Origin of the sequence: Arthrobacter sp. 7Tela_A1 (assembly GCF_049311065.1) — a bacterium.
Classification (GTDB): Bacteria; Actinomycetota; Actinomycetes; order Actinomycetales; family Micrococcaceae; genus Arthrobacter_B.
On the sequence record NZ_JAXIOO010000013.1, the window covers coordinates 1 to 57,671 of the forward strand.

The 57,671-nt window shown below is 65.0% G+C and carries 44 protein-coding genes and 1 pseudogene (1 of these 45 running past the window's edge); 25 read left to right on the forward strand and 20 right to left on the reverse strand.

Features of this window, described 5'->3' with window-relative positions; genetic code table 11:
• Positions 1 to 548 (reverse strand): dihydropteroate synthase (locus tag TVB01_RS07480; protein WP_422455281.1); only part of this gene is annotated, 548 nt, incomplete at its 3' end.
• Positions 549 to 606: 58 nt separating this feature from the next.
• On the opposite strand from TVB01_RS07480, the gene TVB01_RS07485 reads away from it, so the two are divergent.
• From TVB01_RS07485 to TVB01_RS07495, 3 genes are all read left to right on the forward strand, one after another.
• Positions 607 to 1,683 (forward strand): ATP-dependent DNA ligase, encoded by a 1,077-nt coding sequence (locus TVB01_RS07485; protein ID WP_422455282.1) that lies wholly within the window; start codon positions 607 to 609, stop codon positions 1,681 to 1,683.
• A gap of 138 nt (positions 1,684 to 1,821) precedes the next feature.
• Positions 1,822 to 2,256 carry an acyl-CoA thioesterase gene (locus tag TVB01_RS07490; protein WP_422455283.1) on the forward strand — a complete coding sequence of 145 codons (435 nt, stop codon included), beginning with the start codon at positions 1,822 to 1,824 and terminating at the stop codon, positions 2,254 to 2,256.
• Positions 2,257 to 2,447: 191 nt separating this feature from the next.
• Positions 2,448 to 3,689 carry an MFS transporter gene (locus TVB01_RS07495; RefSeq protein WP_422455284.1) on the forward strand — a complete coding sequence of 414 codons (1,242 nt, stop codon included), beginning with the start codon at positions 2,448 to 2,450 and terminating at the stop codon, positions 3,687 to 3,689.
• Between the two features lie 99 nt (positions 3,690 to 3,788).
• On the opposite strand, the gene TVB01_RS07500 is transcribed toward TVB01_RS07495, so the two are convergent.
• Entirely contained in the window at positions 3,789 to 6,044 is a 2,256-nt protein-coding gene (locus TVB01_RS07500) for a glycoside hydrolase family 3 C-terminal domain-containing protein (RefSeq protein WP_422455285.1), read from the reverse strand.
• Between the two features lie 202 nt (positions 6,045 to 6,246).
• On the opposite strand from TVB01_RS07500, the gene TVB01_RS07505 reads away from it, so the two are divergent.
• A complete protein-coding gene (locus TVB01_RS07505) occupies positions 6,247 to 7,902 on the forward strand; it encodes an ABC1 kinase family protein (RefSeq protein WP_422455286.1) in 1,656 nt (551 codons plus the stop codon).
• A gap of 58 nt (positions 7,903 to 7,960) precedes the next feature.
• Here TVB01_RS07505 and TVB01_RS07510 read toward each other — a convergent pair whose 3' ends face one another.
• Positions 7,961 to 9,271, reverse strand: a complete 1,311-nt coding sequence (locus TVB01_RS07510) for an MFS transporter (RefSeq protein WP_422455287.1) — start codon at positions 9,269 to 9,271, stop codon at positions 7,961 to 7,963.
• Positions 9,272 to 9,452: 181 nt separating this feature from the next.
• Here TVB01_RS07510 and TVB01_RS07515 point away from each other — a divergent pair, with 181 nt between their 5' ends.
• The 3 genes from TVB01_RS07515 (at position 9,453) to TVB01_RS07525 (ending at position 13,043) form a co-directional block, all read left to right on the forward strand.
• Positions 9,453 to 10,325, forward strand: coding sequence for a shikimate dehydrogenase (locus tag TVB01_RS07515; protein ID WP_422455288.1), 873 nt, complete (start codon positions 9,453 to 9,455; stop codon positions 10,323 to 10,325).
• Positions 10,326 to 10,345: 20 nt separating this feature from the next.
• A complete protein-coding gene (locus tag TVB01_RS07520; protein ID WP_422455289.1) occupies positions 10,346 to 12,181 on the forward strand; it encodes a bifunctional sugar phosphate isomerase/epimerase/4-hydroxyphenylpyruvate dioxygenase family protein in 1,836 nt (611 codons plus the stop codon).
• A gap of 88 nt (positions 12,182 to 12,269) precedes the next feature.
• The gene (locus TVB01_RS07525; protein WP_422455290.1) at positions 12,270 to 13,043 is read left to right on the forward strand and encodes an IclR family transcriptional regulator domain-containing protein; all 774 of its coding nucleotides are present in this window, start codon (positions 12,270 to 12,272) and stop codon (positions 13,041 to 13,043) included.
• 105 nt (positions 13,044 to 13,148) lie between these two features.
• Here the strand turns inward: TVB01_RS07525 and glsA are convergent, their stop codons facing one another.
• From glsA to TVB01_RS07540, 3 genes are read right to left on the reverse strand one after another with little or no spacing between them, the layout of a single operon-like run.
• On the reverse strand, positions 13,149 to 14,105 hold the full coding sequence (gene glsA / locus TVB01_RS07530; protein ID WP_422455291.1) for a glutaminase A: 957 nt from the start codon (positions 14,103 to 14,105) through the stop codon (positions 13,149 to 13,151).
• Complete coding sequence (gene gadC, locus TVB01_RS07535) at positions 14,102 to 15,847, reverse strand: putative glutamine/gamma-aminobutyrate antiporter GadC (protein WP_422455292.1); 1,746 nt, start codon at positions 15,845 to 15,847, stop codon at positions 14,102 to 14,104. Before gadC ends, glsA begins: the two co-directional genes overlap by 4 nt.
• A gap of 18 nt (positions 15,848 to 15,865) precedes the next feature.
• Positions 15,866 to 17,248, reverse strand: coding sequence for a glutamate decarboxylase (locus TVB01_RS07540; RefSeq protein ID WP_422455293.1), 1,383 nt, complete (start codon positions 17,246 to 17,248; stop codon positions 15,866 to 15,868).
• Between the two features lie 267 nt (positions 17,249 to 17,515).
• Here TVB01_RS07540 and TVB01_RS07545 point away from each other — a divergent pair, with 267 nt between their 5' ends.
• A complete protein-coding gene (locus tag TVB01_RS07545) occupies positions 17,516 to 17,926 on the forward strand; it encodes an Hsp20/alpha crystallin family protein (RefSeq protein ID WP_422455294.1) in 411 nt (136 codons plus the stop codon).
• A 12-nt stretch (positions 17,927 to 17,938) separates the two neighbouring features.
• Here TVB01_RS07545 and TVB01_RS07550 read toward each other — a convergent pair whose 3' ends face one another.
• Positions 17,939 to 19,027 carry an alkene reductase gene (locus tag TVB01_RS07550; RefSeq protein ID WP_422455295.1) on the reverse strand — a complete coding sequence of 363 codons (1,089 nt, stop codon included), beginning with the start codon at positions 19,025 to 19,027 and terminating at the stop codon, positions 17,939 to 17,941.
• Between the two features lie 103 nt (positions 19,028 to 19,130).
• Positions 19,131 to 19,631 (reverse strand): PaaI family thioesterase, encoded by a 501-nt coding sequence (locus TVB01_RS07555; RefSeq protein ID WP_422455296.1) that lies wholly within the window; start codon positions 19,629 to 19,631, stop codon positions 19,131 to 19,133.
• Positions 19,632 to 19,650: 19 nt separating this feature from the next.
• Here TVB01_RS07555 and polA point away from each other — a divergent pair, with 19 nt between their 5' ends.
• From polA to TVB01_RS07575, 4 genes are all read left to right on the forward strand, one after another.
• Positions 19,651 to 22,518 carry a DNA polymerase I gene (polA, locus tag TVB01_RS07560; protein WP_422455297.1) on the forward strand — a complete coding sequence of 956 codons (2,868 nt, stop codon included), beginning with the start codon at positions 19,651 to 19,653 and terminating at the stop codon, positions 22,516 to 22,518.
• Positions 22,519 to 22,540: 22 nt separating this feature from the next.
• Positions 22,541 to 23,857 (forward strand): GNAT family N-acetyltransferase, encoded by a 1,317-nt coding sequence (locus TVB01_RS07565; protein WP_422455298.1) that lies wholly within the window; start codon positions 22,541 to 22,543, stop codon positions 23,855 to 23,857.
• Between the two features lie 286 nt (positions 23,858 to 24,143).
• Complete coding sequence (gene rpsA / locus TVB01_RS07570) at positions 24,144 to 25,616, forward strand: 30S ribosomal protein S1 (protein ID WP_055241244.1); 1,473 nt, start codon at positions 24,144 to 24,146, stop codon at positions 25,614 to 25,616.
• Between the two features lie 168 nt (positions 25,617 to 25,784).
• A complete protein-coding gene (locus tag TVB01_RS07575; RefSeq protein WP_422455299.1) occupies positions 25,785 to 26,498 on the forward strand; it encodes a hypothetical protein in 714 nt (237 codons plus the stop codon).
• Between the two features lie 6 nt (positions 26,499 to 26,504).
• Here TVB01_RS07575 and TVB01_RS07580 read toward each other — a convergent pair whose 3' ends face one another.
• From TVB01_RS07580 to TVB01_RS07610, 7 genes are all read right to left on the reverse strand, one after another.
• Complete coding sequence (locus TVB01_RS07580; protein ID WP_422455341.1) at positions 26,505 to 27,542, reverse strand: LacI family DNA-binding transcriptional regulator; 1,038 nt, start codon at positions 27,540 to 27,542, stop codon at positions 26,505 to 26,507.
• A gap of 51 nt (positions 27,543 to 27,593) precedes the next feature.
• On the reverse strand, positions 27,594 to 29,060 hold the full coding sequence (locus TVB01_RS07585; protein WP_422455300.1) for a glycoside hydrolase family 1 protein: 1,467 nt from the start codon (positions 29,058 to 29,060) through the stop codon (positions 27,594 to 27,596).
• Positions 29,060 to 29,899, reverse strand: a complete 840-nt coding sequence (locus tag TVB01_RS07590; RefSeq protein WP_422455342.1) for a carbohydrate ABC transporter permease — start codon at positions 29,897 to 29,899, stop codon at positions 29,060 to 29,062. Before TVB01_RS07590 ends, TVB01_RS07585 begins: the two co-directional genes overlap by 1 nt.
• A gap of 62 nt (positions 29,900 to 29,961) precedes the next feature.
• Positions 29,962 to 30,966 (reverse strand): carbohydrate ABC transporter permease, encoded by a 1,005-nt coding sequence (locus TVB01_RS07595; RefSeq protein WP_422455301.1) that lies wholly within the window; start codon positions 30,964 to 30,966, stop codon positions 29,962 to 29,964.
• 60 nt (positions 30,967 to 31,026) lie between these two features.
• The gene (locus tag TVB01_RS07600) at positions 31,027 to 32,337 is read right to left on the reverse strand and encodes an extracellular solute-binding protein (protein WP_422455302.1); all 1,311 of its coding nucleotides are present in this window, start codon (positions 32,335 to 32,337) and stop codon (positions 31,027 to 31,029) included.
• A 243-nt stretch (positions 32,338 to 32,580) separates the two neighbouring features.
• Complete coding sequence (locus tag TVB01_RS07605) at positions 32,581 to 33,729, reverse strand: class I SAM-dependent methyltransferase (RefSeq protein ID WP_422455303.1); 1,149 nt, start codon at positions 33,727 to 33,729, stop codon at positions 32,581 to 32,583.
• A complete protein-coding gene (locus TVB01_RS07610; protein ID WP_422455304.1) occupies positions 33,726 to 34,400 on the reverse strand; it encodes an IMPACT family protein in 675 nt (224 codons plus the stop codon). The genes TVB01_RS07605 and TVB01_RS07610 overlap by 4 nt, the downstream gene beginning before the upstream one ends.
• Positions 34,401 to 34,454: 54 nt before the next feature.
• Between TVB01_RS07610 and coaE the strand changes: the two genes are divergently transcribed.
• From coaE to TVB01_RS07630, 4 genes and pseudogenes are all read left to right on the forward strand, one after another.
• A complete protein-coding gene (gene coaE / locus TVB01_RS07615) occupies positions 34,455 to 35,081 on the forward strand; it encodes a dephospho-CoA kinase (RefSeq protein WP_422455305.1) in 627 nt (208 codons plus the stop codon).
• A 74-nt stretch (positions 35,082 to 35,155) separates the two neighbouring features.
• Positions 35,156 to 37,246 (forward strand): excinuclease ABC subunit UvrB, encoded by a 2,091-nt coding sequence (gene uvrB / locus TVB01_RS07620; protein WP_422455306.1) that lies wholly within the window; start codon positions 35,156 to 35,158, stop codon positions 37,244 to 37,246.
• A 96-nt stretch (positions 37,247 to 37,342) separates the two neighbouring features.
• A pseudogene (locus TVB01_RS07625) lies at positions 37,343 to 38,338 on the forward strand (TerC family protein); the annotation flags it as partial.
• Between the two features lie 449 nt (positions 38,339 to 38,787).
• Positions 38,788 to 39,165 (forward strand): PLDc N-terminal domain-containing protein, encoded by a 378-nt coding sequence (locus TVB01_RS07630; RefSeq protein ID WP_422455307.1) that lies wholly within the window; start codon positions 38,788 to 38,790, stop codon positions 39,163 to 39,165.
• Between the two features lie 17 nt (positions 39,166 to 39,182).
• Here TVB01_RS07630 and TVB01_RS07635 read toward each other — a convergent pair whose 3' ends face one another.
• The 4 genes from TVB01_RS07635 to TVB01_RS07650 form a co-directional block, all read right to left on the reverse strand.
• Positions 39,183 to 40,400, reverse strand: a complete 1,218-nt coding sequence (locus TVB01_RS07635; RefSeq protein WP_422455308.1) for a hypothetical protein — start codon at positions 40,398 to 40,400, stop codon at positions 39,183 to 39,185.
• A gap of 107 nt (positions 40,401 to 40,507) precedes the next feature.
• Complete coding sequence (locus TVB01_RS07640) at positions 40,508 to 41,812, reverse strand: alpha/beta fold hydrolase (RefSeq protein WP_422455309.1); 1,305 nt, start codon at positions 41,810 to 41,812, stop codon at positions 40,508 to 40,510.
• Positions 41,809 to 42,291: a GNAT family N-acetyltransferase gene (locus tag TVB01_RS07645; protein ID WP_422455310.1), complete on the reverse strand. Its 483-nt coding sequence runs from the start codon at positions 42,289 to 42,291 to the stop codon at positions 41,809 to 41,811. The genes TVB01_RS07640 and TVB01_RS07645 overlap by 4 nt, the downstream gene beginning before the upstream one ends.
• A gap of 10 nt (positions 42,292 to 42,301) precedes the next feature.
• On the reverse strand, positions 42,302 to 44,842 hold the full coding sequence (locus TVB01_RS07650; protein ID WP_422455311.1) for a DEAD/DEAH box helicase: 2,541 nt from the start codon (positions 44,840 to 44,842) through the stop codon (positions 42,302 to 42,304).
• A gap of 69 nt (positions 44,843 to 44,911) precedes the next feature.
• Between TVB01_RS07650 and TVB01_RS07655 the strand changes: the two genes are divergently transcribed.
• Positions 44,912 to 45,697, forward strand: a complete 786-nt coding sequence (locus TVB01_RS07655; RefSeq protein WP_422455312.1) for a trans-aconitate 2-methyltransferase — start codon at positions 44,912 to 44,914, stop codon at positions 45,695 to 45,697.
• 16 nt (positions 45,698 to 45,713) lie between these two features.
• Here the strand turns inward: TVB01_RS07655 and TVB01_RS07660 are convergent, their stop codons facing one another.
• Positions 45,714 to 46,361 carry an MBL fold metallo-hydrolase gene (locus tag TVB01_RS07660; protein WP_422455313.1) on the reverse strand — a complete coding sequence of 216 codons (648 nt, stop codon included), beginning with the start codon at positions 46,359 to 46,361 and terminating at the stop codon, positions 45,714 to 45,716.
• 124 nt (positions 46,362 to 46,485) lie between these two features.
• Here TVB01_RS07660 and TVB01_RS07665 point away from each other — a divergent pair, with 124 nt between their 5' ends.
• The 8 genes from TVB01_RS07665 to rapZ all read left to right on the forward strand — a co-directional run.
• Entirely contained in the window at positions 46,486 to 48,219 is a 1,734-nt protein-coding gene (locus tag TVB01_RS07665; protein WP_422455314.1) for an ABC transporter ATP-binding protein, read from the forward strand.
• Complete coding sequence (locus tag TVB01_RS07670; protein WP_422455315.1) at positions 48,216 to 50,132, forward strand: ABC transporter ATP-binding protein; 1,917 nt, start codon at positions 48,216 to 48,218, stop codon at positions 50,130 to 50,132. Before TVB01_RS07665 ends, TVB01_RS07670 begins: the two co-directional genes overlap by 4 nt.
• Before the next feature lie 102 nt (positions 50,133 to 50,234).
• Entirely contained in the window at positions 50,235 to 50,612 is a 378-nt protein-coding gene (locus TVB01_RS07675) for a GntR family transcriptional regulator (protein ID WP_422455316.1), read from the forward strand.
• A 54-nt stretch (positions 50,613 to 50,666) separates the two neighbouring features.
• A complete protein-coding gene (gene uvrA / locus TVB01_RS07680) occupies positions 50,667 to 53,561 on the forward strand; it encodes an excinuclease ABC subunit UvrA (RefSeq protein ID WP_422455317.1) in 2,895 nt (964 codons plus the stop codon).
• 92 nt (positions 53,562 to 53,653) lie between these two features.
• Positions 53,654 to 54,349: an HAD hydrolase-like protein gene (locus TVB01_RS07685; RefSeq protein ID WP_422455318.1), complete on the forward strand. Its 696-nt coding sequence runs from the start codon at positions 53,654 to 53,656 to the stop codon at positions 54,347 to 54,349.
• A complete protein-coding gene (locus tag TVB01_RS07690; RefSeq protein WP_422455319.1) occupies positions 54,336 to 55,004 on the forward strand; it encodes a lysophospholipid acyltransferase family protein in 669 nt (222 codons plus the stop codon). The genes TVB01_RS07685 and TVB01_RS07690 overlap by 14 nt, the downstream gene beginning before the upstream one ends.
• Before the next feature lie 77 nt (positions 55,005 to 55,081).
• Positions 55,082 to 57,121 (forward strand): excinuclease ABC subunit UvrC, encoded by a 2,040-nt coding sequence (uvrC, locus tag TVB01_RS07695; RefSeq protein ID WP_422455320.1) that lies wholly within the window; start codon positions 55,082 to 55,084, stop codon positions 57,119 to 57,121.
• A gap of 106 nt (positions 57,122 to 57,227) precedes the next feature.
• A protein-coding gene (gene rapZ / locus TVB01_RS07700) for an RNase adapter RapZ (RefSeq protein WP_422455321.1) crosses the window boundary here: on the forward strand, positions 57,228 to 57,671 show its start. It continues 456 nt past the right edge of the window; only the first 444 of its 900 coding nucleotides appear in the window; its start codon is at positions 57,228 to 57,230; its stop codon lies beyond the right edge, outside the window.

The window sequence follows — 57,671 nt, forward strand, 5'->3', positions numbered from 1 at the left end:
GGCCGGGGATACGGGGTGCGGGGCGCTGCAAGGCTGTGGGTAATTACCAAGTGCACCCCGGCACCGGCTGCCACCCGGGCGACGTCCGGATGGTGCAGTCCGCTGGTGTCATTAATGACCGTGGCACCGGCCTCGACGGCGGCTTCAGCGACTGCCGGGAGGAACGTGTCTGCCGAGATCACCGCGTCGGTCTGTTCCCGAACAGCGCGGATTACGGGTACCACCCGGGCGGCCTCTTCCGCCGCACTGAGAGGAGGTCCCGGAGCGAAGGGGACGCCGCCGATGTCGACCCAGTCGGCGCCGTCGTCCACCGCCTTGAGTGCGGCCTGCACCGCAGCGTCCAGCGCGAACGTCCGTCCGCCGTCGAAAAACGAATCAGGGGTCCGGTTGATGATCGCCATCAGCGCCACCCTGCGGCTGAAATCGAAGGTCCGTGCCCCGATCCGTTGGACGGGGTGGGCCAGCGGCGGTTCATAGGGCCGGGCTGGAACGGCCGATACGGCGCCCGCATTGGCGCCAGGCTCCTCTGCCGCGCTTTTCAGACTCATGTTTGCATCCTACGGTGGAGCACAGCCCGCAACCGCCCGTCCCGAAGGAAGGTACCTGATGGAATTGCCGCTGCAGCCCCCTGTGGAGCCCATGCTGGCCAAGGCCGTAGAAAGTATTCCCGAGGGCAGGTACGCCTATGAGCCAAAATGGGACGGTTTCCGCGCGATCGTCTTCCGTGACGGCGGTGAGGTGGAAATCACCAGCCGGAACGGCCGGGGCATGAACCGGTACTTTCCAGAGCTGGTGGAAGCGTTCCGGAGTGGCCTGCCGGAGAAGTCGGCCGTGGACGGCGAGATCATCCTGGTCAGCGGCGGGGGGACGCGCCTGGACTTCGATCTCCTGCAGCAGCGTATTCATCCGGCGGCGAGCCGTGTGAAACTCCTCGCGCAGCAGACTCCGGCCTCCTTTGTGGCCTTCGACCTGCTGGCCCTGGGGGACACGAACCTCGCTGCGGCCCCCTTCCATGAGCGGCGCGCGGCACTCGAGCAGGCCCTCGGCGCGGCCGGCGGCAGGCTGCACCTGACCCGCCAGACCCTGGATCCGCAGACGGCCGCCGAATGGTTTGAACAGTTTGAAGGCGCCGGCCTGGACGGCGTGGTGGCCAAGGCCTTGGACGGCCCGTATGAACCCGGGAAGCGGGCCATGTACAAGATCAAGCACCGCCGGACGGCGGATTGTGTGCTGGCCGGCTACCGGCTGCACAAAAGCGGCGATGACCGGATCGGCTCGCTGCTGCTAGGGCTCTACGACGACGACGGCGTTCTCGCCAACGTGGGTGTGGTCGGGGCGCTGCCGATGCAGCGCAGGAAGGAACTCTTCGAAGAACTTCAGCCCCTGGTCACCTGGGACAGCTCCCATCCCTGGACCCAGGCCGGGCAGGACGCCGGAACGCGCACACCCTGGAACGCCGAAGGCAGCCGGTGGAGCGGCACCAAGGACCTCTCCTTTACTCCGCTTCGACCTGAACGGGTGATCGAGGTTGCCTACGACCATATGGAGGGACCCCGCTTCCGGCACCCGCCGAGCTTCGTCCGCTGGCGTCCCGACCGGGACCCGGAATCGTGCGGTTACGCCCAGTTGGATGAACCGGTCCGCTTTGACCTGGCAGACGTCCTGCAGGCCCCGGCGAGGTAGCGGCTGCCGTCGCCCAGGCAAGCTGGAAGCATGCCTGGGCCGGGATGCACGCACGGTCTGCGATGCACCTGACAAAGGGCTGTGGCCGTGCTCTCCCATGGTCCTCAGCGGCCGCGGAGCGGCGATACGCTGGGAGATATGCAAGAAGGCAACATCAATTTCCATACCCGCAAGTGGGTTCGTCCGGAGGACCTGAACGCTAACGGCACGCTTTTCGGCGGTTCGCTGCTGCGCTGGATCGATGAGGAAGCAACCATCTACGCGATCCTCCAAATGGGTAACGGCAGGGTGGTGACGAAGTTGATGTCGGAAATCAATTTCGTCAGTTCGGCCCAGCAGGGCGACCTGATCGAAATGGGGCTGCGCGCCGTAAAGTTCGGCACCACGTCCCTGACCATGCAGGCAGAAGTGCGGAACATGATCACCCGTTCGAGCATCCTCACCATCGAACGGATCGTGTTCGTCAATCTGGACGAACACGGTCGTCCGGTGCCCCACGGCTACACGGATGTCACCTACGACCGCGACCGGCTCCCCACCCATCACCTGCCGGCTGTCCCGCCCGTACCCTAGACCGGGCTCCCGGACCAGCTCACTGGAAGCAACACGGCGCGTTAGTTGTGCCGGCGGACCCTGCAGCTGAAAGAATCCGAGCAGGGCCGCACCTATCCGGCCGGTACGGTTCTTGAGCGAAACGGGTAAGGATGCACAGCGACAGTCCCGCTGCCACCGGGCGATACGGCAGGCAGCGGACCCCCCGCCTCATGTTTTGGGGTGCCCTGACCGGAATGGTGCTCATTGCCCTGAACCTGCGGGGACCCATTGTTGCCCCCTCGCCGATTCTCGGCATCCTCCAGGACGAGCTGGGCATGTCAGTGCAGACCTCGGGACTGCTGACGGCACTGCCCATCGCGTGTTTTGGCGTGGTGTCCTTCCTCGCGCTTCCCCTGCTGCGCCGTGGAGGGCCGGACCAGGCCATAGCCCTGTGCCTGGCCGGGATCCTGGTTGGAACCCTGCTGCGTTCTTCAGGCGGAACAGGGTTGGCGCTGGCCGGGACGGTTGTGATTGGCGCGTCAATCGCCGTCGGAAACGTACTGGTTCCGGTGATCATCCGGCGTGATTTTGCGCCCGCACGCGTGCCGCTCGTCACCGGGGTCTACACCGCCGCTATGAATATCGGATCCATGGTCACGCTCATCCTCACCGCCCCGCTTGCACAGGCACTCGGCTGGAGGACAGCCATGGTGGTGTGGAGCGCGCTGGCCCTTGCCGCAGCACTGGCGTGGCTCTCACTTGTCGGCTGGCGGGTATTCCTCCTCGGCACGCAGAAGGAGAAGGACCCAGCAGGGAACCCCGCCGGCAGCGCCGGGGAGGCTGGAGGCCCGGCCGGAACGGAAGCGGACGCGGCGGCGCAGGACACCCAACCGCCGGCCTGGCGATCTGCCCAGGCCTGGATCCTGCTGATTGCTTTCAGCGGACAGGCCTTTTCGTTCTATGCCGTCTCGACCTGGCTCCCCACGATGCTCATCGATTTGCTCGGCCTGGATACCGCGGGTGCCGGGGCCGGATCCTCCCTGTTCCAGGGACCGGCGCTCGTCGGAGCCCTGGCTGTTCCGCTGCTTTCCCGCCTGCTGAGGATCCGGACCCTGCTGTGGCTGACCTGCGCGGCGTGGGCTGCGCTGCCGGCCGGCCTGCTTCTGGCCCCCGCGGCCTGGCCCATCTGGGTCACACTGGGCGGGATCGCGCAGGGTGCCGGAATCACGGTCCTGCTGCTGATCCTCGTGCGGATGGGCGGCTCAGGCAGGCGGGCTGGACAGCTCTCCGCCATGGTGCAGGGTGGCGGCTACCTGGTGGCAGCAACCGGTCCCGTGGTCCTGGGCACCCTGCATGACGCGTCAGGCGGATGGACCCTGCCGCTGGCAGTCGTGGGGATCAGCATCGGTGCGCTGTTCGTGGCGGGTTCCGCCGCTGCCAAGACGTCCGACGGCGCCCGGAGCCCGGCGTAGGCCCGCCCGGTGTAGGCCAGCCCGGCGTAGGCCCGGCCGGTGTAGGCCAGCCCGGCGTAGGCCCGGCCGGTGTAGGCCCGCTCCGGAGCGCGTCCGCTTTCAGTCCGCGGTACCCTCTGCGAGGTCCCGCGCCAGTCGCGCCGCCTGCTCCGGGCCCAGCGGTGCGCCGGGAAACCTGCCCAGCCGATCCAGCGGGAGGCTGCCCATCAGGCTAAGGGCCGCTGTGAGTGAAGCGGCAGCGGCCGGGTCATCGTTCCCGGTGCCGTGGACCGCGAGCGCCTCCAGGAGTACGCGGGCAGCGCGGGGGTCCGCCAACCACTGGCTGACCGGTGAAGAGGCGGTCGGAAGGGGAGGGGGGCCGCTGCCTTCTACCTCGATCGTTTCGCTCAACCGGATATCACTCGAGGACGATCCCACTTTCAGGAGGTAGGCTCCGCTGTCCGTAACCCATGAGCGGATACCGGGATCGAAGCGGTCCAGGCTTCCGGCGGCCAGGTCGAAGGTGATGCGGCTGCTTTCTCCGGGACGAAGCTCCACCCGGGAGAAACCGCGCAGTTCCTGAGCCGGCCTCGGAACGCCGTTTGGCGGGCCGCTGACGTAGAGCTGGACCACTTCCGCACCCGCCCGGGCACCGGTATTCGTGACAGTGACCAAGACCCGGACCGCCGTTCCCGTTCCGCTTCCTTCGACCCCGGCTTCCAGGCCGGTGTACTCGAAGGTCGTGTAGGAGAGTCCGTGGCCAAAAGGGAAGGCGACCGGCATCTGCCGGGTGTCGTACCACCGGTAGCCGACCAGCAGGCCTTCGCCGTACCGGACCTGCCCGTCTTCGCCCGGGAAGTTGCCGTAGGCAGGCGTGTCCTCAATGCAGCGCGGGAACGTCTCAGCCAGCTTGCCCGAGGGGTTGGCATCGCCGAGGAGAAGGTCCGCCACGGCCTCTCCGCATCCCTGCCCGCCCAGCCAGCCTTCCAGCACCGCCGGTACATCCCGCGCCCAGCCCGTGGTCACGGCGGAGCCGTTGAGGAGGACGACAGCCAGGTCCGTCCGCTCCGCCGCAAGGGCGGAGAGGAGCCTGAGCTGGTTTGCCGGCAGGTCCAGGGATATCCGGTCAGCGCCCTCCGTTTCAGCCGAGTCCGGCAGCCCCAGGAACACGACCACCTGGTCGCCTTCCGCAGCCGCGGCAACAGCTTCTGCCACCAGTGCGTCACCGTCGGCCCCGGTGCCGTCCTCCAGCCCGTAGCCGGCCGCGAAGCGTGCCTCCGGAACCCGCGCAGCCAAGGCGTCCCAGGGCGTGCTGAGCCGTACGGGATTAACCCGCGACGATCCGCTGCCCTGGTACCTCGGCGTCCTCGCCAGCTCACCGACTATCACCAGGCGCCGCTGTGCGCTGAATGGCAGGACACCGCCGTCGTTTTTCAGCAGCACCATGGACTGCACCGCAGCACGCCGCGCCAGCCGGTCATGGGCAGCGAAGTCGGGCGGCCCGGACGCCTTGTCCGCAGTACGCTCGCCCAGGACCCGGAGGCGCTCCACTGCGGCGTCCACATCCTCGGGTGACACGAGACCGGCATCCAGTCCTGCAAGGACTTCGCCGGGACCGATGCCGTTGGAGGCAGGCATCTCCAGGTCCAGTCCCGCCGCGAGCGCCGCGGCCAGGTCCGTCACGGCGCCCCAGTCGGAGACAACGGCGCCGTCAAAGCCCCATTCATTCCGCAGGACCTGTGTGAGCAGCCACGGGTCCTGGGCTGCGTGGAAGCCGTTCAGTTTGTTGTACGCCGCCATGATGGTCCAGGGCCGGGCCTGCCGAACCACCATTTCGAAGGCCCGCAGATAGAGCTCCCGGAGGGTCCGCTGGTCCACGATGACGTCAACAGTCATCCGGTCCGTCTCCTGGTTGTTGGCCGCGAAGTGCTTCGGGCAGGCAGCGACTCCCTGGGACTGGACACCACGGATCCACGCGGTTCCGAGCAGCCCGCTGAGCAGCGGGTCCTCGGAAAAATACTCGAAGTTGCGTCCGCCCAGCGGTGTGCGTTTCAGGTTAAGGCCCGGTCCCAGCAGGACATCCACCCCCTGGGCGGCTGCTTCCAGTCCCGCGGCCCGGCCAAGTTCAGCAAGCAGCTCGGGGTTCCACGAACTCGCGGTGGCGCACTCGGAGGGAAAGCACGTTGCCGGCGCGGATTTCCCCAGGCCCAGGCCCGGATTGTCCTCGGAGCGGCGTACTCCGTGGGGGCCGTCGGTGAGCACCAGAGGCCGTACCCCGGCACCGGCCGATCCCCGTGTGGTCCAGAAGCCCTCACCGGAGAGCAGTTCAGCCTTCTCTGCGGGGGTCAGGCCGTTCCGCGGATCGTAGGTTGGCATGGGGGAGCCTCCTGCATGGATTCCGTACTGCCGGGGTGGCCCGAGTCTAGGCGCGGAGCCGGCCGGGGCGGAAGGGCTTTGCCATGATGCACTGCAGGTTCGCCCGGCGGGCAGTGCTGACCTGTTGCTGGCCTGCGGGCAGGACTATCGTTCGAAGAGATCCGTGGAACGTCCTGTTCCGCCTCGAGGGGAGAAGAGGGCGATGAAGACCCAGTTTGACCGGTACCGGCAGATCGCCGAGATTCTTTACCGCAACGGATTGGGCTATCTGGTTTCCGTGTCCGGTCTGGAAGCCAGGATTCCGTTTCGCCGGCAGTCCGCGCAGGAGGCTCCCCGTGTTGACAGCCCGGAGTACCTGCGCCGGGCCCTCGAAGAGCTGGGTCCCACCTTCGTTAAGCTGGGCCAGTTGCTTTCCACGCGGGCGGACCTGCTGCCGCCCGAGTACATGGAACAGCTCGCCAGACTGCAGGACAGGGCGGAACCGGCGCCGTGGGCTGATGTCCACGCCGAGCTGGAGCGTGAATTCGGCGAGGATCCGCTCAGGATATTTTCCGCCTTCAACACGACGCCGATTGCCAGCGCTTCCATCGGCCAGGCCTACGCGGCCACGCTGCCGGATGGAACCGACGTCGTCGTCAAGGTGCGCCGGCCAGGGATCGGTCCGACGGTCGAATCAGACCTGGCGATCCTCCAGTCGCTGGCGGGGCACGCCAGCAGGCGCTGGGAAGCAGCCAGGGACTATGACGTGAAGGGATTGATTGACGAGTTCGCCGATACCCTCCGCCAGGAGATGGACTATACCCAGGAAGGAAGGAACGCCGACCGTTTTGCCGTCAACTTCGAAAACGACGCGGCAGTGCTCATCCCGCATATCTACTGGGAGCACAGCACCCACAACGTCCTGACCATGCAGCGGATGTACGGGATGAAGGTGACAGACACCAGGGCGCTGGACGCAGCCGGAATTGACCGGAAGTCGCTCGCCGCCACGGCCGCCACTGCGGAAATGAAGATGGTCTTCGAGGACGGCTTCTTCCACGCTGACCCCCACCCGGGGAACATCTTCGTGCAGCCGAATTCGCAGATCGGGCTGATCGATTTTGGCATGGTGGGGGAGTTGGACGACAAACTGCGCGGGCAGCTCTCGGCGCTGTTTATCGCGGTGATCCGGAAGGATCCCGACCGGATGGCATCTGCCCTGCTGCGGATGACCGCCACGAGGGTCCGGCCGGACCGGGTGAAGCTCCGGATGGACCTCGCGGGCCTGATCAGGCTGTACTCGAACCGGACGCTCAAGGACGCGCCGGTGGGCAGGATCATCAGCATGGGCCTGGGGATCATCCGCAACCACCATCTGCAGCTGCCCCGCGAAATAGCCCTGCTCCTGCGCATGCTCATCATGACTGAGGGGATGGGCGAAGTGCTGGATCCCGAATTCAGCATGGGCAAGACCCTTGCGCCATATGCCAAGCGGATGACCATGGAGCAGCTAAACCCGGTCAACTATGCGAAGCGCCTCGGCAAAGCCGGGGGAGAACTGCTGGACCTCGGGGCGGAGCTGCCGGGCCAGCTCCAGCGGCTGGTCAATACGCTGGACTTCGAAGGCATGGAGGTGCACCTGCGTGCCGGGGACCTCGTTCCGCTGGTGGAGCGCCTGGAACGCGTGGGCAACAGGATGGTGGCAGCAATTTTTGCAGCGGCTTTTATCCGGGGCGTGGGCGAATTGACGCTGGGCGACGCCGACCGCTGGCGTGGCTGGCAGGCTCCGCTCATGGGCGCCGGACTTGCGTCAACGGGCGTTCTGGGCGGTTACCTTGCCTGGTCGGCACGTAAACAGCGGCGGCTGGACGCCGGGTAGCCAAAGAAGAATGGCCGGCCACCGCATGCTGCGGTAGCCGGCCATTCCTGCGGTGAACTCAGCGCTTGCCGAGATCCGCCGTCGGGGTCCGGAAGGACTCCTTTGCGGTCAGGGCGGAGATGGAGGCGATCAGGCAGATAGCTGCGGTGAACCAGCTGATCACGACCCAGCCGCCGGGCTGCAGGCCACCCAGGGCAGCCACGATGGACGGCGCGAAGCCTGCCATGAGGAAGCCGAGCTGGGTGCCGATGGCCAGGCCGGAGAAACGGACCTTGGCGCTGAACATTTCAGCGTAGAAGGACGGCCAGACAGCGTTCGCAGCAGCGTAACCGCAGCCGAAGACCACCACGGAGAGGGCGAACTGCAGCAGCGAGTTGCCGGATTCCATGGAGAGCAGGTAGAACGGCATCACGATGGCGCTGGACAGTGCGCCGTAGATGAAGACCGGTTTCCGGCCGAAGCGGTCCGCCGCCATGCCGAACAGCGGCTGCGTGAACAACGCGGTGATATTACCTGCGACGACCAGCCACAGCGTGATGGTGGCGTCAACGTTGCCCACCTCGGTGCCGTACTTGATGGCCAGGGTGCCGTAGACGGTGGAGACTGCGGCGATGAAGGCGCAGCAGATAACGCGCAGCACATCGCGCCAGTGGTGCTTCATCAGGTCGCCGACGGGAAGCTTGGAGATCTCGTTGTTCGCCTTGGCTTCCTGGAAGGTCGGCGTCTCGTGCAGGGTGCGGCGGATAAAGAACGTCACGATGACGACGACGGCGCTGAGCCAGAACGGGATGCGCCAGCCGATGCTGTACTTGATGTCGTCCGGCAGTGCCATGACCGGGATGAAGACCATGGCAGCAAGGATCTGGCCGCCCTGCGTACCGGTAAGGGTCCAGGAGGTGAAGAACGCACGGCGGCCGTCAGGCGCGTGCTCAAGTGTCATGGAGCTGGCACCGGCCTGCTCTCCGGCAGCGGAAAGACCCTGGGCCAGGCGGCAGAGGACCAGGAGTGTGGGCGCCCACCAGCCAATGGTGCTGAAGCTCGGCAGGCAGCCGATGAGGAACGTTGAGGCACCCATGAGGATCAGGGTGAACATCAGGATTTTCTGGCGGCCGACACGGTCGCCGAAGTGGCCCAGGATGACCGCGCCGACGGGGCGGGCGATGTAGGCAAAACCGAAGGTGGCGAGTGACATGATGCTCGCCTGTGCATCCGCGTCCGGGAAGAAGACGTGCGGGAAGATCAGTGATGCCGCGGTGCCAAAGATGAAGAAGTCGTAGTACTCAACCGCGCTGCCCATGAAGCTTGCCGCGGCGGCCTTCTTCGGGGTCTTTGCGGTGGCTGAAGCGGTCTGTGCAGGCACAGCGCTCATGGGGCCTCCAGGTAGTGATGTGTGCGTAAAACGCACAATTGTTTTTCATGCGAACACCACAAGTTATACCGGCGGGTAGTGAGACGCAAGCCATATGTGCGCATTACGCACAATTGTGCAAAGTGTGAACAGCCGGTACCGTTGGCGTTGCCCGGTTTACGGGCGCCGAAGGGAGAACCACTTGAGCACCACCACTGAATCCCTGCTCGTCGGATTGATTGGCGACGGGATCACCGCATCGCTGACTCCGCCCATGCATGAACGGGAAGCAGCTGCGTGCGGGCTTCACTATCTGTACCGGCCAGTGGACCTCGCCGTGAACGGCCGTTCCGCCGACGAGGTCGGGGACCTTTTGCGCTACGGGCGGGATCTCGGCTTCAACGCCTTTAACATTACGCACCCGTGCAAGCAGCTGGTCCTGAAGCACCTGGACGAGATTTCCGACGACGCTGCCCGGCTGGGTGCTGTGAACACTGTCCTGATCCAGGACGGGCGCTTTATCGGCCACAACACGGATTACTCCGGTTTTGCCACCGCCCTGGCCCAGGGACTGCCGGATGCTGCACTGGACGAAGTGGTGCAGCTGGGCGCCGGCGGCGCCGGCGCTGCAGTTGCCTACGCGCTGCTTAAGGCAGGCACACGGGAACTGACCCTCATCGACCTGGATCCGGAACGGACGCGTGAACGCGCCGCGGCCCTGGCCGGTCTCTTCCCGGATGCGGTTGTCCGCCCCGGCAGCCGCGAAGATCTTGCACCGGCCCTGTCCTCTGCGAACGGATTCGTTCAGGCAACGCCCGTGGGAATGCATTCGCATCCCGGCCTGCCGGTGGACCCGGAACTGCTCCGGCCCCAGACCTGGGTGGCAGACGTGATCTACCGTCCCGTCCGCACGCAGCTGGTTGACGCCGCTGAAGCGCGCGGCTGCAGGGTGCTCGACGGCGGACACATGGCGGTGGGACAGGCTGTGGATGCCTTCCGGCTCATCTCGGGTGTTGAACCTGATGCTGCCCGCATGCGGGCCCATTTCCTGGAACTGGTCAACAGCGGCCGCTGAGCCGCCTTCGAAAGGACTCCATGCGCACCTCTATTGCCACGGTCTGCCTCAGCGGCACGCTGGAAGACAAACTGCGCGCCTGCGCGGCTGCCGGTTTCGACGGCGTGGAGATCTTCGAACAGGACCTGGTGGTGAGCCCCTCCAGCCCCGAACAGATCCGCAGCCTGGCCGCCGGCCTGGGCTTGACGCTGGACCTTTACCAGCCCTTCCGGGACTTCGAAGGGGTGACCGAGGACCTGCTGGAGGAGAACCTCCGCCGCGCCGAGGCGAAGTTCCGGCTGATGGACCGGATGGGCATCGATACCATGCTGGTCTGCAGCAACGTAGCCACGGCTACTGTTGACGACGACGCCGTTGCCGCAGCCCAGCTGCGGCGCATGGGCGAGTTGGCCGCGCATTACGGGATCCGCCTGGCCTATGAGGCCCTGGCCTGGGGCCGGTTCGTCAGCGACTTTGAACATGCCTGGCGGATCGTGGAAATGGCGGACCACCCGAATGTGGGCACCTGTCTGGACAGCTTCCACATCCTTTCCCGCAGGTGGGATCCGGAAGCGATCGAAAAGATCCCCGCAGAGAAGATTTTCTTCGTGCAGCTGGCCGACGCGCCCGAACTTTCCATGGATGTGCTGTCCTGGAGCCGCCATTACCGGGTGTTCCCGGGAGAAGGTGCGTTCGACCTCGTGGGCTTCATGGGCCATCTCGTCCGCAGCGGCTATGACGGACCTGTTTCGCTGGAGATCTTCAACGATGTCTTCCGGCAGGCGGCCGAAGAACGGACGGCCGTTGACGCGATGCGGTCCCTGATTAGGCTGGCCGAGCGGACCTCGATCCACCTGCAGGAGGAAGGCTGCGGACACGGCACCATGGAGCTGGCCACGCTCCCTGGCGTGGGTGAACCGCTCGGATTCAATTTCGCCGAGGTGAAAGCCGGTGATCCGGAGCAGATCCGGACACTCCTCTACCAGCTTGGATTTACCAGCCTGGGGCAGCACCGCACCAAGCAGGTGGAACTCTGGGCCCAGAACAGCGTCCGGATGATCATTAACTGCCAGCAGGCCAGCGGCATGGCCCCGGGCATCTCAGCGGTGGGGCTGGATGTTCCCGACGCACCGGCCGCGGCATCACGGGCGCTGCAGCTCAAGGCAACCCCCGTAACCCGCCGCAGCCAGGCGAACGAAGAAGTGCTCCAGGTCGTCGCGGCACCGGATGGCACTGAAATCTTCCTGTGCCAGGCAGAGCCGGACGGCCCGGGCTGGACGAGCGAGTTCGGCGGCGGGACCACCGCCCCGGCTCCCGGAAGCATCACCGCGATTGACCACGTCAATCTCTCCCAGCCGTGGCAGCACTTCGACGAAGCCGTGCTGTTCTACGAATCAACCCTCGCCCTCTCTCCCCGTCCCAGCGTCGAGGTACCCAGCCCCATGGGATTGGTTCGGAGCCAGGTGATGCACAGCTCTGACGGTGCTGTCAGGATCGCATTGAACATTGCCCCGCTGGTGTTCGACGGCGCCGGCGACGGTTCCGGGTATCCGCAGCACGTGGCGTTCGGCTGCAGCGACCTCGTCAGCGTCGCCCGCACCGCCGTCGCCCGCGGCCTGGAGTTCCTTCCGGTTCCGGAGAACTACTACGAAGACCTGGAAGCCCGTTTCGGCCTGGACCAGGCGTTCCTGGCGACCCTCCGGGAGCTTAACCTGCTGTATGACCGTGATGCTGACGGGGAATTCCTGCACTTCTACACTGCCACGATCGGCAATGTGTTCTTCGAAGTCGTGGAACGCCGGCCCGGCTATGAAGGGTACGGCGCGCCCAACGCGCCCGTGCGGCTCGCGGCGCAGTATCAGCGGACCCGCGCCTGACCTGCAGGGATGCCTGCCCATAGCCCGCGCTTGTCGGGTAGGATCGTGCTCGGCGCCCGGAGCGGGGGCACGAGGGCAGGGGGACGTGGTGCGCAGCAGTCAGGCCTGGTACGTGAAGTCGGTAGAGAAGACCTTTGCCGTCCTTGGCGCCTTCACGGCTGATTCTCCCCGGCTGAGCGTGAGCGAGGTTGCTGCCGCTGCCGACCTGAGCCGTGCCGCGGCACGGCGGTTCCTGCTCACGCTGACAGACCTTGGCTATCTGGCCGGGGACGGCGCACGTTACCAGCTGGCTCCGCGTTCCTTGAATATCGGCTCCGCGTTCCTTTCGAGCCTCACTCTCCCGGCCCTGTCGGAACCGCACCTGAAAACACTCTCGGCGGATCTGCAGGAGACAGCGTCGGTCTGCATTCTTGACGGAGAGCACGTCGTCTATGTTGCCCGGATTACATCCCCGCGGCTGGTCAGCGTTGCGGTGCATGTGGGTACGCGTTTTCCGGCATGGGCGACCTCCATGGGCAGGGTCCTGCTCGCCGCCCTTGAGCCCGAAGACCTGGAGTCCCGGCTGGACCGGTCCCATCTGCGCCCCTACACGCCCAACACACTGTGGGACCGGGAAGGACTGCTGGCTGAAATCGACACCGTGCGCCAGCGCGGCTGGTCCGTCGTCCTCGAAGAGTATGAGGAAGGCCTGAGCGGAGTGGCCGTTCCCATTCACCAGGGGAACACAGTCGTAGGCGCCGTGAATGTCTCCCTGCACCATGGCAACGCCACGGACCCAGCCCTGAGCGAGACGGTGCTGCCCCGGCTGAAGGAAGCCGCTGATGCGATCTCCGCGGACTGCGGAATCCGGGTTACGGGCTAGACTCCGCCTTCAGGGCCGGCTTTCAGGCCGGGCAGCGAACTGCGGCAGAGGCCCGTTCGCCAACCTCCACCGCAGTCCGGTCTCTTCCGGAGTCCGCCTTTGCCTTTAAGGTGAGGCGTAATCCGATGCGTTGTACAGGTTCAGGTGCAGCGCCGAGGCAATCTGTGCCACGGCCCTGCGTGCGCGCACGCTGTTCCCTGCGGCGTCCAGCGGCGGGGAGAAGGCCGCGATGGCCAGGATCCCGGGCATGACCGCGAGGACACCTCCACCCACGCCCGACTTGCCCGGCAGCCCCACCCGGTAGGCCCAGTCGCCGGAAGCGGTGTAGAGCCCTTCCATCGTCATCTCCGCCAGCATGGGCGGAACAATGTCCGGGTGGGCGATGGCACCCTTCTTCGTGACGGGGTTCATGCCGCGGGCGGCGATCGTCGCTCCCATGGTGGCCAGGTCAACGGTGGTCACCAGGGTGGAACACTGGCGCGTGTACACGTCACAGGCCTCCATGGGATCCGAGTACATCGTCCCGCCCGAGTAGAGCAGCCACGCGATGGCACGGTTATGGAAGTTCGTGGACTGCTCCGAGTTGTTCACGGCATCGCTCAGGGTGATCTCCCGGCCGGCGAACGCGGACTGGGTGGCCAGAATCTTCTGCCAGCGCTCTTCCGCGCTTCCGGCCGGTATGAGCGACACCGTGGACATGGCTCCGGCATTGACCAGCGGCGACAGGGGTTTGTCTCCATGGAGGGCTACGGCGATGACCGAGTTGAACGGTTCGCCGGTGGGGTCTGCTCCCACCTTGTCGTGGAACTGGGGCAGGCCCACTTCATCCATGGCCCTTGCCATCGAGAACACCTTGGAAATCGATTCCAGGGCGAACTCGAAGTTTGAGTCGCCGGCCTCGAACACCTCGCCGTCGACGGTCACTACGCTGATGCCAAACAGCGCAGGATTCACCGAGGCGAGATAGGGAATGTAGCTGGCGTTCTCTCCGCCCTGGTCCGGACTGAAGTCACTGTGGGCACTGTTTACTGCAGCCTGGACTGCTGACCTGTCGACTTTCATACCGCTGTACTCCCGCCGGCCGCCGGGCCTGGCCGCCGCCGGTGGGCGCTGGCGCGCCCGCCCTGGTCCGACCCCCGGGATCCCGCACCGGCTGCCGAAGGCTTTCCGGAATGCTTCCTGGTGCCGGCTGTTGTGCCGGCACCGGCTGCGGCTCCGCCTGTGGCGTCAAATGACTGCTCCCACGTTTCGGACAGCTCTGCGGTAGCCGTGGAGGATTCGTTGACTGTTCCCGGGTGCTTGTGTTCGAGCTGCCAGGTAAAAGGCACAAACTCCGTCTGCGGGTCCTTCCAATGCGGCTTCCGGAACGCGTAGATGACCATGGGAAGGATAATGAGCAGCACCGCACCGCCAACGAGGATCCCCACGTAGGTTTCCGGGGATCCCACGGAGATCTGGTCAGGCGGAATGAAGCTGAAGACGAATGCCATCAGCGATCCCAGGAACCCGACGCCACCGATCAGCCACATGCCAATGTCGCCGCCGGGCACCCGGTAGGGACGGGGCCGGTTCGGCTGGCTGTAACGCAGGTAGATGGCGGCAGCGAACATCAGCAGGTACATGACCAGGTACAGGATCACGGTCAGCTGGCTCAGGATCTGGTAAGCCGCCTGAACCGAGGGCAGGACTACGTAGACAACGCCCAGGGCCGTGACCATAAAGGCCTGGAAGAGCAGGATGTGGGTTCCCATGCCGTGCTTGTTGGTGTGCTGCCAGAACCGGGGAAGATACCCGGCCCTGCCCACGGCGAGGAGGCCGCTGGACGGGCCGGCGACCCAGGTGACCACGCCTGCCAGCACGCCGATGAGGAGCATGCCTGCGACTATCGGAGAGGCCCATCCGATGCCGGCCCATTCGAACATGTCGTTGTAGGAGGTCAGCAGGCTCTGGGTGAGGTTGATGTCCGCCTGGGGGACCACGAAGGCTATGGCCAGGGTTCCCAGGACAAAGATCACCACTGTGCCGGCCGCTGCTATGAGCACTGCCAGCGGATAGTTCCGTGTCGGGTTCTTAACGTCCCTGACGTGGATGGCGTTCATCTCCATGCCTGCGTAAAAGAGGAAGATGCTGGCTGCGAGCACAACGTTTGAGAAGTTGGAGAAGTCCGGCAGGACCTCACCCCAGCCCATCTTGATCTGCGGAGTGTTGCCGGCGAAGTAGTAGGAGAACCCCAGGACAATCAGGATTCCGGCAGGGATCAGGGTGCCGATGATTCCGCCCCACTGGGCAACCTTGGAGAACGCAGCTGCACCGCGGAAGGCAATGAACGTGGCCAGCCAGTAGACCACCAGCACGACAGCCAGGACAAAGGCTTTGTTCCCCGAAAGCTGTGCGTCGATGTTTTCGTCGGTTCCCGTGTAGGCCAGGGATACCGCACCGAAGGTCAGGACCGTTGGGAACCATATGGTGACTTCTATGAAGAGCATGAACATCGCCAGGAACGCCCAGCGCGGCCCGAAAGCCTCACCAACCCAGCGGAACACGCCTCCCGTCTCCGGCCAGCCGGTCGCAAGTTCGGCGGCCACAATCGAAACAGGGACCAGGAAAACGACGGCGGCAAAGACGTAGTAAAAAATCGAACTCAGTCCGTATTCGGCCTCCGCCGGCAGGCCGCGAAGGCTGACAACAGCCACAATGTTCATGACTGCGAGTGCACCGACGGTGATCGACGCATTCTGCTTGGCGCGGCTTTTGCGGTCTGATGCTGATCCGGCGGATGGGGTCGATGCAGTGGAATCGCTCATACCATTCACCTCCTGGATCTAGTGATGGAATCCCGGGTGCTCCTGCTCCACGGGCATGGGGGCACTGAGGTTCTCCAGGTAGGAGGTCTCGGCCTGGATATCGGCCAGCAACCGTCCCGCGAGATCCATGCTCAGGCCGTTGCGCACCACGATCCGCTCGACCGTGAGATTGCTCAGGTTGTCCGGCATGGGGTAGGCCGGCACCAGCCAGCCCTTGAGCCTCAGGCGGTCGGCAAGGTTGTAAAGCGTCCACCTGCCGGTATGGCCCTCCTTGAGGCGCCAGGCGAAGACCGGAATATCCGAACCGTCGTTCCATAGTTCGAACGGCCCCATCTGGGAGATCCCGTGCGAGAGGAAGAGCGCCACGTCCTGGCTTGCCTGCTGGACTTTTTGATACCCGTCGAAACCGAGACGGAGGAACATGTAGAACTGCAGCACCACCTGCGCCCCCGGCCGGGAGAAGTTCAGCGCAAAAGTCGGCATGTCGCCGCCGAGGTAGCTCACGTAGAAGATCAGGTCTTCCGGGAGCCACTGCCGCTCGCGCCATACCACCCAGCCCAGTCCCGGGTAGACCAGTCCGTACTTATGGCCAGACGTGCTGATTGAATGCACGCGTTCAATCTGGAAATCCCAGTCCAGGTCCGGCTGGATGAACGGGGCGATCATGGCACCCGAAGCACCGTCCACGTGGATGGGGATGTCCAGTCCGGTGGAGGCCTGGATGTCGTCGAGCTTGGCGGCAACCTGCTTCACCGGCTCATACATGCCGGTGTAGGTCACCCCCATGATGGCCACGACCCCGATGGTGTTCTCGTCAACGTACTTCTCCAGCTCAAAGCCATCGAGGCATTTGTGCTCCTCGCTGATCGGCACCAGCCTGGCCTCAACGTCGAAGTAGTTGCAGAACTTCTCCCAGCAGACCTGGACGGCCGAGCTCATCACCAGATTCGGTTTCCCGGTGGACTTGCCCTCTGAGCGCCGCTTGTGCTGCCACAGCCGTTTGAAAGCCAGGCCGCCGAGCATGCAGGCTTCGGAAGAACCAATGGTTGACGTGCCGATCGTGCCTTCGGGATCGGGGGAATGCCACAGTCCCGCCAGCATCTTCCAGCAGTACTGCTCGATTGCAGCTGTCTGGGGATACTCGTCCTTGTCGATCATGTTCTTGTCGTAGGTCTCGGCGTAAAGCCGGTTCGCCTCGTCGTCCATCCAGGTGCTGACGAAGGTGGCGAGGTTCAGCCGGGCATTTCCATCGAGCATCGTCTCGTCGTGCACGATCTGATAGGCGGTTTCCGGCATCATCTCGTGCTGCGGAAAGGAGTTCTTCGCCACTTGCGTGGCCTCGCCCGGCCGGGAAAACACCGGGTTGACCGTAAAGAACTCCTGGGGATCGTTCTGCGGCATGGCTTTGACCTCTCGTAAGGAGTGTCCCCATTGAGAAAGCTGGCCGTCACAGGGTGCGCACCCGACTATACGCGCCGGCGTCTGTGCCATGCCAGACATCGGCACCAGGTATCCGGGGCGAGCAGACAGATAGTTAAACGAGTATTCTCCACGGACCGAAGTGATCCACCGTGCGGACAGTGTGCCTGCCGCGGAACCGTTGAGCACGTGTCATGGCGCGCGTAGGCTGAACGCACCATTCGACTCCCAATCAGCAGGAGACCCGCCATGGCCGGACTGACCCGCCGAGACCGCTTTGAACTGCCGGAACCGATGCGCCGCTTCATTGAAGGCGACTGGGACGTCCCCGCTTTCCGAGTGGAAGAATACCGGGACGGAGACAATATGGTTGTCCGCGCTGAACTGCCCAGCGTCGATCCGGAGAAGGACCTGGATGTCACGGTGACGGAGGGCTCGCTGCGCATTCACGGTGAGCGGCGCGAATCCGCCGAGCACAAGGCACGGACCGGGTACCGCAGCGAGTTCAAATACGGGTCCTTCACCAGGGAAATCCCGCTCCCGCCCGGCGCTGCCCAGGAAAACGTGTCGGCGTCCTATAACGACGGCGTCCTGGAGGTCCGGGTGCCGTTGCAGCCCGGCGGCGGACAAGGGCGGAAAGTCCCGGTGAACCGGGCCTAGTGCTGTTCCCGGCTAGGCGCCGGCTTCCGCATACACCGGGTAATCCGTATAGCCTTCCGCACCGTCCGTGTAGAAGGTCGAAGGATCAGGTTCATTGAGGGGCAGGCCCTCGCGCCAGCGGCGCACCAGATCCGGATTCGCGATAGCTGGACGCCCGACGGCGACAGCGTCGCACAGACCGTCTGCGAGCAGGCCGGCTGCGACCTCATGGGTGGTCACGACGCCGAAACCAGTGTTGAGCATGACAGGACCGCCGAACCGCTGCCTCAGGGACTGGACCAGTTCGCCTGCCGGATCCGCATGCAGGATGCTGAGGTAAGCAGGCTTCAGCGGTGCGATCGCGTCCACCAGGAATCCGTAGGTCGCCAGGACGTCATCCGGGTCTGTTTCCCAGGCGTCCTGGATGTTGTGTTGGGGAGAGATCCGGAGGCCTACGCGTTCCGCCCCGATTGTTGCGGCGACGGCCGTGAAGACTTCCACAACGAAGCGTGCCCGTGCCTCCGGGGAGCCGCCGTAGGTGTCGGTGCGGCGGTTCGACGCAGGGCTGAGGAATTCATGGAGCAGATAGCCGTTCGCCCCGTGCAGTTCCACTCCGTCGAATCCGGCATCAATGGCGGCCACTGAGGCCTGCACGAAATTGTCGCGAACGGAATCCAGTTCGAGTTCGCCCAGTTCGCGCGGCACAGCGCAGGGGAGCTTGCCGCGGGGCGTGCGGATGACGCCGTCGACGGCGATGGCGCTGGGAGCCACGGTTTCGTAACCGCCGTTGATCTCCGGATGCGTGGCACGTCCGGCGTGCATGACCTGGGCGAAAATGCGGCCGCCCTCGGCATGGACAGCGTCGGTGACGGCGCGCCAGCCTTTGACCTGGGCAGCGGTTACGAGTCCGGGCTGCCCGCTGAAGCCCTGGCCTTCAGGGCAGGGATAGGTTCCTTCGGACACGATCAGTCCCAGCGATGCGCGCTGGCGGTAGTGTTCTGCGACCAGCGGGCCCGGGATGCCGTCCGCTCCGGAACGGACGCGGGTCAGGGGAGCCATCACCAGCCTGTTCGGCAGGTGGTAGGAGCCGATGGGCACGGGGGAGAAAAGGTCAGTCTGCACAAATTCCTTTCGGCACGCAGCACAAGGCGTGCGGTGGAGGGGTCATTTGCGCCAACCGCGGCCGGGCTGAACGTATTCCCGCGCCCGTCCCTGATCCGGGGTTTCAGCTGCCAGCCGCCCTAACCTCTCGAATCAGGTTCGTGATCCTCGCGGTGGAGAGCCTGCGGCCTTCATCGTCGGTCATCACCACCTCGTGGGTGGTGACTGTTCCGCCCAGGTGGACCGCCGTCGCGGTACCGGTGACGAGGCCCTTGGAGACCGGCCGGTGATGGGTAGCCCCCACCTCGATGCCCACGGCGTACCGCCCGGGACCGGCGTGCAGTGAGGCGGCAAAAGAGCCAAGCGTTTCAGCCAGGACCACGTGGGCGCCGCCGTGCAGGATCCCCGCAACCTGCTGGTTCCCCTCCACGGGCATGGTCGCTACGATGCGGGAAGGGGACATTTCCGTGAACCGGATGCCCAGCTTCACCACCAGGGCGCCAACCCCCGATTCCCCCAGCCAGGGGTGCAGTTCCGCCGGCACACCGGCCTCGATCAGTTCCTGCTGCTTGGGGATCCCGCCCTGCGCGGGGCCAGCCTGGCCCGGCGTGAAAATGTCGCTCATGCCCACTAGGCTTACACCTGTGAGTGAAACTGCCAAACTGGCCTCTGCCCCTGTCTCTTCGACCGACTCCGGAACCGCTGCCGACCCCGCGGATTCCCTTGCCGGACTGGGGATCAACGAGGTCCCCGAGGTGCCGGACACTGCCGCTGACGCCCCGGTCGGAAGCCACGCGGCGCCCACGCCGTCCGCGGTACCCCTTGGCACCGTCAACGCCGCCGGAAACAACCGACTGCTGGTCCTTGACGGCCACTCCATGGCCTTCCGCGCTTTCTACGCGCTCCCGGCGGAGAACTTCTCCACGGACACCGGCCAGCACACCAACGCCGTCTACGGCTTCACCTCCATGCTGATCAACCTGATCAAGAACGAGGAGCCGACACACATCGCGGTGGCCTTCGACCTGGATACCCCGACGTTCCGCACCGAGGAGTACTCGGAATACAAGGGCGGGCGGAACAAGACACCGGAGGAGTTCCACGGGCAGGTGGACCTGATCATCAAGGTCATGGAAGCCATGCGCATTCCCACCATTTCCCTGGACGGCTACGAGGCCGACGACATTCTGGCCACCCTTGCAGAGCAGGCAGCCTCCCGGAACTGGGATGTCATGGTGGTCTCCGGAGACCGGGACGCGTTCCAGCTGGTCAATGACCGCGTCACTGTCTTCTATCCCAAGAAGGGTGTCTCCGACCTGCCGCGCATGGACGCTGCGGCAGTGGAAGAGAAATACCTTGTGCCGCCGGACAAGTATTCGGACCTTGCCGCGCTCGTGGGGGAGTCCGCGGACAACCTGCCAGGCGTGCCGGGAGTCGGCCCCAAGACCGCTGCCAAGTGGATCAAGCAGTACGGCGGACTCGAAGGAATCCTCGAGCACCTGGACGAAATCAAGGGCAAGGTCGGTGACTCCCTCCGCGCGAACATTGAAGACGTGAAGCGCAACCGGCGGCTGAACCGGCTGCTGCGTGACCTTGACCTGCCCGTGGACCTCGACGCCATGGCTGCCCAGCGGCCCGACCGTGAGGCCATCGAGGAACTCTTCGACGCACTGCAGTTCAACGCGCTGCGCAAACGCCTCTTCGACGTCTACGGCGAAGAGGAGGTCCCCGGGGACCACCCGGAGCTGCTGCCTCCGGCCCACAGCACGCTCACCTCCGCGGATGACCTCCAGGCGTGGTTCCAGGCCACCAACCAGAAACCGGCCGGCATCCGCCTGGTCACGGAAGGATCCGGTGAATCCCGGGAAGCGACCGGGATTGCCGTCGTCACCGACGAGTCGGCGGCCTACATTCCGCTGCTCGAGCTGGACGCTGAGGCGGAACAGGTCCTCGCCGGCTGGCTGGGAGACAGCAACGCACCGAAGGTGGTCCACGACTTCAAGGATGCCTACAAGCTGCTCTCCCGCCGCGGACTCCACCTGGACGGGGAAGTCGATGATCCCGCGATTTCCGGCTACCTCATCCAGCCTGACCGGAGAAGCTACGACCTGGCGGACCTGAGCCTGCAGCACCTGAAACTCTCCCTGGAATCCGCTGCATCCTCCAGCAACCAGCTCGAACTCTCGCTGGACGGCGAAGACACAGCCGCCCCGGCGGTCATGGAAGCCTTCGCGGCGCTGCGACTGAGCGAGCACTTCTCCGGCCTGCTGGTTGAGCGCGGAGCCAACCAGCTGCTGGGCGGGCTGGAACTGCCGCTGGCGGAAGTGCTGGCGGAGATGGAGCTGGCCGGGATCGCCGTCTCGACTGACAAGCTGGACGGCCTCCTGGACGAGTTCGGCCGCACCATCGAGGTCGCCAAGGAGGAGGCCTTCGCCGTCATCGGCAAGGAAATCAACCTCGGCTCCCCGAAGCAGCTCCAGGTAGTGCTCTTTGAGGAACTCGGCCTGCCCAAGACCAAGAAGATCAAGACCGGATACTCCACCGACGCCGACGCGCTCTCGGACCTGATCATCAAGACGAACGGCCATCCGTTCCTGGCCCACCTGCTGGCCTACCGGGACGCCTCAAAGCTCCGGCAGACGGTGGAGGGCCTGCGCAAGTCTGTTTCTGACGACGGCCGGATCCACACCACGTATGCGCAGACTGTTGCCGCGACGGGCCGTTTGTCCTCCATCAACCCCAACCTGCAGAACATCCCGATCCGGTCCGAGGAAGGGCGCCGGATCCGTGAAGTGTTCGTGGTCGGGGAGGGTTACGAGACCCTGCTGACAGCGGACTACTCCCAGGTCGAAATGCGGATCATGGCTCACCTCTCCGGTGACGAAAGCCTGATCCAGGCTTTCCGCGACGGCGAGGACCTGCACCGGTTCGTCGGCTCGCACATTTTCGGGGTTCCCCCGGAAGAGGTCACCAGTGCCATGCGTTCCAAGGTCAAGGCCATGTCCTACGGCCTGGTCTACGGCCTGAGTTCGTTCGGCCTGTCGAAGCAGCTCTCCATCCCGGTCGACGAGGCTCGCACGCTGATGCGGGACTACTTCACCCGCTTCGGAGCCGTCCGCGACTATCTGCGCGGCGTCGTCGAGCAGGCCCGCAAGGACGGCTACACCTCTACCATCGAGGGCCGCCGCCGCTACCTGCCGGACCTGGCCAGCACCAACCGGCAGCTGCGCGAGATGTCCGAACGCGCCGCCCTGAACGCCCCCATCCAGGGCTCTGCGGCAGACATCATCAAGAAGGCAATGCTGGGAGTGGACGCCGAGCTGAAGAAGCAGGGCCTGAAAACGCGTATGCTGCTGCAGGTCCATGACGAACTCGTCCTGGAAGTCGCGCCGGGGGAGCGGGAAGCAGCGGAGAAGCTGGTCCGTGAACAGATGGCCGGCGCCGCCGACCTCTCTGTACCGCTGGATGTCTCAGTGGGCTGGGGTGTGAGCTGGCACGAGGCAGGGCACTAGGACAAACCACCAGGGGGACGAAATGACGGCGGAAACCGCGGGGACAGCCCTGCGCACGGAACGTTTCGCGGCGGGCCTGTCCCACGCGGACCACCAGCGTGTCGATGAGCGCACTGCGGACTGGCTGCAGGCCGTCAACGTGGGGTTCCATGATCCGGCGTGGAAGCCGGAGCAGATGGCGTCCCTCGTGGAGGCATACCGCGCTGACGGGCGCATGCTCACCGGTGTCTACGACGATGCCGCACCGGCGTATGCCTGGAACCCGGCAGCACCCGTAGCGACGTACGCAACCATGGCCAACAGCCTGAATACCGGCGGCAGCCTTCTGCAGGCCCACCAGATCACGTCAGTGACGGTTCGCCCGACGCACCGCCGCCGGGGGATCCTGAGCGGCATGATCACCGCCGACCTGCTGCGCGCCAGGGAGGAAGGCTTCGCGGTTGCGGCACTGCTTGCCTCCGAAGCGGTCATTTACGGGCGCTTTGGATTTGGTGCAGCGACAGCTGAAGCGAACGTGGAGATTGACGCGCGGGGCCGGCTGGAGCTCAACGCCCCGCCGTCGGGTTTAACGGTGCTTGCCGACAGCCCGAAAATGGAGGAACTGGCCCCGGAGATTTTCTCCCGGCACCTCCAGGCCGCCCGGGGCGCCCTGGGACGGCAGGCCGGGTACGCCAAACGGGCGGCCGGGTTGTGGGGAGACGTTCCCGAAGTGCAGCAGGATGTGCGGGCCGCGGTGCATTACGACGCCGCTGGGACGCCGGACGGCTACGTCACTTACCGCTTCCTTCCGTGGGAAACCGAACCCCATACCCTCAAGGTCCTGGACCTTGTGGCAGCCGATGACACTGCCCGGCTGGAACTGTGGCGGTATCTGGGTTCCATTGATCTCGTCGAGAAGATCACGGCCTCGGCGCCGGTGGCGGATCCGCTTCCCTGGGCCCTGGCAGACCGGCGGCGCTACCAGGTCACCGGTGTCGAAGACACCCTGTGGCTGCGTCCGCTGGACCCGGCCGCAATGCTCCGCGCCAGGGGTTTCGAATCAGACGGCACAGTTGTCCTCACTGTCACTGACCCGCTGGGCCTTGCAGCCGGCCGCTGGCTGATCCAGGTGGACGGGACGGCCGTTACTGTCACGGTGCTTGTTCCCGGAGAAGACGGACCGTCCGGCGTGCCTTCTGCCGAAGCGGATGCAGCGGCCTTTGGTTCCCTGTATCTCGGCGGCGTGAGTGCACAGGTCCTGGCCGCTTCCGGCGGGGTGCGGGGCACGGAGGAGGGCATTGCAGCCCTGGACCGGCTCTTCGCCGTGGCCCGGCCGCCGTACTGCAGCACCCATTTCTAACCAGGGGTTACGGGTATTCCGTGAGGTTACGGTCAGGTCAGGCAATTCGGGTACTGGTTTTACCAACCGGCTTTGACCTGACTTGGAGGCTGCGGCTAGACTAAACAGGCGCGTTACGCGTGCTGGAGAGGTATTCCGGTCGCCACCGTGCAGCACCAAGATTCATAATTCTGTCCATCTCCGGACAAACAAGCACCGTCTTGAACCTGGTTCCTCCGGGTTGCACGCGAGCCGGTGGGAGCAACATCCGGAATTACATCAACTTCCACATCGGAGTCCCAACTACATGACCATCACCACCACCGAGAAGTCCGGTACCCCGCAGGTCGCCATCAACGACATCGGATCCGCCGAGGACTTCCTCGCCGCCATTGACGCAACGATCAAGTACTTCAACGACGGCGATCTCGTCGAAGGTACCGTCGTCAAGGTTGACCGCGACGAGGTTCTGCTCGACATCGGTTACAAGACCGAGGGTGTCATTCCTTCCCGTGAGCTTTCCATCAAGCACGACGTCGATCCCGGGGACGTTGTATCCGTGGGCGACCAGGTCGAAGCTTTGGTCCTCACCAAGGAAGACAAAGAAGGCCGTCTGATCCTCTCCAAGAAGCGCGCACAGTACGAGCGTGCCTGGGGCGACATCGAAAAGGTCAAGGAAGAAGACGGCGTCGTTACCGGTACCGTCATCGAGGTTGTCAAGGGTGGTCTTATCCTCGACATCGGGCTGCGCGGCTTCCTGCCCGCATCCCTCGTGGAGATGCGTCGCGTCCGCGACCTGGCTCCGTACATCGGCCAGCAGATCGAAGCCAAGATCATCGAGCTGGACAAGAACCGCAACAACGTGGTCCTGTCCCGCCGTGCATGGCTCGAGCAGACCCAGTCCGAGGTGCGTTCCACGTTCCTCAACAAGCTGGAAAAGGGCCAGGTTCGTCCGGGCGTTGTTTCCTCCATCGTCAACTTCGGTGCCTTCGTGGACCTTGGCGGCGTAGACGGCCTCGTCCACGTTTCCGAGCTGTCCTGGAAGCACATCGACCACCCCTCCGAGGTCGTTGAAGTTGGCCAGGAAGTCACCGTTGAGGTTCTGGAAGTTGACCTCGACCGCGAGCGTGTCTCCCTGTCGCTGAAGGCTACGCAGGAAGATCCGTGGCAGACCTTCGCCCGCACCCACGCCCTGGGCCAGGTTGTGCCGGGCAAGGTCACCAAGCTGGTTCCGTTCGGTGCGTTCGTTCGCGTCGAAGACGGCATCGAAGGCCTGGTCCACATCTCCGAGCTGGCTGTGCGCCACGTTGAACTGGCAGAGCAGGTTGTTTCCGTTGGGGACGAGCTGTTCGTCAAGGTCATCGACATCGACCTCGAGCGCCGCCGCATCAGCCTGTCGCTGAAGCAGGCCAACGAGGGCGTCGACCCCGAGGGCACCGAGTTCGATCCGGCTCTGTACGGCATGGCCGCAGAGTACGACGAAGCCGGCAACTACAAGTACCCGGAGGGCTTCGACCCCGAGTCGAACGAGTGGCTCGAAGGCTACGAGACCCAGCGTGCAGCTTGGGAGCAGCAGTACGCTGACGCCCAGGCCCGCTGGGAAGCACACAAGAAGCAGGTTGCCCAGCACAACTCTGAAGACGTTGCTGCAGCTTCGGACTCCGTTGAGTCCAGCTCCACCAGCTACTCTTCCGAGCCTGCTGCATCCGAGTCCGCTGCCGGCACCCTGGCATCCGACGAGGCTCTTGCTGCACTGCGCGAGAAGCTGACCGGCAACTAATTTCTGTTGCTAAGGCATTAGCTGCCTGAAGGGGGGGTTTGCCAGAGGGGGGTTCCCCCCGGGGGCCCCCCCCCCCCTTTTCTTATGCCCGGCGTTCCAGTGCTGCCTTGGTAGGCTGGGTCCGCCGTCAGGGCTGCAGGACAGGGAAACCGCAACAGGGGGAAGTACATGCAGGGCCAGAATTCGAGCTCACCGCAGGCCGCAGATGTTGAACCGGAGATCCGGCGCCGGACGCAGGCTGCGGCCAGGCACCTGACACCGGCCCAGGCCGCCAATCTAGTCAACGGAGCGGCCGCTGCGGAACGGGAAGCCGGGTCGTGGGAAGAGATCAAGGCTGCTGAGCAGCTGGAGCGGGACCTGCACGAGAGGTACCCGCAGTACTTTGAGGCAGCAGAGACCGTGCGCGACGGAGAAGCGCGCGCCGACCTGCCCAGGTTCCGCGCCTGGGGCCGGGAACAGCGGCGGCTGGCGCGGGAAGCCGACGGCTGGCTCGCGGGAAATGCTGCCCGGATACGGACCCTGGGCGGCGTCCTGCTGGGGGCGGCTCTGGTAACCAAACCGTTCGACCTGATCTCGAGTGAAGTGTTCGGCATAGCCGCCGCCGTTGCCGCCGCGCTCCTGGTGCTGGGAACCCAGCTGCTCAAGAAGCGCCGAAGTCCCCTGTGGAACGGAGTCTTCGCCGATCCCAAGATGGCTTCCGCCTACGTGTGGGGGCACGCCTCACGGGCAGCGGCAACAGCCCTCATCAGAACGCGTGAGCCTGATGCCGGCGCGTGGGAGGCCCACATGCTCCGGATTGACGGGATGTGGGACCGCCGGAACCGCCCGAGTGAGCTCTTCGCCGAGGAAGACTACAGCGGCATCCGCTACACGTCCGCCTGACAGGGGCTAGGCGGACTCCCGCACCACGAGGGACGTAGGCAGCCGGCAGACCCTCTCCGACGCGCGGCCCTCGATGAGTTCCACCAGCATGCGGGCCATCTTCTCGCCGAGTTCAGCGATGGGGTGGTGAACCGTGGTGAGCGCGGGGGAGACGCGGGTAGCAAACTGGTCATCGTCGAAACCTACGACGGCGATGTCTTCCGGGATCTTCACACCGCGTTCCTTCAGGACGGCATGCGCTCCTGCGGCCATCTGGTCATTGGCCGCAAACAGGCCGTCAAAGGGCTTGCCCCGATCCAGCAGGCGCCGCATGGCAGCTGCTCCCGAGGCTACGGTGAAGTCGCCTACCTCTACGAGTGCGTCATCGAGTCCGGCACGAGTCAATCCCGCGCGCCAGCCGGCCAGCCGGTCAATCCCGGGCGGCATGTCCTGCGGTCCCGCTATGGTGGCGATGCTGCGGCGCCCGGAGTCGATAAGGTGCTGGACGGCGGCCAGGGCGCCCTCTTCGTTGTCCACCTCCACGTAGTAGCTGTCCCGGGCGTTCACCAGGGGACGGCCGGCGAAAACCATCGGCAGCGCGTCGCTGAGGTGCTCCCAGGAGTGGTCACCGCTGTGGTGGGAGACCACCAGGACGCCGTCCACGTTTCCGCCCATGAGGTACCGCTGGGTCTTGCCCGGATTCGCCTCGGAGGAAGTCACCATGTTCAGCATGTAGTCCGTTGAGTTCAGGTACTTGGCCACCCCCTCCACAACCGTTGCGAAGAACGGGTCGGCAAAGACTTTTGACGTGGACTCGGGCACCAGCAGTGTCACGGTGTACGTCCGGCGGCTCGCCAGGGTGCGGGCGGCCCGGTTGGGTACGTAGTTCAGCGTCCTGACAGCCTGTTCCACGCTCTGCACCAACTCGGGTGCCACCGATGGTGAGCCGTTGACGACGCGTGAGACAGTCGCACGCGAGACCCCGGCCAGCGCCGCCACCATTTCCAGCGTGGGGGCAGGGCGCGCCTGCGTAGCCTCGCTGCCCAAACTCGTTTCCGTGCCCATGTATCCGTTCCCCTCGGCTGTGGCCGCGGCCATGTTCGATTCTAGTTTCATCTAGCCGACCGGCGCTGCGGCCGCCGGCCTTCCGGCAGGTGTTCCGCTCTGCGCGCGTGCCGCTGCGGCGTACCGCGAGTAGGCCAGGCCGCTTTCCTTGATGATGCGTTCCTGGGTGTCATAGTCCACGTGGATGATCCCGAAACGCTTGTCATAGCCCCAGGACCATTCGAAGTTGTCAAGGAGGGACCAGACGAAGTAGCCACGGACATCCGCCCCCTGCGCGATGGCTTCGCCGACGGCTGTGACATGGTCCAGGATGTAGCCGGTCCGCTCCGTGTCGGCCACGCGCCCGTCCCCGCCGACTGTGTCGTCGTACGCAGCGCCGTTCTCCGTGATGTACAGCGGGGGCAGGTCGGGATATTCCCGGCCCAGCCGGAGCAGGAGGGTGCGCAGGCCGTCCGGATTGACTTCCCAGTCCATGGCGGTTCTCGGCAGCCCCCGGCTGGGGAACGAAATGTGCTCCGCTCCAATCCAGGGGGATGCTGTGTGCCGCCCGGCCCCGCCGCCGTGTCCGTCGGCTCCGCTGGTATCCGGATGGCCGCTGATCATGTCGTCGTGGTAGTGGTTGACCCCCAGGAAATCTATGGGCGCGCCAATCACCTCCATGTCGCCCGGAAGGATCACCTCGTGCAGGCCATAGGGCTCCAGGTCCCGGAGGGAGTCCTCCGGGTAGGCCCCGCGGAGGATCGGATCCAGGAAGATCCGGTTCTGCAGCGAATCGAAGAGCCGTGCGGCTTCCAGGTCCACCGGATCAGAGGGATCCTTCGGGATCGAGTTGCTGAGGTTCAGCGTGATCCCGATATTCTCGGCACCAAGGCCGCGGAGCTCCGCCGTAGCCATGCCGTGGGCGAGGTGCTGATGGTGAACGGCGGCGATGGCGGCATGCGGATCCTGCCGTCCCGGAGCATGGACCCCTGAACCATAGCCAAGCAGCGACGAGCAGAAGGGCTCGTTGAAGGTGGTCCAGTGGCGTACCCGGTCCCCGACTGCTGCGTACACATCCTGCGCGTACTCCACGAAGCGGCAGGCGGTGTCACGGTTGGTCCAGCCGCCCTGCTCCTCCAGCGCCTGGGGGAGGTCCCAGTGGTACAGGGTCAGCCACGGGAGGATGCCGGCGTCGAGCAGTTCGTCCACGAGCCGGGAGTAGAAATCCAAACCCTTGGGATTGACCCCGCCTCCACCCGGCCTGACCCGCGCCCAGCTGGTGGAGAAGCGGTAGGAGTCCAGGCCGAGTTCCTTCATCAGTGCAACGTCCTGCGGCATGCGGTGGTAGTGGTCAACCGCCATGGCCGGAGTATCGCCGTTGCGCACGTTCCCCGGTTTGGCGGCGAAGGCATCCCACACAGAGTCTTCTTTGCCGTCCTCCCATGCACCTCCCTCAATCTGCGCTGCGGCGGTTGCGGATCCCCAGATGAAACCCGGTGGGAAGTTGCTGCTGTTATCCGTAGGGGTGGTATTTGTCATTAACCCTTCACTGCTCCCTGCATGATTCCGGAAATAAGTTGTTTGCCTGCGGCTACGAAAAGAAGAAGCAGGGGAATGGTGGCCATCACAGCCCCGGTCAGGACCACCGCGTAGTCGGTGTAACGGTTCGACTGCAACTGGCTCAGTGCGGTCTGAAGTGTGGGGTTGTCGGGACCGAGGACCAGCAGCGGCCACAAAAAGTCGGTCCAGGCGCTCATGAAGGTGAACAGCCCCAGGATGGCCATGGCCGGCCTGGCGGCCGGAAGGGCTACATGCCAGAACGTCCGGATCATGTTCGCGCCGTCCATGCGGGCAGACTCAATGAGTTCGTCGGGAATGACGTCCACGAGGTACTGGCGCATGAAGAAGACTCCGAAGGCTGTCACCAGCGTGGGGATGATGACCGCGCCGATCTCCCCGGTCCAGCCGAAAGTCCTCATCACCATGAACAGCGGGATGATGCCCAGCTGCGTCGGGATCGCCATGGTGGCGACGACGGCAATCATCAGGCCGGTATTGCCGCGGAACCGGAGCTTCGCAAAGGCGTAGCCGGCCAGGGTGGAGAACGTGACGACCGAGACCGTGATGACGGTGGAGATGACTACGCTGTTCCACAGTGCAAGCCAGAACGGAACAGTGTTGAAGACCTCACCGACGTTGTTCCAGAAATTGCCGCCCGGCAACAGGGGAGGATAGGACAGGCCCAGCGCCTCGTTCGAGCGGCTGCCGACGACCGCCGACCACCAGAGCGGATACGCGGAACCGATAAAGAAGGCCAGCAGGAGACCGTACGTCAGGTACCCGGGGCGCAGGCCGTTTCCGAAAATGCGCTGCCGCAGCGGTTGCTTGGTGCGGGGCCGCGGTGCAGGCGCAGGCCTGGCGGTCGGCCGCTCAATGATGCTCACTTGGTCTTCCCTTCGCTAAGCTTCCGGCGGCGTCGGGTCGTTCTGCCGTCCGTAGAGGCGATCCGCCTGGAGAGGGTCAGGTTCACGATTCCGATGAGGATGATGATCAGGAATAGCAGCCAGGCAATGGCCGAGGCGACACCGAAGTCCATCCGCTTGAATCCCATTTCCCAGAGGTAGAGGACAGTGGTCTGGAACTGGCGCTGCGGCCCTCCGGCGTACGTTGGATCGAAGAGCCGGGGTTCGGCGAAGATCTGGAGACCGCCGATGGTGGACGTGATCACGACGAAAATCATGGTGGGGCGGATGCTGGGAAGCGTAATGCTGAAGAACCTTCGGAAGGCCCCCGCGCCGTCGATCGCAGCCGACTCATAGATGTCCCTCGGCACCGCCTGCATTGCCGCCAGGAGAATGAGGGCGTTGTAGCCCGTCCACCGGAAGTTGACCATCGTCGCAACGGCTACGTGGCTGGCGAACGTGTCTGTCCGCCAGTTGACGGGATCGATGCCGATGTTCCCCAGCAGGTTGTTGATCAGTCCATGCTGCTCGTTGAACATGTTCGTGAAGATCAGGGCCACTGCAACCGGGGTAACAATGTAGGGAATCAGGATCGACATCCGCCAGAAGGTCTTCGCCCGGATGTTCTGGTCCAGGATGGCTGCGATGAACAGCGCACCGATGAGCTGGGGAATGGCCGAGAGCAGGAAAATGCTCATGGTGTTCCCGAGCGAGTTCCAGAAGAACCGGTCACCCAGGACCGCCGCAAAGTTGCCCAGGCCCACGAAGTCGCCCTGGCCCTTCAGCAGGTGCCAGTCGTGCAGCGAAACCCAGAAGGTGTAGAGCAGCGGAAACAGTCCGACGAGCCCGAAGAGCAGGAAGAAGGGGGAGATGTACAGGTAAGGCGAGGCCTTGACGTCCCAGACGTTCAGCCGCTGCCGGAAGGTTGGTTTGGTTTTAAGCGGTTCAGCCGCTGGGGCCGGGCGCTTGAGGGTTACGGTCATTGGAGTTCTCCCAGGCCATCGACGGGGCCTCCGGAATACTGGAGGCCCCGTCCGTCTGCACTAATCCTTGACTACCAGATCGTTGAGGAGCTTGACGGCCTCGTTCCACGCGGCTTCTCCGTCGGTCTTGCCGGCATCGAGCGGGACAAGGGCTGCACCGAAAACGTTCTCCTGGATGACCGAGTCATCGGGTCCCTTGAACTGGGCGATCACGCCTTCGGCCCGGGAAGCCAGGATGGCACCCGTCGGGGCGTCATTGAACATCGGATTCGGCACGGCCTCCTCGACGAGCGTTTTCTGCGCCTCCACAGTGCTCGGGAAGTTGTTCGCGGCTGCTGACTGCTTGACCTGCTGTTCGGGGGCCGTCAGCCACGCAGCGAGCTTGGCCGCCTCTTCCTTGTGCTCTGACGACTCGGACACTGCCAGGAAGGCGCCGCCCCAGTTGGATGCACCGCCGGGGAAGACATCGGCAAAGTCCCAGCCGGACTCAGCTCCGCCGCCGGCGGATTCGAGCTGCTCCTGAATGGTGCCCAGCATCCATCCGGGACAGACAAACGTGGCGAACGAACCGTCGGTGAAGGCCTTGCCCGTACCCCAGTCAAACTTTGTCTCATTGGCTGAGAGACCGGCCTCCGTTGCTGCAGCCAACTGCAGGAAGCGTTCCTTCATCGCCGTGTTGCCCTCGATGTTCAGGTCCCCGCCCTTGGTGTAGTACCCCTCGTCCATCTGGTTGACCATGGAGTTCCAGACGAAGCCGGACTGGTCATACCACGCCAGTCCGGTCTTCTCGTGATACTGGTTTCCCAGCTCAAAATAGCGCTCCCACGTCGCATCGTCTCCGCCAAAGAGCTCGGCGACGGACTCCCTGTCGCTGGGCAGCCCTGCAGCCTCAAACAGCTTGCCGTTGTAGCACAGCCCCTGCGGGCCGATGTCCGTGCCGTATCCGATCACCCGGCCATCCGCATCGGTGCCCTGTTTGAACTTCCAGTCAACCCAGTTGTCCTTGATATCGGCGGCTCCGTAGTCGTTCAGGTCGACGAACTCGTGCGAGACCTCCATGACGGAACCCAGCCAGCCCTCCTCCAGGGCCACGATGTCGCTCACGCCTGAACCGGCCGCGAGCTTCGTGAACAGGTCGGTCTGGGCATTGGCGCCCCGGTCGATATTGTTGGCCTTGATCTTGATGCCCGGGTTGGCGTCTTCGTACTCGGTGTAGAGATCGTCATAGCCGAAGGCGCCGAATGTGGTGATGGAGAGTTCAAGCGGGTTCTCTTCGGTGCCGGCTTCGCTGCCGCCGCCGCAGCCGGCGGCGAGCAGTGCCACGGCTGCGGCTCCTGCCACCACGGCTGCCGAATGTCGAAACTTTTTCACGGTCACTCCTTTGTGTGTCTTACCGGTTGATATCCCGGGAAGGACCGTGCCGAAAGAACCTGGCTTGTCCTGGGTCGGGACGCAGACTGTGGATCTGCCCAGAGAGTCCGTTGCGGCCCGGAAATCCCGGACCGTGCGAGAGAGCGCTCTCTGACGTTGCTCAGAGCCTAGGTGTGACGCGCCTCACTGTCAAGAGAGCGCTCTCTGAAGAATTCCACTTGGGCGATCAGGACGCCCCGCGGCCTAGCGCCGGTTAGTCACCGTGACCGTGAATCGTGGGTTGCGGCCAACCTGCGCGGTGGGCCCCACCAGCCGGTTTAGCGCGGGCCGGTAGGCAAGGTGTGAGTTCCACACGGTCCACAGCTCCCCACCGGGACGGAGCACCCGGGCTGCGTCGGCAAACAGCTTCAGCGCGATTCCGGTGTGCACACTTGCTCCGATATGGAAGGGCGGATTCAGGACCACCAGGTCCTGGGACCTGTCGTCCAGCCAGGACAGCGCGTCCGCCCGCTGGACGGTGGCACGATCCCCGAGGCCGTTGGCCGCCATCGTGAGGATGGTGGAAGCGACGGCAGCTTCGGACTGGTCCGACGCCAGCACGCGCACTCCCCGCCTGGACAGTGCCAGATAGGCGGCGATCGCTCCATTGCCGCACCCGAGATCCACTGCCTCGTCCACCGTCCGTGCCTGGGACAGGAAAGGGAGCAGGAACCGGGTGCCGGGGTCCAGCGACGCACCACCAAAGGCGGCGCCGCGGGCCCGCAGCTGAAGCGGCTGCGGAAGGCCGACGTCGTACGCCGCCTTGAGCGGGAAGCGGGACGGCGGGAATTCGTCAGCCGGGCGCTTCCCGCCGGCCACAAGGACCCGTGACTTCTGCCGGGCCAGGCTGGCCGTCACCGTCTCGAAGTACCTGCCCAGGACCTCGTTCATGGCTGTGGTCATGTGTTTCAGCCGACCGGCGGCATACACGCGGACATCGGGAGCCGCGTGGGCGGCGATCAACCGGGCAATTTCCTCGAGTGCGTCCAGGGAACGGGGGAGGCGCAGCAGCACAATCCGTGCATCGGCAACGAGGTCCTCCTCCAGCCTGCAGTGCGTGTAGGCGCCGGCCAGGTCCAGTGCCCGGGCGTTGCGGTCCAAAGCCAGTTCGCCGGAGAGCGGATCCTGCTGAACCCGGATCTGACGAGAACCGTGAAGGGCGGCAGCGCCAAGGGTCAGGGCGCCGTAGGAATCGCCGACGACCGAGATCGTTCCCGGTGCAGCGCCCGCAAGCTCTCCGGCCGCGGTGTCCAGCAGCAGTAGGTCAGCAGAGTCCCAGGCCTGGAGGTTCTCGGCCTCGACGTCGGGGGCCCGCCCCAGGGACTCGAAGGCAAAGGAAGAAGCAGTGCTCACAGGTCAATCCATTCAGTGGCTAGCGGTTCGGCGGTGACGTCGCCGGCACTGAGCGCGGCGAGCCGGTCCTGGAACAGGGCGCCGGAACCGGCAGTGTCGGGCAGGGCTACCGTGATCACTGCGCCGCCGGCGCCGTACTCGGTCCCGCGGACGGTGTACCCGGCATTCCGCAGGTCATTCTCCAGGCGTCCGGCACCGGCATGGGAAGCCGGGACCGCGTAAAGCTGCATGCGGGCGCGCCGGAGGAGGGGAGCAGTAGACAAAGCCGACGAGACAGACTCTGAGTAGGCACGGACCAGGCCGCCGGCGCCCAGGAGGATCCCGCCGAAATAGCGCACCGTCACCGCCGTGATATCGCTCAGGTCTGCCGCGCCGTCAAAAGTCTCCCGTTTGGTCAGGGCCTCGAGCATGGGCAGGCCGGCGGTTCCCGAGGGTTCACCGTCATCATTGGACCGCTGGACCTCCCGGCCGGGACCCAGGACAAAGGCACTGCAGTGGTGCCGGGCATCGTGGAACTCCCGGCGCAGCTGCGCCACCAGCGCGCGGGCCGCATCTTCGGTTTCGGTGCGCCGCAGGACCGTGATGAAACGGGAACGCTTGATCTCAAGCTCGGTGCGGTGCTCTCCGGCGACGGTTGTATACCGCCCCTCAGCCGCACCGGAATCACTCACCGACCCAGTCTAGTTTGCGACGCCGCCAAAGGGCGCCGGGGTAGGGTGGTGGCCATGCTGAAAGTTGGTCTCACCGGCGGAATTGCCGCCGGCAAATCCCTGGTCGCCCGGACACTTGTGGACTGCGGCGCGGTGCTGGTCGACGCCGATGCCCTGGCCCGCGAAGCGGTGGCCCCGGGCACCGAAGGCCTTGCCGCCGTCGTGCGGGAGTTTGGTCCGGAGATCCTTGCCGCCGATGGCAGCCTTGACCGGCCGGCCCTGGCCGCCCTCGTCTTTGGCGACGATAAAAAGCGGGAAGCGCTGAACGCCATCGTCCATCCGCTGGTACGGGCCCGTGCCGCGGAGCTGGCTGCCCAGGTACCGCGGGACGGCATCCTGGTCCAGGACATCCCGCTGCTGGTGGAGACCGGGCAGGCCGGGGCGTTCGATTTTGTCCTGGTGGTCGAAGCGCCCGAGGCAGTCCGGCTTGAGCGGATGGTCCGCGACCGCGGGATGGATCCCGCCGATGCGCAGGCACGGATCAACGCGCAGGCCAGCGCGGACCAGCGGGCAGCTGCCGCCGACGTCGTCCTCCAGAACACGGGAAGCCCGGAAGAGCTGGTCGGGGCGGTCCGGGAGCTGTGGCAGAACCGCCTTCTCCCGCTGAACCGGGAACGCCTGCGGTCGCTGCCGCAGGAGTAGTTCCGGGCAGATGGGCCGTTATGCCGTCAGCAATACGGACAGCACCTGACCGCGTCCCGGAGTAGCGTTGAACCATGAGTCTTGCGCAGGACATCAAACGTGTTGTTGCCCCCTTTGAAGTAATCAGTGACTACTCGCCCGCCGGTGACCAGCCGACTGCCATCAAAGAACTGGCAGAACGCATCCAGGCCGGTGAAAAGGACGTCGTCCTGATGGGCGCCACCGGCACGGGCAAGAGTGCAACTGCCGCCTGGCTGGTGGAGCAGGTGCAGCGGCCCACCTTGGTGCTGGTGCAGAACAAGACCCTCGCGGCCCAGCTGGCGAACGAGTTCAGGGAACTGCTGCCCAACAACGCCGTCGAGTACTTCGTGTCTTACTACGACTACTACCAGCCCGAAGCCTACGTTCCCCAGACGGACACCTTCATCGAGAAGGACTCCTCCATCAACGAGGAAGTCGAGCGCCTGCGCCACTCGGCCACCAATGCCCTGCTCACCCGGCGTGACGTCATTGTTGTGGCGACGGTCTCCTGCATCTATGGCCTCGGGACGCCGGAAGAGTACATCAAGGGCATGGTGACGCTGCGCCGCGGCATGCAGATGAACCGTGATGACCTGCTTCGCCGGTTCGTCTCCATGCAGTACGTGCGCAATGACATGGATTTCCACCGCGGCACGTTCCGGGTGCGCGGCGATACCGTGGAAATCATCCCGATGTATGAAGAACAGGCGCTGCGCATCGAGTTCTTCGGGGATGAGATCGAGAGCATCCAGACACTGCATCCCCTGACCGGTGACCTGATCCAGGACGAGGAAGAGATGTACGTCTTCCCCGCCTCGCACTACGTAGCCGGACCTGAACGGATGAACCGCGCCATCACCGGGATCGAAAACGAGCTCCGCGAACGACTCACCGAACTGGAAAGCCAGAACAAGCTCCTGGAAGCCCAGCGGCTGCGCATGCGCACCACGTATGACCTGGAAATGATGCAGCAGATGGGTTTCTGCAACGGCATCGAGAACTATTCACGCTGGATTGACGGGCGCGGGCCGGGAACGGCACCGCACTGCCTGCTGGACTACTTCCCGGACGACTTCCTGCTGGTCGTGGATGAGTCCCATGTGACGATCCCGCAGATCGGCGCCATGTATGAAGGTGACATGTCCCGCAAACGGACGCTGGTGGAGCACGGCTTCCGGCTTCCTTCGGCCATGGACAACCGGCCGCTGAAATGGGACGAGTTCCTTGAGCGCATCGGCCAGACGGTCTACATGTCCGCCACTCCCGGCAAGTACGAGCTGGGGAAGTCCGACGGCGTCGTGGAGCAGATCATCCGGCCCACCGGGCTGGTTGACCCCGAGGTGGTGGTCAAGCCCAGCAAGGGCCAGATCGACGACCTCCTGGCGGAGATCCGCACCCGCACCGAAAAGGACGAACGCGTGCTGGTCACCACCCTGACCAAGCGGATGGCAGAGGACCTCACCGGGTACCTGCTGGAAAACGGGGTGAAGGTTGAGTACCTGCACTCCGACGTCGACACCCTGCGCCGGGTGGAACTGCTGCGCGAACTGCGGCTGGGCACCTTCGACGTCCTGGTGGGCATCAACCTGCTCCGTGAAGGCCTGGACCTGCCCGAAGTTTCACTCGTCTCGATCCTCGACGCGGACAAGGAAGGGTTCCTCCGCAGTTCCACCTCCCTGATCCAGACCATTGGGCGTGCCGCTCGAAACGTGTCCGGCCAGGTGCATATGTATGCCGACCGGATCACGGACTCCATGGCCCACGCCATCGATGAAACGAACCGGCGGCGGGCCATCCAGGTGGCCTACAACAAGGAACGCGGCGTGGACCCGCAGCCGCTGCGCAAGAAGATCGCGGACATCACCGATTCCCTGGCCCGGGAAGACGCCGACACCAAGGCCCTGCTGGCGGAAACCGCTAAGTCGGGTAAGTCAGGCAAGGCGGGCAAGGGAGCCAAGGGTATCCGCAAGGATGGCTTGGCCGCGGCGCCCGCGGAGGACCTTGCCGGACTGATCGCGTCGATGACCGAGCAGATGCACGCCGCTGCGGCCGAACTCCAGTTCGAGCTGGCGGCGCGTCTCCGCGACGAGGTGGGCGACCTGAAGAAGGAACTGCGCCAGATGCAGAACGCCGGGCACGCCTAGGAGCAGCGTGCGGTAGACTGCTTGGCGGCGGTGTGGCAGTTCCGTAGCAGTCGCGGGAACCCCCGCCTTTTCCGTGCTCTGAAAGGTCTGTTCCCCATGCCCGCATTACCTGTCGTCTTTGAGGTCGGCACGTTCATCATCCTGGGACTGGTCCTGCTTTTCGACCTGCTCCTGGTCGTCAAGCGGCCCCACGAGCCCTCCATGAAGGAAGCAGGCCTCTGGGTCGGCTTCTATGTCGGGCTGGCACTCATGTTCGCCGTGATGATGTTCATTTTCACCGGCCCGGAATACGGCAGCCAGTTTGTTGCCGGGTGGGTCACGGAGTACAGCCTCAGTATCGACAACCTTTTCGTGTTCATCATCATCATGGCCCGCTTCTCGGTACCCCGTAAGTACCAGCAGGAAGTGCTGATCTTCGGCATTATCATCGCCCTGATCCTGCGCGGCATCTTCATCCTCATCGGCGCGGCCGTAATCGAGAACTTCTCCTGGGTCTTCTTCCTCTTTGGCGCGTTCCTGCTGTGGACGGCCTGGAAGCAGGCGACGGACAACGGTGAAGACGAAGAGGGCGGCAGCGACAACAAGCTGGTCCGCAAGCTCACCGGCTTCCTGCCGATGACCGAGAACTTCGACGGCGGCAAGATCCGCACGGTGGTGGACGGCAAGAAGGTCTTCACCCCGATGATCATTGTCTTCATCACCATCGGTGTCACCGACCTGATGTTCGCCGTCGACTCCATTCCGGCGATCTTCGGCCTTACCCAGAGCGCGTTCATCGTCTTCACTGCCAACATCTTCGCCCTGATGGGCCTGCGCCAGCTGTACTTCCTGCTGGGCGGGCTGATGGACCGGCTCATCTACCTCAAGCACGGTCTCTCGGTGATCCTGGCGTTCATCGGCGTCAAGCTGATCCTGCACGCACTGCACGTCAACGAACTGCCCTTCATCAACGGCGGAGAGTCCGTGGCCTGGGCCCCTGAGATCCCCACCTTCGTTTCGCTGGCCGTCATCCTCGGCACCATCGTGGTGGCCACGGTTGCCAGCCTGCTGAGCCCCAAGGCCAAGGCCGTGCACGCGGTTGCCTCACTCGAAGCTGCCCTGAGCGTTTACCGCAGCCTGGGCGAGGACGCTCCGCACCAGGAACGGACCCAGGCCTACGACGACGTCACCAAGACCTACCGGGCCGCGGAAAAGGCAGCGGAAACACGGTCCGACGTCGTACTTCCCGAGATCACGGATGAGGCCCGGGCACGGTTCCTCGCTTCGGACCCGCGCGATCCCCGCGATCCCGGCAGCCAGAAGTAGCCGGCAGGCACTAACAAGCAGCAGCACGACGGCGGTTCCCGGGCAGGAAGGGGGCCGCCGCCGGCGTATTCAGGGCCCGGGTATCCGCACCGGCGGGTCCGGAGTTTGCGCCTGCCGGTGCCTGCCGGGAAGGCTGGTGCTAGCCTTCCCCTACAGCTACCGTCCCTCTCCGGAGGGGAAACCCACGGCCCTGCGGGGTCACTTCGTTTTCGGTTTGACGCTCCTAAGGAGCAGCCATGAACTTCTTCGAGGTACTGTGGTCCATCGTTGCCGTTTTCTTTGTTTTCGCCTACCTGATGCTGCTGTTCCAGATCTTCGTGGACCTCTTCCGCGATGACTCCACGAACGGCTGGGTGAAGGCAGTCTGGATCTTCTTCCTCCTCTTCGTCCCCTACATCACGGCCCTGGTCTACGTCATTGCGCGCGGCCGCGGCATGGCATCACGGAGTGCCCGCAGGGCCAGCGAATCCCAGGAGCAGGCAGACGCCTATATTCGACGCGCTGCCGGCAGCCAGAGTGCGGCGGAGCAGATCTCGTCCGCGAAATCCCTGCTGGATGAAGGCCTGATCACCAACGACGAGTTCGGCAGGCTGAAGGCCAAAGCCCTCGCCTGACCGTCAGCCGGCTGTTCCTAGCCGGCAGCCGCAGGACCATGACCGGACGCCGCCGCCAGCGGCGCCCGGGAACGCCTGCCCAGCACCTCGAGCACCACGATTACGCCTACCATCACCAGCGCAATGCCGATGGTGGTCCCGGCGGTCAGGCCGGGAAGGAAAAGCACCAGCACGGTGATTCCTGCGGCCACGGCCTGGCATACCCGCTGATGCCGCAGGGCCCACGGTTCCCACCGCTTGGTATGTCCGGCGGCCCAGAGCACCAGCACCGCCAGGACGGACAGGACCACCACTGTCCGGAGGGCTGCTGCCAGCGGATCCAGGAACGCCCCCGTGAGGACCGCCGCGGCATCCGGTGAGAGGGCACTGCCGGTGACCGAATCGATTCCTGCCTGCTGGAGGACCCGCAGCACCAGTACCGCTGCCAGCCCGGCCGCGGCACCGGACACGGCGATGACGAGTCCAGAGCGAAGCCGCCGGCCCTTCGGGGCCGTCAGCACTGCGGCGGCGGCGGCCGCCGCAGTCAGCCACGGGAGGACCGCGGTGACCGTACCCAGAGTGTTCAGCGCTGACAGCGACGACGCGAGCCCCGGAGCGTTGAAGACGGTGTAATCCTGGCCTGCATCATCCGGAATGGCTGAAGCCGCGGACACCCCCTGGGCAAGGAGCCGGGACTTCACTTCACCGATCATCGCTGTGGTGGATACGGTGATGTCTCCGTTTGGTGCAATGGCGGCGATGCCGCCGGGATCGTCCTGCACGGCCCGGACCAGGACTTCATGGGCCTTGCGGTTCGCGTCCGTCCAGAGGGTGGCGAAGGCCGGGCTGGCGACCGCCTTCGCGACGGTGTTGTCGATGAGCGCGTTGGTCCGGTCTGCGACCATGGGTGCGATGGCAGCTGAGAGTGCCTGCGCTGCCCGTGAGTCGTCAATTCCGGAGAGCGCATCGTTGACGGAGGTGCTCACATCCAGCCGGCTGGTGATCTGCTCACTGATCTGCCCGGAGAGGTCGGACTGCACCGCCGGGTCGTGGATCACCGGCCCCACCGTGGCCACGTACCGGTCGGTGTTGGCGACCAGGCTGCCTGCATAACCGGCCGTCACCGACGCGATGAGCAGCAGCGCGGCCAGCACGCCCAGCACCGCTGAGGTGATCCGGCGCCACGCCGGGGCCTTCGGAGGGGCTGCACCGGGCCGGGGCCGGGATGACATGTAGTAACGCTTGCTGGGTGCCATGGCCTGGCCTTCCGCCGGTATCCGCTGCTGCTGCCAGAGTATTCCGCAATCCTGACGCCAGCCACAGGCTGCCGGAACTCGGCCGCCTGAATCCGGAAGGTGCCTGCTCAGGGCCTCTCGCCGCGCACCATGCCCAGCAGCCGCTTGAAAATACCTTCACCGTCGTCGGCAATTCCGTCGTGGTGGAACTCGTCCGTCTCCCACACCTGCAGCCCCTGCACGGCGGCGGCAGTCTCCAGCGACAGGTCCCGGTCCACATAGATGTCGTGGGTGTACACGGCCGCAGCGGCCGGAACAGTGTTGCGGGCCAGCTGCCCGGCGTCGTAGAGGTCCGGCCAGTCGGACTTCGCGGCCAGCAGTTCGGCGGTCCCCTTCAACGGACACAGCGCCGGATCTTCATCGAAGTACCAGGGGTAGACCATTTCGCCCGTGTACAGCGGTTCCGCGGCGTCGGGCAGGAAATCCGGCCGGGACTGCAAAACCCGCCAGGCGGCCCATCCGGTTGCCTGCCGCTGGGCGTAGATCGATTCGTGCATCAGGGCGTACAGCGGGTTGGTGGAACGCTCGGCAAGCTGCCATATGCCGGCCAGGAAGGTGTCAGAAAGCCTGTGTCCGTCCGGGGTGTCGATGAAAGCCTCTTCGAGCAGATGGTGCAGCCCGTCCATACGGGTGTTGCCGCCCAGATAGGAACCTGCCATCTGGAACCGCCGGGGCGTCAGCCGGGTTCCGTCCGGAAGGTACTCGGGCACGGTGTCCAGGTGGCGGGCAATCCGGGTGGTGAGTTCCCGGTCGCCCGGGTACTTGGCGAAGTACTCGGCGTTGCGTGCCGCGACCCTGCTGAAAGTTGCCTGGTAAACCCGGTCTGCGGGCCCGGACAGGGGCGCCAGGCCACCGGTGACCAGCACTTCCTTGAGGCCCGACGGCGCGAAGGAAAGGTAGGTCAGCGCACAGAACCCGCCGTAGGACTGTCCGTAGATGCTCCACGGACCGGAACCCAGCGCGTTCCGGATGAGTTCGGCGTCCGCCACGATGGAATCCGCGCGGAAATGGCTGAGGTATTCCGCCTGCGCTGCCGCGTCCCCGCGCAGGGCAAGACTCTGCCGGTTGGCCGGCGTCGAGAGTCCGGTGCCGCGCTGATCCAGCATGAGGATGCGGAAGCGGCGCGAGGCAGCCTTGGTCCAGCCGCCGAACTGCAGCAGCCGGCTGCCTTTGCCTCCCGGTCCGCCCTGCAGGTACAGCAGCCAGGGAAGGCCGGCGCCGGGGGAGACCCCGGGGTCCGAGTACTCGCGGGCAAAAACAGTGATGTGTTCGCCGTCGGGCTGCTTATGATCCAGCGGAACAGCGAAGCGGTGCTCCACCACCCGCATGCCGCGGACATTCACCGGTTCCGAAGCGGTGTGTGCCACGCTCATGCCGCGCCCGGGGTGCCGAAGTCCTCCAGTGCTCCGCCGGTGAGGCGGTAGGTCGTCCACTCATCCATTGGCTGGGCACCCAGGGACTTGTAGAAGGCAATGGACGGCTCGTTCCAGTTCAGGACGCACCATTCCACCCGGGCGTAGCCGCGCTCGACGGCGAGCTGGGCCAGGCTGCGCAGCAGCGCCTTCCCGTAGCCGCGGCCCCGGGCCTCCGGACGTACGTAGAGGTCCTCCAGCCAGATGCCGTGAACCCCTTCCCAGGTGGAGTAGTTCAGGAACCACAGGGCGAATCCCTGCACGCCTGCCGCGTCCTCCAGCACATGCGCGAACACCGCGGGGTGCTCGGCAAACAGGTGGCCGGCCAGGGCCTGCGGGGTGTTCCGAACCGCATCCGGTTCCTTTTCGTAGACAGCCAGCTCATGGATGAGCTCGAGGATGACGGGAACGTCGTCTTTGCGGGCGGCTCGAATCTGCATGGTTTCCAGCCTAGTCCAGGCGCCCTGCCTGGATGATCCGGATGACGGCCGAGCCGGCTTCGTCAGACGCCGCGAGGTCGACTTCTGCATTGATGCCCCAGTCCAGGTGCCCGGCAGGGTCCTTGAAGATCTGCCGGACTTCCCACTTATCGGCCAGTTCCTTAATGATCAGCAGCGCCGGGCCGCGGGCCTCGGGCCCGTCATCAATGTCCTCATGCTCTTCGAAGTAGTCATCCAGGACCCCGGCCCACCGTTCCGCGTCCCAGCCCGAGCCGCCGTCCAGGGCTCCGAGGGCGGTATCGTCCTCATCTGCGAAGAGCTTGACCCGCTGGAACATCTCATTACGGACCATCACGCGGAACGCCCGCGTGTTGGCCGTGAGCTTGTCCGGTGCCGGCGGCAGGACAGGTTCGCTGCCCGCTGAGGAATCGACCCCGGCTGCCAGCTCCTCCCATTCGTCCAGCAGCGAGGAGTCCGTCTGGCGGACCAGTTCCCCGAGCCATTCGATGATGTCGGAGAGGTCCTCGCGCAGGGCTTCGGGCGGCACGGTCTGCAACAGCGCCTTGTAGCAGTCCGACAGGTAGCGCAGCACCACGCCCTCGGACCGGGCCAGGGAGTAGAAGGCCACGTATTCGCCGAAGCTCATGGCACGTTCGTACATATCACGGACGATCGACTTGGGCGTGAGCTCAAAGTCACCGAGCCACGGGGCGGAGGAACGGTAAACCTCGAAGGACTGGAAGAGCAGCTCCGCGAGCGGCTGGGGATAGGTGACCTCCTCCAGCATCGCCATCCGCTGTTCGTACTCGATGCCCTCGGATTTCATCGCCGCCACGGCTTCGCCGCGCGCCTTCTTTTCCTGCGCGGAGAGGATCTGGCGCGGCTTCTCCAGCGTCGCTTCAATGACGGACACGACGTCGAGGGCGTAGGAAGGGCTCTCCGGATCCAGGATCTCCAGGGCAGCCATGGCGAACGGCGAGAGCGGCTGGTTCAGCGCGAAGTTCGGCTGCAGGTGCACCTTCAGCCGGACAGTGCGGCCGTCCGGCTCGGGGGCGGGGAGTTTTTCGACGATCCCGGCGGTCTTCAGTTCCCGGTAGATCCCCAGTGCCTTGCGCATGAGCTTCAGCTGGGAAGCACGGGTCTCGTGGTTGTGGGTGAGCAGGTGCTTCGCGGCCCGGAACGGATCCCCCGGACGTTCCAGGATGTTCAGCAGCATGGCGTGGGTGACGTCGAAGCTGGAGGTCAGCGGCTCGGGAGTGCCCTCCACCAGCTTCTTGTACGTAGGTTCACCCCAGGAGACAAACCCTGCCTGCGGCTTCTTCTTTGCCACCTGGCGCAGCTTCTTCTGGTCATCGCCGAATTTCGCCTTGGCCTTGGCCATCGCCTTGGCGTTCTCAATCACGTGCTCGGGGGCCTGCACCACGACGGTCCCGGCCGTGTCGTAACCGGCCCGGCCGGCACGCCCGGCGATCTGGTGGAATTCGCGGACCTTCAGCGGCCGGGTGCGTACGCCGTCGTACTTGCTGAGCGCCGTGATGAGCACGGTGCGGATCGGCACGTTGATGCCGACGCCGAGGGTGTCGGTTCCGCAGATGACTTTCAGCAGACCGGCCTGGGCCAGCTGCTCCACCAGGCGCCGGTACTTGGGAAGCATGCCAGCGTGGTGCACGCCGATCCCGTGCCGGACCAGCCGGTTGAGGGTCTTGCCGAAGCCCGGAGCAAAACGGAAACCGGCGATCAGCTCGGCAATCCGGTCCTTTTCCTCCCGGGTGCAGACGTTGATGCTCATCAGGGCCTGGGCACGGTCGATCGCTTCGATCTGGCTGAAGTGGACCACATAGACCGGAACCTGCTTGGTGGCGAGCAGTTCTTCCAGGGATTCCTGGACGGGCGTCTCGACGTAGTAGTAGTGCAGCGGGATGGGCCGCTCCACTGACGTCACGGTGACGGTATCCCGGTTGGTGAGCTCGGAAAGATCCGCGGCGATCCGGGTCATGTCGCCGAGGGTGGCGGACATCAGCAGGAACTGCGTCTGCGGCAGCTCAAGCAGGGGAACCTGCCAGGCCCAGCCCCGCTGCGGATCGGAGTAGAAGTGGAACTCGTCCATGATGACGGTCCCGACGTCGGCGTCTGGCCCTTCCCGCAGGGCGATGTTCGCGAGGATCTCGGCTGTGCAGCAGATGATGGGGGCGTCCTTGTTCACCGAGGAATCCCCGGTCACCATCCCGACGTTCTCCGCACCGAAAATGTCACAGAGGGCAAAGAACTTCTCCGACACCAGTGCCTTGATAGGAGCGGTGTAGTAGCTGCGTTCATCGAGTGCCATGGCGTAGAAGTGCGCCGCAATGGCAACCATGGACTTTCCGGACCCCGTAGGTGTGGCGAGGATGACGTTGTGGCCGGACACCAGTTCCATCACGGCCTCGTCCTGGGCCTGGTACAGGGACATTCCGCGGCTTTCCACCCATTCCAGGAAGGCCATGTAGAGGGCGTCCGGGTCAACGGTGGTGGTGTTGGATGCTGCGGCGGGCAGCTGCTCAAGTAGTTTCATTGCAGTACCAGCCTAGCCGGGCGGGGGAAATGCCCGTTCGCGGCAGTACGGACTGTTAGGCTCGCGGCCATGAAATGGGATCCCGCACAGTATTCGCGCTTCTCCGGCCTCCGGGACAGGCCTTTCCATGACCTGCTGGGCAGGGTCGGGGCAGATGCTCCGGCATGGGTCACTGATCTCGGCTGCGGGAGCGGGGAACTGACCGCAGTCCTGGCCGCGCGCTGGCCGGACGCAGCAGTGCAGGGGATCGATTCGTCTGCGGACATGATCGGCTCGGCACGGGCCATGGAGGGCGCGCCGGCCAACCTGGATTTCTCCGTTGGAAGCATCCAGGACTGGGAACCGCCGAAGGGGCAGGGCCCCGGCGTGCTCCTGTCCAATGCGGCACTGCAATGGGTTCCCGGACACCAGGACCTCCTCCGGCGGTGGGCGAAGCAGCTAGATGCCGGGTCGTGGATTGCTGTCCAGGTGCCGGGCAACTTCGGAGCGCTTTCCCATGTGCTCATGCGCGAACTGGCCCAGGCTCCCCGGTGGTCCTCCGTGCTCGCAGGTGTCCTCCGGGGAGAAGACTCGGTGTCTGAGCCGGATGAGTACCTGGAACTGCTGACAGAGGCCGGGTACGACGCTGATGTGTGGGAAACCAGCTACCAGCAGGTTCTGCCCGGAAACGACCCTGTCCTTGACTGGGTGCGCGGCACAGCACTTCGTCCGGTCATGAGTGCCCTTCCGGGCGGGGATTACCGGGCTTTCGAAGCCGAGTACGGCCAGCTCCTGCGGACTGCCTACCCGCCCAAGAGCTGGGGAACCGTCTTTCCGTTCCGGCGCATCTTCCTGGCCGCCCGGAAGCGCGCCTGACCGGGCAGGGCAGCTGCTACCAGCCGCGCTCTTTCCATTCCGCCAGGTGCGGCCGCTCTGCTCCCAGGGTGGTCCCGGCGCCGTGGCCCGGGTGCACGATCGTGTCATCCGGCAGGTATTCGAAGATACGTTCGATTACGTCGTTGATCAGCGACGAGAACCGCTCCGGATCCTTCTGCGTATTGCCGACGCCTCCGGGGAAGAGGGAATCACCGGTGAACACATGGGCGGGGCCGGCCGGGTCCCGGTAGAGCAGGGCAACGGATCCGGGGGTATGGCCGCGCAGGCTGATGACTTCCAGGTCGAACCCGCCGAAGTCCAGCACATCGCCGTGGTGGAGGGGAAGGTCCGTCGGGACCGGAATGTCGGCGATGTCTTCGGAACCCGCAGCGGTGCGCGCACCGGTGGCCTCGGCCGCCTCGGCGAGCGCCCGCACATGGTCCCAGTGGCTGTGCGTCGTGATGATCATCCGCACGGAGGCCTGGGAGGCTCCGCCGTCCAGGTCAGCTGCACCGGCGTCGAGCACCTCCCGGATGCGCCCGAAATCATCCGCCGCATCGATGAGCACCTGGTCTCCTGAATTCTTCGCCGTCAGCACATAGACGTTGTTGTCCATGGAACCCACGGAGGCACTTCGAATAGAAACATTTTGGGTATCCAGCATGCGCCTTAGTCTAGAGGCCGCGGAGAGCCGCGCACGGAGACGCGCCAATCCCTTGTACCTCTCCGGTGCCGGGCGTACGTTCTTATGGTGCCGGCGTACTGCCGGGCTATCCCGGGAGGACAGGGTGCTTGTAAGGCTCGTTCGAGAAAACCTGGCACCCTACAAGGGCGCCGTCGCAATCGTTGTCATCCTGCAGTTCCTGCAGACCGCTGCCACGCTTTTCCTGCCCACGCTGAACGCGGACATCATTGACCAGGGTGTCGTGAAGGGGGATACCGGGACCATACTGTCCATCGGTGCGTGGATGCTTGCGGTCACTGCAGGGCAGGTCGTGTGTTCCGTCGCGGCCACCTATTACTCCGCCCGGACCGCCATGCGGGTGGGACGGAACGTGCGCGGCGCGCTCTTCACCAACGTGGAGACATTCTCCGCCCGGGAGGTGGGGATGTTCGGTGCGCCGTCGCTCATTACCCGCACCACCAACGATGTCCAGCAGGTCCAGATGTCCCTGCTGATGACCATGACCATGATGGTCTCCGCCCCGATCATGGGGGTGGGCGGTGTCCTGCTGGCCTTGAACCAGGACATTCCGCTCTCCGGGATCCTGCTGCTGATCCTGCCGGTCTTGTTCACGGTCATCATCCTGGTGCTGCGGCGCCTGGTCCCGCTGTTCCGGAGGGCGCAGCGGCAGATCGACCGGGTCAACGGGGTCCTGCGCGAGCAGATCATGGGCATCGCCGTCATCCGTGCCTTCGTCCGGGAACGGACAGAGCAGCAGCGCTTCGACGGCGCCAACGGCGATCTCACGGGCACCCAGCTGCGGGTCTCGCAGTATCTGGCGCTGCTGTTCCCGGCAACGATGCTGGTGGCCAACCTGGCAACCGTTGCGGTGGTGTGGTTCGGAGCCTTCCGGATCGACGCGGGGCAGATGCAGATTGGCGCCCTGACCGCCTTCATTGCCTACATCATGCAGATCCTGATGGCGGTTCTGATGTCCATGTTCATGATCATGATGCTTCCCCGCGCGGCGGTCTGCGCAGAGCGCATTTATGAGGTACTCGACACGCGGACCAGCGTGCAGGACGCGCCCGGTGCCGGGGAGTTGGAGTACGACGGCGGCCGGCTGGTGTTCTCGGACGTGGGCTACACGTATCCCGGTGCCGAGGACCCGGTACTGCACGGGATCAGTTTCGAAGCGCTTCCGGGCCAGACGACGGCGATTATCGGTTCCACGGGGTCAGGGAAGTCCACATTGCTCAACCTGGTGCCGCGGCTGCTGGACCCGACTGCGGGACACATCACCGTAGACGGACAGGACACCGCCGCGGTAACGCTGCAGTCCCTCCGCAGCGGGATCGGCCTGGTCCCGCAGCGGGCACACCTGTTCTCCGGGACCATTGCCACCAACCTCCGGTTCGGTAAGCCGGACGCCAGCGACGACGAACTCTGGGAGGCACTGGAGATTGCCCAGGCGGCGGATTTCGTGCGCGCGGCCGAGGGCGGACTGGATCACGGGGTGGAGCAGGGCGGCGGGAACTTCTCCGGCGGGCAGCGGCAGCGGCTGGCCATCGCCAGGGCATTGGTGGTCCAGCCGGATATCTACCTCTTCGACGACAGCTTCTCGGCCCTGGACTTCGCCACTGATGCGAGGCTCCGCGCGGCCCTGAAGGAGAGGACAGCGCACGCGACGGTGGTGGTCGTTGCCCAGCGGGTCAACACGATCACGGACGCCGCGCGGATCGTGGTTCTTGAGGAAGGGCGCATCTCCGGGATCGGCAGCCACGCCGAGCTGATGGAGTCCAGTCCCACCTACCGCGAGATCGTCTCCTCCCAGCTCACGCCGGAGGAGGCCCGATGAGCATGCACGGGCGTGCACCGGCAGCCAAACCGGTCAACTTCGCGTCCTCCACGGCCCGGCTGCTCCGCCTGCTCTCCCCGGACACGTGGCGGGTGGCGGCAGTCCTGGTGTTCGGCGTCGTCTCCGTGGCGCTCGCAGTCACGGCACCAAAGATCCTCGGTGACGCCACCAATGTCATCTTCGACGGGGTTATCGGGGCCACGCTGGCTCCGGGGATCCCAAAGGCGGACCAGGTGCAGGCCCTGCGCTCGTCAGGTGAGGACCAGCTCGCCGACATGCTCGCTGCCATGGACGCCGTACCGGGCCAGGGAATCGACTTCGATGCCCTGGCCGCCCTCCTGGCCGGAGTGCTCGCCATCTACCTCGCCTCCTTTTTCTTCGGCTGGGCACAGGCACGCGTCACGGCACGGGTTGTGCAGAACGCCATGTACCGCCTGCGCAGGGATGTAGATGCGAAACTGTTCCGCCTGCCCATGTCCCATTTCCAGCGCCAGTCCCGCGGCGACGTGCTGAGCCGGGTCACCAATGACATCGACAACCTGGCGCAGACGCTGTCCCAGAGCATTACCCAGGTCATCACCTCAGTGCTCACGATCATTGGTGTGCTGGGCATGATGCTCTGGATCTCGCCGCTGCTGGCCCTGATCGCGCTGGTTACCGTCCCCGTGTCAGCGCTGGTGACCATCCTGATCGCCAGGCGCTCGCAGGTGCAGTTCAAAGCGCAGTGGAAGACCACGGGCGAGGTGAACGGCTATATCGAGGAGATGTTCACCGGGCAGGACGTGGTGAAGGCGTTTGGCCAGCAGGAGCGCGTCGTCGAAGGGTTCCAGCCCGCCAACGAGTCGCTCTATTCATCCTCCTTCCGGGCACAGTTCGTTTCCGGAATCATCATGCCGACCATGACGTTCATTTCGAACCTCAACTACGTGGCTGTCGCCGTCGTTGGCGGCATCCAGGTCGCCGGCGGGGCCTTGTCCATCGGGGGAGTGCAGGCATTCGTCCAGTACAGCCGGCAGTTCAGCCAGCCGCTGGGACAGCTTGGCGGACTGATCAACATGCTCCAGTCCGGCATCGCCTCGGCGGAGCGTGTCTTCGCACTGCTCGATGCGCCCGAGATGGGACCCGACCCGAAGGACCCGGTCCGGCCGGGCCGGGTCCGGGGAGACGTCGCTTTCCGCCACGTGTCCTTCTCCTACAGCCCGGACGCCCCCCTGATCCAGGATCTTTCCTTCGAAGCCAAGCCGGGACAAACCGTCGCGATCGTCGGACCCACCGGGGCGGGAAAGACCACCCTGGTGAACCTGCTGATGCGCTTCTACGACGTTGACGCAGGTGAGATCACCATTGACGGCATCAACACCATGGACATGACGCGGGACGACGTGCGCCGCTGCATCGGGATGGTGCTGCAGGATGCGTGGCTTTTCGAAGGAACGATCCGGGAGAACCTGGCCTACGGAGCGCCGGATGCCACCCAGGATCAGATTGTTGCCGCCGCCCGCGCAACGCACGTGGACCACTTCGTCCGTTCGCTGCCCGATGGATATGACACTGTCCTGGGCGCTGACGGGGGATCGCTCAGCCAGGGCCAGCGGCAGCTCATGACGATCGCCCGCGCCTGGCTGGCCAACCCGGCCATCCTGGTGCTGGACGAGGCCACCAGTTCGGTGGACACCCGGACCGAAGTAGCTATCCGGCTCGCCCTCGGAGCCCTGCGGGAGGCGCGGACCAGTTTCGTGATCGCCCACCGTCTCTCCACCATTCGGGACGCGGACGTCATCCTGGCAGTGCGGGAGGGCAGGATCGTGGAGCAGGGCACACACGAGGCCCTGCTGGACGCCGGCGGCTTCTATTCCGAGCTCTACCGCTCCCAGTTCAGTGAACCTGCCACCGCCGCGGAACTGCCCGAATAGTCCCGCCGCCGCAGCACGAGCCGCCCGTCGGCAGGCCGGTCGTGGCAAGATGGATCAGGACCCGCACGGGCGGGCACAGACAGCAGAACAGAAAGCGGTGGCATGGACGACGGCGTACTCAGCTGGGTGCGGATCGACGGAACCAGTTCGGTCCCGCCCTTCGAACAGCTGCGGCTGCAGATCCTCGATGCCGCCAATGACGGAACCCTGGCTGTCGGGACGCGGCTTCCTCCTGTCCGGGCGCTGGCCGCCCAGCTGGGACTGGCCGTCAATACCGTCGCCCGCGCCTACCGTGAACTGGAGCAGGCGGAGATCGTCACGACCAGGTCCCGCGCAGGTACTGTCGTGGCTGCCGCGGGAGATAACGGCCGCAGGCGTGTCGCCGAGGCTGCCCGTGTCTTTGCCGACGCGGTCAAGGCCAATGGGGTGGATCCGAAGGCCGCGATCTCCTACGTGGAAGCAGCCCTACGCCAGGGGTGAACACGCCTGCCCTCGAATACATTTTCGAATCGGGATTGATCTACAGTGGAAAGCGTGTCTACTGCGACTTCACTGACTTCTGGCCAGAATCCCCTTCAAGGCGCGGATCTCTCCCGCCTGGTCGTTAAGGGCGCCCGGGAACATAACCTGCGCAACGTCGACCTGGACCTTCCCCGCGACGCCATGATTGTGTTCACCGGCCTGTCCGGGTCCGGCAAGTCCTCCCTGGCTTTCGACACCATCTTTGCCGAGGGCCAGCGACGCTACGTGGAGTCACTGTCCTCCTACGCCCGGATGTTCCTGGGGCAGGTGGACAAGCCGGATGTCGACTTCATAGAGGGACTTTCCCCCGCGGTGTCGATCGACCAGAAGTCCACCAGCAAGAACCCGCGTTCCACTGTCGGCACCATCACCGAAATCCACGACTACATGCGCCTGCTCTGGGCCCGCGTAGGCACCCCGTTCTGCCCGGTCTGCGGCGAGCCGGTCAGCCGGCAGACGCCGCAGCAGATCACGGACCAGCTGCTGGAACTTGAAGAGGGGACCCGGTACCAGATCCTGGCGCCGGTGGTCCGGGGCCGCAAGGGCGAGTTCGTGGACCTGTTCAAGGACCTGGCGGCCAAGGGCTATTCCCGGGCCAAGGTGGACGGAAAGCAGATCCAGCTTTCGGATCCGCCCAAGCTCGGCAAGCAGTACAAACACACCATCGAGGTGGTCGTTGACCGCCTGGTGGCAAAGGAAGGGATCCGGCAGCGGCTTACCGATTCCGTCGAAACGGCGCTGGGACTGGCCGACGGCCGGGTGCTGGCCGACTTCGTGGATCTTGAAGAGGACAGCCCCGAGCGGATCCGCTCCTTCTCGGAACACCTGGCCTGCCCGAATGAACATCCGCTGGCCATTGACGAGATCGAGCCCCGGTCCTTCTCCTTCAACAACCCGTTCGGTGCCTGCCCTGTCTGCACCGGCATCGGCTCACGCCTGGAAGTGGATGAAGAACTCGTCGTTCCCAATCCGAACCTGAGCCTTGCCGCCGGAGCGATCGCACCCTGGTCCATGGGTACTGCTACCAGCGAGTACTGGAACCGCCTGCTCGCAGGACTGGCCAAGGACATGGGCTTCTCCATGGACGTGCCGTGGAAGAAGCTCCCCGCCAAGGCGCGCGAGGCCATCCTGCACGGCAAAGACCACAAGGTCGTCGTGCAATACCGCAACCGCTTCGGCCGCGAACGGAAATACACCACCGGCTTCGAAGGCGTCATCGGGTACATCAAACGCAAGCACCAGGAAACCGAGTCTGAAAGCTCGCGTGACCGCTACGAAGAGTACATGCGGGAAATTGCCTGCCCGGAGTGCGGCGGTGCACGTCTGAACCCGGCGTCGCTGTCGGTACTGATCAACAAGCGCAATATCGCCGAGGTCAGCGGCATGGCGCTGCGGGAAGCAGCGGGCTTCTTCAAGAACCTGACCCTGACCCCCCGTGAGGCGAAGATCGGCGAGCAGGTACTCAAGGAGATCAAGGCACGCCTGACCTTCCTCCTCGACGTCGGGCTCGAATACCTCAGCCTGGACCGCCCGGCCGCGACCCTGTCCGGCGGCGAAGCCCAGCGCATCCGTCTGGCCACCCAGATCGGTTCCGGGCTGGTGGGCGTCCTGTACGTCCTCGACGAACCCTCCATCGGACTGCACCAGCGGGACAACCGCCGTCTCATCGAGACGCTGGCACGGCTGCGCAACCTGGGCAACACCCTGATCGTGGTTGAACACGACGAAGACACCATCCACGAAGCCGACTGGATCGTCGACGTGGGACCGGGCGCGGGGGAGGCCGGCGGAGAAATCGTCCACTCCGGGCCCTTGTCCGAGCTCCTGACCAACACCCGCTCTGTCACGGGCGACTATCTTGCCGGACGGCGGAAAATCGAAATTCCGGCCAAGCGCCGCAAGATTGACAAGGCCCGCCAGCTGAAGATCGTCGGCGCGCGGGAAAACAACCTGCGCAACCTCACCGTCAACATCCCGCTGGGCGTTTTCACCGCAGTCACCGGGGTGAGCGGCTCCGGCAAGTCCACCCTCATCAACGACATTCTCTACCGCGTGCTTGCCAGCAAGCTCAACGGCGCCAAGCACGTCGCGGGCCGCCACACCCAGGTGGACGGCCTGGAGCACCTGGACAAGGTCATCCACGTTGACCAGAGCCCCATCGGACGCACCCCGCGGTCCAACGCGGCCACCTACACCGGCGTCTTCGACCACATCCGCAAGCTGTTCGCGGAGACCACCGAAGCGAAGGTGCGCGGCTACCTGCCGGGACGTTTCTCCTTCAATGTGAAGGGCGGCCGCTGCGAAGCCTGCCACGGCGACGGAACGCTGAAGATCGAAATGAACTTCCTGCCGGATGTCTACGTGCCCTGCGAGGTCTGCCACGGCGCCCGTTTCAACCGCGAGACCCTGGAAGTCCATTACAAGGGCAAGAACATTGCCGAGATCCTGGACATGCCGATTGCCGAAGCCGCAGAGTTCTTTGCGGCTTTCAGTCCGATTGCCCGGCACCTCAACACCCTGGTGGACGTTGGGCTGGGCTACGTCCGGCTGGGACAGCCGGCGACCACCCTGTCCGGCGGCGAAGCCCAGCGCGTGAAGCTCGCCGCCGAGCTGCAGAAGCGCTCCAACGGCCGCAGCGTCTACGTCCTCGACGAGCCCACCACGGGGCTGCACTTCGAGGATGTCCGCAAACTGCTGATGGTCCTCCAGGGCCTGGTGGACAAGGGGAACACCGTCATCACCATCGAGCACAACCTCGACGTCATCAAGAGTGCCGACTGGATCATCGACCTCGGCCCGGACGGAGGTACGGGCGGCGGCCAGGTTGTCGCTTCCGGAACCCCCGAGAAGGTGGCGAAGTCGCCCGAGAGCCACACCGGGCATTTCCTGGCCGAGATCCTGAACTAGGAGTTCCCGAAAGGTGGCCCGGCACCGGAGACATATTCCTTCCGCGTCATATGTTTTACCCGGTGGCGGTTCCTCTGTGGGAAGCTAGGCCGGTGAAACAACTCCGGCTCCTGGTCCTCTTCGATCTCGACGGCACCCTCGTAGACCCTGCAGGAAGCATCACCGGCGGCATCAGTGCGGCGCTGGCCGCTTCCGGACTTGCCGTGCCGCCGCCCGCGGACCTCCAGCAGATGGTAGGACCGGCCCTGTCAGAGTCCTTGAGGCGCATAGCCCGGGTGCCGGCCGACCAGCTGGACACGGTGATTGCGCACTACCGCCGGGGATACCGGGACACAGGAATGGCCGCCAGCCGGCCCTACCCCGGCATCGCCGATGCCGTCCAGGAACTCCGTGACGCCGGCTGCATCACTGCCGTCGCAACACAGAAGCCGGAACCCCTTGCCGGTGACCTGCTACGCGTCCAGGGCCTGGAACAGCTTTTCGCGTCCGTGCACGGTTCACCTGCCGATGAGCGGGCCGTGGCAGCTGACGGAAAGACATCCATCATCCGGGCTGCCCTGGACCGACATGCGGGAGAGTACTCGGCCGCAGTCATGATCGGCGACCGGATGCACGACGTGCACGGTGCCGCGGCAAACGGCATTCCCTGCATCGGGGTGTCCTGGGGCTTTGCTGCCCCGGGGGAACTGGCAGCAGCCGGTGCTGCCGCTGTCATCGACTTCCCCGGACAGCTCGGGGACGCCGTACGGTCCGCAGCGGAAACGGCAGGTGCCCATGGGGCTGTATAACCTGACCCGTTCCAGCACCCGCGGCCTGATCAGCCTGTGCCGGCCCACAGTGACCGGTTTGGAACACGTTCCCTCGTCGGGGCCCTTCATCGTGGCCTCCAATCATCTCTCGTTCCTGGACAGCGTGCTCATCCAGGCCCTGATGCCGCGGAAGGTCGGATTCTTCGCCAAGGCGGAGTACTTCACCACCCCGGGGCTCAAAGGGGCAGCCATGCGCAGCTTTTTTGAGAGCGTAGGGTCCATTCCGGTGGAACGCGGACAGCAGGCGGCCAGCGTGGCTGCCCTGAAGTCGCTCCTCGACGTACTGGAGACCGGCGGCGGGATCGGCATCTATCCCGAAGGAACCCGTTCCCGCGACGGCCTGCTTTACCGCGGCCGCACCGGGGTCGGCTGGCTCGCGCTCACCTCGGGCGCGCCCGTGGTGCCGGTAGGGCTGATCGGAACGGAAAAGCTCCAACCCGCCGGAAAGAAATGGGTCAAGCCCCGCCCCTTCACGATGGCGGTAGGGCGCCCGCTCTACTTCTCCAAGACCGGACCCCAGCACGCCCTCCCGGAACGGCGGCGCGTCACCGACCAGGTGATGGACGCCGTCGCCGAACTCTCGGGGCAGGAACGCAGCGCCGCGTACAACCAGAACAAGCCCGACGGCGCCTAGGCCGGCGCACTTCAGCGGGCTGCGAAACGGCCGGCCGTACGTCCGGCAGCGGGGCGGTGCCGACTTAGGATGGAACAGTGGCAGATCCAGCAACCTACCGGCCCCGGGCGGGGGAGATCCCTACCGAGCCCGGGGTATACCGCTTCCGCGATGAGCACCGCCGAGTCATCTATGTCGGCAAGGCCAAGAACCTCCGTTCGCGGCTGAACTCCTACTTCGCCAATCCGCGGCAGCTCATGGCCAAGACCCGCGCGATGGTGTTCACGGCCACCAGCGTGGAGTGGACGGTGGTGGGCACCGAACTTGAAGCCCTCCAGCTCGAGTACACCTGGATCAAGGAATTCAGTCCGCGGTTCAACATCATGTTCCGGGACGACAAGTCCTACCCCTACCTCGCGGTCACCATGGGCGAGAAGTATCCCCGCGCCCAGGTCATGCGCGGGGACCGCCGGAAGGACACCCGGTACTTCGGTCCGTTCTATCCGGCCAAGGCCATTCGCGAGACGCTCGATACCCTGCTGCGCGTCTTCCCGGTGCGCACCTGCAGCCCCGGCGTCTTCAAGCGCGCCGAACGAACCGGCCGTCCCTGCCTGCTCGGCTACATCGACAAGTGCTCCGCGCCCTGCGTGGGCCGAATCAGCGCGGAGGACCACAAGGCCCTGGCCGCCGAACTCTGCGCCTTCATGGCCGGGGATTCCAAGCGCTTCATCCAGGACCTGGAACGCCGGATGAAGGACGCGGTGGCCAACCTGGACTACGAGTCGGCGGCTCGCATCCGTGACGACATCGCAGCCCTGCGGAAGGTCTTCGAACGCAACTCGGTGGTGCTTTCGGAGGACACCGACGCCGACATCTTCGGATTGGTCCAGGATGAGCTGGAAGCCTCGGTCCAGGTCTTCCACGTCCGCGGCGGGCGCATCCGCGGACAGCGCGGCTGGGTCGTGGAAAAGGTCGAAGACACGGACACCGGGCAAATCGTCGAGCACCTCCTGCAGCAGGTTTACGGGGAAGGTTCCATGTCCGACAGGATCCCGCGCAAGGTCCTCGTCCCGGTGCTTCCTGACAATGCCGAAGAACTGCAGGTCTGGCTGCGCGGACTGCGCGGCTCGAAGGTCAAAATCTCGGTTCCCCAGCGCGGCGACAAAAAGACGCTCATGGAGACGGTCACGCGCAACGCGGAAGACGCCATGCGCCTGCACAAGAGCCGGCGCGCCGGAGACCTGACCACCCGGTCCGCGGCCCTGTCCGAACTGCAGGAGGCACTGGAGATTCCCGTTCCGCTTCTGCGCATCGAGTGCTACGACATCTCCCACGTTCAGGGCACCAACGTCGTCGCGTCCATGGTGGTCGCGGAGGACGGGCTGATGAAGAAGTCGGACTACCGCCGGTTCTCCATTACCGGGGAAGCAGCGCGGGATGACACCGCCTCGATGTACGACGTGGTCTCCCGCCGCTTCAGGCACTATCTGGCCGAGAACTTTGACCCGGCTGCCGCCGTTCCGGATGCCGATCCGGACCATGCGGTGCCCACCGGGGACGGCTCCGGCCAGGCCGCTCCAATTCACGCAGCCCAGGCGTCCGGGCCGGTCGCGGACACACTGACGGCAGCGCCCAGGGCCAAGTTCGCCTATCCGCCAAACCTGGTGGTGGTCGACGGCGGCAGGCCGCAGGTGGCAGCGGCGTCGCGGGCCCTGGCTGACCTCGGCATCTCCGACGTCTACGTGGTGGGCCTTGCCAAGCGCCTTGAGGAAGTCTGGGTCCCGGACAGCGAGTTCCCCGTGATCCTGCCCCGCTCTTCCGAAGCGCTGTTCCTGCTGCAGCGCATCCGCGACGAAGCCCACCGCTTCGCGATCACTTTCCACCGGCAGAAGCGGGGGAAGTCCATGACGGCGTCCGCACTGGACGGTATCCCCGGGCTGGGGCCAGCGAAGCAAAAAGCGCTGATCAAACATTTTGGCTCGGTCCGCAAGCTCAAGCAGGCTGACACCGAGGCGCTGATGGAAGTTCCCGGAATTGGTCCCGCGATGGCTGCTGTCATCCATGCGTCCCTCGCCGAAGCCGGGGCCGAAACTGCTCCGGCCGTGAACATGGCCACCGGCGAAATCATCGAATCTTAGCTAGGCTGGTGGGAGCCGTCCCCGGCGGAGAAATCCGACCAGCGCCGGCCGGCCTTTGGGGCTCCCCGGTCCGGGGAACCCGGTGACTGACGGGAACAAGGAAAACATGACTGAAGTGGACGGGCTGCAAAGCGTCAAGCCTGCCGAGTCCGAACTGCTCGTCGTCACCGGCATGTCCGGTGCCGGCCGGAGCACCGCAGCCAATGCCCTGGAGGACCACGGCTGGTACGTGGTGGAGAACCTGCCGCCGCTGATGCTGGGGACACTCACCGAGCTGGTCTCCCGCATGCCCCATTCCATCCCCAAACTGGCCGTGGTCATCGACGTCCGGAGCAAGGAACTCTTCCAGGACATCAGGGAGGCCCTGGGCAACCTCCGGGCCGCCGGCGTCGACTACCGCGTGCTTTTCCTCGAAGCCTCGGACCAGGCCCTTGTCCAGCGCTTCGAATCCGGCCGCCGGCCCCACCCGCTGCAGGAAGACGGAAGCATCCTGGACGGCATCGCCGCTGAGCGGGACGTGCTGAGGGAACTCCGCGACGCCTCGGACGTC

What these genes read in the sequence shown, in the direction of transcription:
- TVB01_RS07485 (WP_422455282.1), top strand. Translation starts at nt 607, where the DNA reads ATGGAATTGCCGCTGCAGCCCCCTGTGGAGCCCATGCTGGCCAAGGCC.
- TVB01_RS07490 (WP_422455283.1), top strand. Translation starts at nt 1,822, where the DNA reads ATGCAAGAAGGCAACATCAATTTCCATACCCGCAAGTGGGTTCGTCCG.
- TVB01_RS07495 (WP_422455284.1), top strand. Translation starts at nt 2,448, where the DNA reads ATGTTTTGGGGTGCCCTGACCGGAATGGTGCTCATTGCCCTGAACCTG.
- TVB01_RS07500 (WP_422455285.1), bottom strand. Translation starts at nt 6,044, where the DNA reads ATGCCAACCTACGATCCGCGGAACGGCCTGACCCCCGCAGAGAAGGCT.
- TVB01_RS07505 (WP_422455286.1), top strand. Translation starts at nt 6,247, where the DNA reads ATGAAGACCCAGTTTGACCGGTACCGGCAGATCGCCGAGATTCTTTAC.
- TVB01_RS07510 (WP_422455287.1), bottom strand. Translation starts at nt 9,271, where the DNA reads ATGAGCGCTGTGCCTGCACAGACCGCTTCAGCCACCGCAAAGACCCCG.
- TVB01_RS07520 (WP_422455289.1), top strand. Translation starts at nt 10,346, where the DNA reads ATGCGCACCTCTATTGCCACGGTCTGCCTCAGCGGCACGCTGGAAGAC.
- glsA (WP_422455291.1), bottom strand. Translation starts at nt 14,105, where the DNA reads ATGAAAGTCGACAGGTCAGCAGTCCAGGCTGCAGTAAACAGTGCCCAC.
- gadC (WP_422455292.1), bottom strand. Translation starts at nt 15,847, where the DNA reads ATGAGCGATTCCACTGCATCGACCCCATCCGCCGGATCAGCATCAGAC.
- TVB01_RS07540 (WP_422455293.1), bottom strand. Translation starts at nt 17,248, where the DNA reads ATGCCGCAGAACGATCCCCAGGAGTTCTTTACGGTCAACCCGGTGTTT.
- TVB01_RS07545 (WP_422455294.1), top strand. Translation starts at nt 17,516, where the DNA reads ATGGCCGGACTGACCCGCCGAGACCGCTTTGAACTGCCGGAACCGATG.
- TVB01_RS07555 (WP_422455296.1), bottom strand. Translation starts at nt 19,631, where the DNA reads ATGAGCGACATTTTCACGCCGGGCCAGGCTGGCCCCGCGCAGGGCGGG.
- TVB01_RS07565 (WP_422455298.1), top strand. Translation starts at nt 22,541, where the DNA reads ATGACGGCGGAAACCGCGGGGACAGCCCTGCGCACGGAACGTTTCGCG.
- rpsA (WP_055241244.1), top strand. Translation starts at nt 24,144, where the DNA reads ATGACCATCACCACCACCGAGAAGTCCGGTACCCCGCAGGTCGCCATC.
- TVB01_RS07575 (WP_422455299.1), top strand. Translation starts at nt 25,785, where the DNA reads ATGCAGGGCCAGAATTCGAGCTCACCGCAGGCCGCAGATGTTGAACCG.
- TVB01_RS07580 (WP_422455341.1), bottom strand. Translation starts at nt 27,542, where the DNA reads ATGGGCACGGAAACGAGTTTGGGCAGCGAGGCTACGCAGGCGCGCCCT.
- TVB01_RS07585 (WP_422455300.1), bottom strand. Translation starts at nt 29,060, where the DNA reads ATGACAAATACCACCCCTACGGATAACAGCAGCAACTTCCCACCGGGT.
- TVB01_RS07595 (WP_422455301.1), bottom strand. Translation starts at nt 30,966, where the DNA reads ATGACCGTAACCCTCAAGCGCCCGGCCCCAGCGGCTGAACCGCTTAAA.
- coaE (WP_422455305.1), top strand. Translation starts at nt 34,455, where the DNA reads ATGCTGAAAGTTGGTCTCACCGGCGGAATTGCCGCCGGCAAATCCCTG.
- uvrB (WP_422455306.1), top strand. Translation starts at nt 35,156, where the DNA reads ATGAGTCTTGCGCAGGACATCAAACGTGTTGTTGCCCCCTTTGAAGTA.
- TVB01_RS07630 (WP_422455307.1), top strand. Translation starts at nt 38,788, where the DNA reads ATGAACTTCTTCGAGGTACTGTGGTCCATCGTTGCCGTTTTCTTTGTT.
- TVB01_RS07635 (WP_422455308.1), bottom strand. Translation starts at nt 40,400, where the DNA reads ATGGCACCCAGCAAGCGTTACTACATGTCATCCCGGCCCCGGCCCGGT.
- TVB01_RS07640 (WP_422455309.1), bottom strand. Translation starts at nt 41,812, where the DNA reads ATGAGCGTGGCACACACCGCTTCGGAACCGGTGAATGTCCGCGGCATG.
- TVB01_RS07645 (WP_422455310.1), bottom strand. Translation starts at nt 42,291, where the DNA reads ATGCAGATTCGAGCCGCCCGCAAAGACGACGTTCCCGTCATCCTCGAG.
- TVB01_RS07650 (WP_422455311.1), bottom strand. Translation starts at nt 44,842, where the DNA reads ATGAAACTACTTGAGCAGCTGCCCGCCGCAGCATCCAACACCACCACC.
- TVB01_RS07655 (WP_422455312.1), top strand. Translation starts at nt 44,912, where the DNA reads ATGAAATGGGATCCCGCACAGTATTCGCGCTTCTCCGGCCTCCGGGAC.
- TVB01_RS07660 (WP_422455313.1), bottom strand. Translation starts at nt 46,361, where the DNA reads ATGCTGGATACCCAAAATGTTTCTATTCGAAGTGCCTCCGTGGGTTCC.
- TVB01_RS07670 (WP_422455315.1), top strand. Translation starts at nt 48,216, where the DNA reads ATGAGCATGCACGGGCGTGCACCGGCAGCCAAACCGGTCAACTTCGCG.
- TVB01_RS07675 (WP_422455316.1), top strand. Translation starts at nt 50,235, where the DNA reads ATGGACGACGGCGTACTCAGCTGGGTGCGGATCGACGGAACCAGTTCG.
- TVB01_RS07690 (WP_422455319.1), top strand. Translation starts at nt 54,336, where the DNA reads ATGGGGCTGTATAACCTGACCCGTTCCAGCACCCGCGGCCTGATCAGC.